Origin of the sequence: Ruminococcus sp. RTP21484sp1_RTP21277st1_D2_RTP21277_210401, from assembly GCF_040924225.1 — a bacterium.
GTDB classification, from domain to species: Bacteria; Bacillota; Clostridia; order Lachnospirales; family Lachnospiraceae; genus Blautia_A; species Blautia_A faecis.
The window spans coordinates 57,672-115,342 of the sequence record NZ_JBCOMJ010000009.1 but is presented as its reverse complement, the minus strand read 5'-3'; the positions used below and the strand labels follow the sequence as shown (position 1 = coordinate 115,342).

46 protein-coding genes and 2 pseudogenes (1 of these 48 only partly in view) are annotated in these 57,671 nt (G+C 43.7%); 44 read left to right on the top strand and 4 right to left on the bottom strand.

Annotated features, from left to right (window positions below; all coding sequences use genetic code 11):
- The 30 genes and pseudogenes from AB5706_RS08395 to AB5706_RS08250 form a co-directional block, all read left to right on the top strand.
- Window positions 1-132 carry the 3' end of a TRAP transporter small permease gene (locus AB5706_RS08395; RefSeq protein WP_148461350.1) on the top strand. Its footprint begins 363 nt before the window's first position, so the window shows 132 of its 495 coding nt (coding positions 364-495); its start codon lies beyond the left edge, outside the window; its stop codon occupies window positions 130-132.
- The gene (locus tag AB5706_RS08390; protein ID WP_148461351.1) at window positions 129-1,415 is read left to right on the top strand and encodes a TRAP transporter large permease; all 1,287 of its coding nucleotides are present in this window, start codon (window positions 129-131) and stop codon (window positions 1,413-1,415) included. Before AB5706_RS08395 ends, AB5706_RS08390 begins: the two co-directional genes overlap by 4 nt.
- A 357-nt stretch (window positions 1,416-1,772) precedes the next feature.
- Window positions 1,773-5,378, top strand: a complete 3,606-nt coding sequence (locus AB5706_RS08385; RefSeq protein WP_226836830.1) for a glycosyl hydrolase — start codon at window positions 1,773-1,775, stop codon at window positions 5,376-5,378.
- Between the two features lie 21 nt (window positions 5,379-5,399).
- On the top strand, window positions 5,400-5,858 hold the full coding sequence (locus tag AB5706_RS08380) for a NanQ anomerase/TabA/YiaL family protein (RefSeq protein WP_148461352.1): 459 nt from the start codon (window positions 5,400-5,402) through the stop codon (window positions 5,856-5,858).
- Between the two features lie 74 nt (window positions 5,859-5,932).
- Entirely contained in the window at window positions 5,933-6,019 is an 87-nt protein-coding gene (locus AB5706_RS08375; RefSeq protein ID WP_368356822.1) for a DUF6783 domain-containing protein, read from the top strand.
- The gene (locus tag AB5706_RS08370) at window positions 6,016-6,567 is read left to right on the top strand and encodes an ECF-type riboflavin transporter substrate-binding protein (protein ID WP_148461353.1); all 552 of its coding nucleotides are present in this window, start codon (window positions 6,016-6,018) and stop codon (window positions 6,565-6,567) included. Before AB5706_RS08375 ends, AB5706_RS08370 begins: the two co-directional genes overlap by 4 nt.
- Window positions 6,568-6,857: 290 nt before the next feature.
- Complete coding sequence (locus AB5706_RS08365) at window positions 6,858-8,582, top strand: ABC transporter ATP-binding protein (RefSeq protein ID WP_173716768.1); 1,725 nt, start codon at window positions 6,858-6,860, stop codon at window positions 8,580-8,582.
- Window positions 8,572-9,402: an energy-coupling factor transporter transmembrane component T family protein gene (locus tag AB5706_RS08360; RefSeq protein ID WP_173718008.1), complete on the top strand. Its 831-nt coding sequence runs from the start codon at window positions 8,572-8,574 to the stop codon at window positions 9,400-9,402. The genes AB5706_RS08365 and AB5706_RS08360 overlap by 11 nt, the downstream gene beginning before the upstream one ends.
- Window positions 9,403-9,555: 153 nt before the next feature.
- Complete coding sequence (locus AB5706_RS08355; RefSeq protein ID WP_173769160.1) at window positions 9,556-9,768, top strand: helix-turn-helix domain-containing protein; 213 nt, start codon at window positions 9,556-9,558, stop codon at window positions 9,766-9,768.
- A 192-nt stretch (window positions 9,769-9,960) separates the two neighbouring features.
- On the top strand, window positions 9,961-10,149 hold the full coding sequence (locus tag AB5706_RS08350; RefSeq protein WP_173769159.1) for a MerR family transcriptional regulator: 189 nt from the start codon (window positions 9,961-9,963) through the stop codon (window positions 10,147-10,149).
- Window positions 10,133-11,227: a DNA cytosine methyltransferase gene (locus AB5706_RS08345; protein ID WP_226836836.1), complete on the top strand. Its 1,095-nt coding sequence runs from the start codon at window positions 10,133-10,135 to the stop codon at window positions 11,225-11,227. Before AB5706_RS08350 ends, AB5706_RS08345 begins: the two co-directional genes overlap by 17 nt.
- A 4-nt stretch (window positions 11,228-11,231) precedes the next feature.
- Window positions 11,232-12,644 (top strand): protein NO VEIN domain-containing protein, encoded by a 1,413-nt coding sequence (locus AB5706_RS08340; RefSeq protein WP_173769158.1) that lies wholly within the window; start codon window positions 11,232-11,234, stop codon window positions 12,642-12,644.
- Window positions 12,644-13,606 (top strand): DNA cytosine methyltransferase, encoded by a 963-nt coding sequence (locus AB5706_RS08335; RefSeq protein ID WP_173769157.1) that lies wholly within the window; start codon window positions 12,644-12,646, stop codon window positions 13,604-13,606. The genes AB5706_RS08340 and AB5706_RS08335 overlap by 1 nt, the downstream gene beginning before the upstream one ends.
- A gap of 38 nt (window positions 13,607-13,644) precedes the next feature.
- Entirely contained in the window at window positions 13,645-14,085 is a 441-nt protein-coding gene (locus AB5706_RS08330) for a very short patch repair endonuclease (protein WP_173769156.1), read from the top strand.
- Window positions 14,086-14,123: 38 nt separating this feature from the next.
- Entirely contained in the window at window positions 14,124-14,756 is a 633-nt protein-coding gene (locus AB5706_RS08325) for a hypothetical protein (protein ID WP_173769155.1), read from the top strand.
- Window positions 14,757-14,877: 121 nt separating this feature from the next.
- Entirely contained in the window at window positions 14,878-16,101 is a 1,224-nt protein-coding gene (locus AB5706_RS08320; RefSeq protein WP_173769154.1) for a M28 family metallopeptidase, read from the top strand.
- 118 nt (window positions 16,102-16,219) lie between these two features.
- A complete protein-coding gene (locus AB5706_RS08315) occupies window positions 16,220-16,756 on the top strand; it encodes a hypothetical protein (RefSeq protein ID WP_173769153.1) in 537 nt (178 codons plus the stop codon).
- A gap of 104 nt (window positions 16,757-16,860) precedes the next feature.
- Complete coding sequence (locus AB5706_RS08310) at window positions 16,861-17,601, top strand: LytR/AlgR family response regulator transcription factor (RefSeq protein WP_173769152.1); 741 nt, start codon at window positions 16,861-16,863, stop codon at window positions 17,599-17,601.
- A 202-nt stretch (window positions 17,602-17,803) separates the two neighbouring features.
- Window positions 17,804-18,025 carry a hypothetical protein gene (locus AB5706_RS08305; RefSeq protein ID WP_118577908.1) on the top strand — a complete coding sequence of 74 codons (222 nt, stop codon included), beginning with the start codon at window positions 17,804-17,806 and terminating at the stop codon, window positions 18,023-18,025.
- A gap of 445 nt (window positions 18,026-18,470) precedes the next feature.
- Window positions 18,471-19,400: a cysteine synthase A gene (gene cysK / locus AB5706_RS08300; protein WP_148461361.1), complete on the top strand. Its 930-nt coding sequence runs from the start codon at window positions 18,471-18,473 to the stop codon at window positions 19,398-19,400.
- A gap of 418 nt (window positions 19,401-19,818) precedes the next feature.
- Window positions 19,819-20,607 (top strand): leucine-rich repeat protein, encoded by a 789-nt coding sequence (locus AB5706_RS08295; protein WP_173769151.1) that lies wholly within the window; start codon window positions 19,819-19,821, stop codon window positions 20,605-20,607.
- Window positions 20,570-20,653, top strand: a pseudogene (locus AB5706_RS08290) (hypothetical protein); the annotation flags it as partial. The gene AB5706_RS08295 and the pseudogene AB5706_RS08290, both read left to right, overlap by 38 nt.
- 3 nt (window positions 20,654-20,656) lie before the next feature.
- Window positions 20,657-24,229 (top strand): leucine-rich repeat protein, encoded by a 3,573-nt coding sequence (locus tag AB5706_RS08285; RefSeq protein WP_243271334.1) that lies wholly within the window; start codon window positions 20,657-20,659, stop codon window positions 24,227-24,229.
- Between the two features lie 488 nt (window positions 24,230-24,717).
- On the top strand, window positions 24,718-27,306 hold the full coding sequence (locus AB5706_RS08280) for a leucine-rich repeat protein (protein WP_195589560.1): 2,589 nt from the start codon (window positions 24,718-24,720) through the stop codon (window positions 27,304-27,306).
- 105 nt (window positions 27,307-27,411) lie between these two features.
- On the top strand, window positions 27,412-30,300 hold the full coding sequence (locus AB5706_RS08275) for a tetratricopeptide repeat protein (RefSeq protein WP_195589562.1): 2,889 nt from the start codon (window positions 27,412-27,414) through the stop codon (window positions 30,298-30,300).
- 335 nt (window positions 30,301-30,635) lie between these two features.
- A complete protein-coding gene (gene larE / locus AB5706_RS08270) occupies window positions 30,636-31,460 on the top strand; it encodes an ATP-dependent sacrificial sulfur transferase LarE (RefSeq protein WP_195408836.1) in 825 nt (274 codons plus the stop codon).
- A gap of 344 nt (window positions 31,461-31,804) precedes the next feature.
- Window positions 31,805-33,700, top strand: coding sequence for a leucine-rich repeat domain-containing protein (locus AB5706_RS08265; protein ID WP_368365987.1), 1,896 nt, complete (start codon window positions 31,805-31,807; stop codon window positions 33,698-33,700).
- 320 nt (window positions 33,701-34,020) lie between these two features.
- Window positions 34,021-34,392, top strand: a complete 372-nt coding sequence (locus AB5706_RS08260) for a hypothetical protein (protein ID WP_173770582.1) — start codon at window positions 34,021-34,023, stop codon at window positions 34,390-34,392.
- Window positions 34,382-37,231 carry an ATP-binding protein gene (locus AB5706_RS08255; RefSeq protein ID WP_368365986.1) on the top strand — a complete coding sequence of 950 codons (2,850 nt, stop codon included), beginning with the start codon at window positions 34,382-34,384 and terminating at the stop codon, window positions 37,229-37,231. Before AB5706_RS08260 ends, AB5706_RS08255 begins: the two co-directional genes overlap by 11 nt.
- Window positions 37,232-37,348: 117 nt before the next feature.
- Window positions 37,349-39,784, top strand: coding sequence for a glycoside hydrolase family 3 C-terminal domain-containing protein (locus AB5706_RS08250; protein WP_173770584.1), 2,436 nt, complete (start codon window positions 37,349-37,351; stop codon window positions 39,782-39,784).
- 226 nt (window positions 39,785-40,010) lie between these two features.
- On the opposite strand, the pseudogene AB5706_RS23085 reads toward AB5706_RS08250, so the two are convergent.
- Window positions 40,011-40,445: pseudogene (locus AB5706_RS23085) on the bottom strand (DUF6783 domain-containing protein); the annotation flags it as partial.
- Here AB5706_RS23085 and AB5706_RS08240 point away from each other — a divergent pair.
- The 8 genes from AB5706_RS08240 to AB5706_RS08205 all read left to right on the top strand — a co-directional run bounded on the left by AB5706_RS08240 (window position 40,362) and on the right by AB5706_RS08205 (window position 49,374).
- Complete coding sequence (locus AB5706_RS08240; protein ID WP_442973711.1) at window positions 40,362-40,544, top strand: DUF6783 domain-containing protein; 183 nt, start codon at window positions 40,362-40,364, stop codon at window positions 40,542-40,544. The pseudogene AB5706_RS23085 and the gene AB5706_RS08240 overlap by 84 nt on opposite strands.
- A 95-nt stretch (window positions 40,545-40,639) precedes the next feature.
- Window positions 40,640-42,034 (top strand): S1C family serine protease, encoded by a 1,395-nt coding sequence (locus AB5706_RS08235; protein ID WP_148461379.1) that lies wholly within the window; start codon window positions 40,640-40,642, stop codon window positions 42,032-42,034.
- 281 nt (window positions 42,035-42,315) lie between these two features.
- On the top strand, window positions 42,316-43,044 hold the full coding sequence (locus tag AB5706_RS08230) for an HAD family hydrolase (RefSeq protein ID WP_173770585.1): 729 nt from the start codon (window positions 42,316-42,318) through the stop codon (window positions 43,042-43,044).
- Window positions 43,045-43,047: 3 nt separating this feature from the next.
- Window positions 43,048-44,400, top strand: a complete 1,353-nt coding sequence (locus tag AB5706_RS08225; protein ID WP_368365985.1) for a diguanylate cyclase — start codon at window positions 43,048-43,050, stop codon at window positions 44,398-44,400.
- Complete coding sequence (locus AB5706_RS08220) at window positions 44,397-45,059, top strand: HD-GYP domain-containing protein (protein ID WP_325064487.1); 663 nt, start codon at window positions 44,397-44,399, stop codon at window positions 45,057-45,059. The genes AB5706_RS08225 and AB5706_RS08220 overlap by 4 nt, the downstream gene beginning before the upstream one ends.
- Window positions 45,060-45,180: 121 nt before the next feature.
- Entirely contained in the window at window positions 45,181-46,767 is a 1,587-nt protein-coding gene (locus AB5706_RS08215) for a sensor histidine kinase (RefSeq protein WP_173769141.1), read from the top strand.
- Entirely contained in the window at window positions 46,764-47,795 is a 1,032-nt protein-coding gene (locus AB5706_RS08210) for an ABC transporter substrate-binding protein (RefSeq protein WP_368365984.1), read from the top strand. The genes AB5706_RS08215 and AB5706_RS08210 overlap by 4 nt, the downstream gene beginning before the upstream one ends.
- Window positions 47,770-49,374, top strand: coding sequence for a response regulator transcription factor (locus AB5706_RS08205; RefSeq protein ID WP_173718023.1), 1,605 nt, complete (start codon window positions 47,770-47,772; stop codon window positions 49,372-49,374). Before AB5706_RS08210 ends, AB5706_RS08205 begins: the two co-directional genes overlap by 26 nt.
- 9 nt (window positions 49,375-49,383) lie before the next feature.
- On the opposite strand, the gene AB5706_RS08200 is transcribed toward AB5706_RS08205, so the two are convergent.
- A complete protein-coding gene (locus tag AB5706_RS08200) occupies window positions 49,384-50,532 on the bottom strand; it encodes a GntR family transcriptional regulator (RefSeq protein WP_227200107.1) in 1,149 nt (382 codons plus the stop codon).
- Between the two features lie 597 nt (window positions 50,533-51,129).
- On the opposite strand from AB5706_RS08200, the gene AB5706_RS08195 reads away from it, so the two are divergent.
- The 4 genes from AB5706_RS08195 to AB5706_RS08180 all read left to right on the top strand — a co-directional run bounded on the left by AB5706_RS08195 (window position 51,130) and on the right by AB5706_RS08180 (window position 55,958).
- Window positions 51,130-52,113, top strand: coding sequence for an ABC transporter substrate-binding protein (locus AB5706_RS08195; RefSeq protein WP_148461385.1), 984 nt, complete (start codon window positions 51,130-51,132; stop codon window positions 52,111-52,113).
- A gap of 211 nt (window positions 52,114-52,324) precedes the next feature.
- Window positions 52,325-53,881, top strand: coding sequence for a sugar ABC transporter ATP-binding protein (locus tag AB5706_RS08190; RefSeq protein WP_330602619.1), 1,557 nt, complete (start codon window positions 52,325-52,327; stop codon window positions 53,879-53,881).
- On the top strand, window positions 53,881-54,942 hold the full coding sequence (locus AB5706_RS08185) for an ABC transporter permease (protein ID WP_148461386.1): 1,062 nt from the start codon (window positions 53,881-53,883) through the stop codon (window positions 54,940-54,942). Before AB5706_RS08190 ends, AB5706_RS08185 begins: the two co-directional genes overlap by 1 nt.
- The gene (locus AB5706_RS08180) at window positions 54,939-55,958 is read left to right on the top strand and encodes an ABC transporter permease subunit (RefSeq protein WP_148461387.1); all 1,020 of its coding nucleotides are present in this window, start codon (window positions 54,939-54,941) and stop codon (window positions 55,956-55,958) included. The genes AB5706_RS08185 and AB5706_RS08180 overlap by 4 nt, the downstream gene beginning before the upstream one ends.
- Window positions 55,959-56,074: 116 nt before the next feature.
- Here the strand turns inward: AB5706_RS08180 and AB5706_RS08175 are convergent, their stop codons facing one another.
- Window positions 56,075-56,626, bottom strand: a complete 552-nt coding sequence (locus AB5706_RS08175; protein WP_118577811.1) for a prolyl-tRNA synthetase associated domain-containing protein — start codon at window positions 56,624-56,626, stop codon at window positions 56,075-56,077.
- Window positions 56,617-56,829: a hypothetical protein gene (locus AB5706_RS08170; protein WP_173770589.1), complete on the bottom strand. Its 213-nt coding sequence runs from the start codon at window positions 56,827-56,829 to the stop codon at window positions 56,617-56,619. Before AB5706_RS08170 ends, AB5706_RS08175 begins: the two co-directional genes overlap by 10 nt.
- Between AB5706_RS08170 and AB5706_RS08165 the strand changes: the two genes are divergently transcribed.
- Together AB5706_RS08165 and AB5706_RS08160 are read left to right on the top strand one after the other, a co-directional pair.
- A complete protein-coding gene (locus AB5706_RS08165; protein WP_368356801.1) occupies window positions 56,816-57,007 on the top strand; it encodes a DUF6783 domain-containing protein in 192 nt (63 codons plus the stop codon). The genes AB5706_RS08170 and AB5706_RS08165 overlap by 14 nt on opposite strands.
- Window positions 57,004-57,567 carry a TetR/AcrR family transcriptional regulator gene (locus AB5706_RS08160; RefSeq protein WP_173770590.1) on the top strand — a complete coding sequence of 188 codons (564 nt, stop codon included), beginning with the start codon at window positions 57,004-57,006 and terminating at the stop codon, window positions 57,565-57,567. The genes AB5706_RS08165 and AB5706_RS08160 overlap by 4 nt, the downstream gene beginning before the upstream one ends.
- The last annotated feature ends 104 nt before the right edge of the window (window positions 57,568-57,671 follow it).

Here is a 57,671-nt window from a genome sequence, read left to right as displayed (position 1 = left end):
GGAGTTCTGAAGCTTCCATATACAGTTGTTTTTGCACCATTTATGTATATGCTGGCTGAGATCATCGTCAGAACCTGTATCAATATCAAAAATGCATTTAAAGAATACAAGGAAGGAGGAAAAGAATCATGAGTATGCCGATTATTATGCTGTTTGTGGTTATGGCGATCTGCTTCATAATCCGTATGCCTGTTTCTTTTTCCATGCTTGCAGCTTCTATTACATATTTTCTGCTTGCAGCTCCGGACAAACTGGGCCAGGTATTTACCGTTATCACTGGTAACATGTTTGCAAACTATACCATGCTTGCAGCGCCGCTGTTTATTTTCATGGCAAATGTGCTGAATGAAGGTGAGGTAACGGACAAGCTGTTCTCTTTCTGTAATGGTCTTCTTGGAAGATTAAAAGGTGGTACAGCACAGGTTAACGTATTTATTTCCCTTATTTTCTCAGGTATGACCGGTTCTGCTATCGCAGATGCTTCCGGTATTGGTCTGATGGAGATCGACCAGATGAAAAAAGAGGGATATGATGCAGAGTTCAGCTGTGCCATTACAGCCGCTTCTGCAACGGTAGGACCGATTTTCCCGCCAAGTATTCCAATGGTTATTTACGCTATGTTATCCGGTGCTTCCATTGGTAAGCTGTTTATGGGAGGTATGGTTCCTGGCGTTTTACTTGCCATTCTTCTTATGATCTATGTTGCGTTTATTTCTCATAAGAGAAATTATCCGGCAGGTGTGGTCATGAGCAAGAGAGAGTTCCTGAAAGCTACATTGCAGGCTCTTCCGGCACTGTTTACAGTTGTTATTCTTCTTGGTGGAATTTATTCCGGTATCTGTACTCCTACAGAGGCTGGTGCTGTTGCTTCTGCATACGCACTGATCATTTCTGCACTGATTTACAAAACACTGGGATGGAAAAAGCTTTGGGGTATCATCAAGAAATCCGCTGCCAACACAGCTACACTGGCTCTTCTTTGCGGAACTTCCATGCTGTTCTCTTACATCATCTCTCTGGAGCAGGTTCCGAGAGTTGTTGCAAGCCTGGTTATGGGAATCACAGATAACAAGTACATTTTCCTGTTTATCGTAAACATCGTATTCCTGCTTCTTGGCTGTGTACTTGATGTAAGTACGATCCAGCTGGTATTTGTACCAATGGTTCTTCCACTGGTACAGGCTATGGGCATTGACCTTGTTCATTTCGGCGTTGTGATCTGCCTGAACATGATGATCGGTCTTTCCACACCGCCATTTGGTATGCTGTTGTTTATTGTTTCGGGACTTGGAAAAACGAAGATCAAGGGTGTCATACGGGAGATTTTGCCGATGGTGCTTATTATGATCGGGCTGTTGTTCCTGGTTACTTATGTACCGGATATTATTATGTTTATACCTAACAACTTCATGTAAAATATGAACTTGGGTAGTATGAAAGGGACTGTTTTGCAGTCCCTTTTGTTGTATCATTGGCTGCACGGACGCATTTTCGCAGCTGATATTCCACGCGGGGCGGTGCAACACTGCGGCGAGCTAACTGCTAACTACGACTAAATCGTTCAGGAGAGCCTTCACGATTAAGTCTTCGTAAGCAGTGGATCTCGCCTCCGTTAAGGGCGCACCTGGAAATGCCCAGCTTAGGAATATCAGTTGCGAAAACGCTGTGTATTGGTAACGAATGGATACAATAAAAGCGACGGTGCTGATGATGATGGAATAGGGAATTTAGAACAATAATGTAATGTGGGACTATAAGAGGAGGACATAAGGATGGGCACATTGGATAAGGTAAAGGGATTGGTTGAGAATCCGCCGAAGGAGTATCGGAGTGCTCCTTTCTGGGGATGGAATGACAGGCTTCAGAAGGAGAATCTGGGAGAGCAGATAGAGGGATTTAAGAAGGCGGGGATGGGGGGATTTTTTATTCATTCCCGTGAAGGGCTGGAGACGGAGTATCTTTCCACAGAGTGGATGGAGGATGTGAAGTTTTGTGTGGATAAAGCCCGGGAAAATGATCTGGAGCTGTGGATATATGATGAGGATAAATGGCCGTCGGGGGCTGCAGGAGGTAAGGTCAGCAGGGTAAATCCAGCGGAGTTTACAGCCAGGGCACTGACGATGGAGTGCGGGAAAGCCGGGGAGCTGGCGGTACCGGCGAAGTTAAGTAACGAGGAAGAAAGGACAGTTACTGGGGACTCGGATTCGATAATGTGTGGCGGGAATCGAAGCACAGACGAAAATTTCATGTCTGGCAGGAACGGCAGTGAAGATTTAGCAGTGGAAGAAACTATGGAGACAGAGTTTCTTCAGGGTGTTTATGTGATTCAGACGGCGGCGGACGGCAGATTTATTAAGAGGATGAAAGAATATCTGACTTATGAGGAAGCTGCTGGAGCTTGCGGTGTTGATGAAGAGATTCTGCTTCTGCGCCAGGAGATTTCTGGTAAGAGTGAGTGGTACAACGGCTTGATGCCGCCAGATAATCTGAATCCGGAGAGCGTGAAGACATTTTTGAAGTTGACCCATGAGCATTATGAGGAAGTGTTTGGCGGAAGTTTTCCAAAAGAGGTGAAAGGATTTTTCACAGATGAACCAAACTGCTGTGATTTCTTCAGCGTTTTCCATGAAGGCAGACCGTGGATTCCGTGGAGTATTGGATTTACAGAGTATTTTATTGAAAAGAGAGGATATGATCCGCAGGAGAAGCTGCCTTATCTGTTTTTTGATGGGGAAGGGGCGGAGAAGATCCGTCATGATTATTGGAAGACGGTGGCACAGCGTTTCGAAGAAAGTTATATGAAACAGGTTTATGAGTGGTGTGATAAACGGGGACTTCGTACTACGGGACATATTTTATATGAGAACGACCTGGGCTATCAGACTCGTGTGTGCGGTGCGGCGATGCCTCAGCTTCGTTATCTGCATAATCCTGGAATTGATCTTCTTGGCGCACAGACGGATGAGTATCTGACTGTGAAACAGTGTGCAAGCGTGGCACATCAGTATGAACGTTCCATGACCATCAGTGAGGCTTACGGCTGCACTGGCTGGGAGCTGGATTTTTCTACTCAGAAATGGCTGGGAGACTGGCAGTTCGCGCTTGGAATTACGAGACGTTGTCAGCATCTTGCCCTGTATTCCATTACTGGCTGCAGGAAGAGGGACTATCCGCCGGTTTTCAACTATCAGAATACCTGGTGGGATGACAATGATAAGATGGAGAATTATTTTGGTCGTCTGGCGCTGTGTCTTTCTCAGGGTGAGCCGGTGCGGAAGGTGCTGATGATCCATCCGATTTCCAGCATCTGGACCGAGTGCCGCAGTGACCGGGCGGAGGATTTCAATCATCTGGAAATGAATATGGGATGGCTGGATGAGCATATTACTTCTTTAAATCGAAAAGGTGAGTATTATAACCGGATCGCAAAAGCGCTGACTGCAGGGCATGTGGATTTTGATTTTGGAGATGAGATCCTGTTGGAGCAGGACGGCAAGGTTGAGGATGGAATGTTTGTGGCAGGAAAGTGCAGCTATCAGGTGGTTGTGGTTCCGGGAGTGAGCAATCTGTTTGCAAACACGGTGAAGCTGTTGAAGGAATTTCTTGCAGCTGGTGGAATGGTGATCTGGCTGAAGCCGTATCCGGTGATGATTGAAGGAGAACGGATTGGTAGTAAGCAGATCTGCGTTGCTAAGAGATGGGATAAAAAAATAGACAGTGAAGATGTAAATGAAGAGAAATCTGACCGCAGGAAAGTGTGTGGAAAATATGGTGATATCCGGGATGTTTTAGATGAGGAAGCATTTGTTCATACGGTTGAGCATGAATGGGAGCTGACGGAAGCTGTGGCGAAATGCACCGGAAAAGATTTTACTGTGCGAAATGCCAGCGGCGCAGAGGATGGTGAGATTCTTTCCATGCTGAGAAAGACAGAAGATGGACATATTCTTTTCCTGACAAATCACGATCGGAACAATGCACATCAGGTTTACATAAAACTTGACTGCGGGAACGCTGTGGAAGAGCTTGACCCGCTGACCGGAGAAGTTTGTGAGGTGGAAACTGTTGCGGATGGAGAGGGCGTTTGCTTTACCAGGACATTCGAGACGGGGATGAGCCGAATTTATTTTGTGAAGAAAATAATAGGGGCTGGACAGATTATTAAAGAGATAAATAGTGTTGAAGACAAATGTGGAATTGAGGAAGATACTACCGTTGTGGACTTGGCGGCTGTTTCTGATGGCGTAAATGCGGTGCATGAAATGACAGTGAGCAAAGCTGCCACATTCCCATACAGACATCCGCATTACACAGATCCCGTATTAGCTACATTCGGTCCGGACGCGAAATTAAGAAGAACTATGGAGAATGTGCTGACGATAGATAAATGTACTTATGAGCTGGGGACTGCTTCAGCAAATAAAATTTGTGACGGAAATGCTATGGTGGAAGATAAAGATCTTGACGCAATTGTAGAGCTGGTATCAGAATTCAGACATGGCAGCGGACTGTCAGAAGCAGGAAGCGTCTGTGAGTCCGCAGAGATGGAAATCTGGCAGGCGCAGAAGGAAATTCGTGAGAAATTGCGCATGCAGCAGGTTTACTATAACGGTGCACCTCAGCGATATACCTGGGTGGATCAGCCACATCCGGCAGATGGAACACCATTTACCATGCATTTCCGGTTTAATGTTGCAGAAGACATTTCCAGTGAATGCAGTTTTGTAATTGAGAAGCCTTATGGTCTGGAAGTTTACTTCGATGGCGTGAAATGTGCGCAGACCGGCAAATGGTTTATTGACAAAGACATGCGTTGCTTCGGACTTCCTGCTTTGAGTAAGGGGGTGCATCGGATTACCATAAAAGGCAGTTACGACCAAAAGCGGGAACTGGAAGATGTATTCGTAATTGGAAATTTCGCCGTAGATATGTCTGGCAATATTTCCAGGGAAAAAGAAATTCTGCATACTGGTGATTGGAGCATGCAAGGTTATGTAAACTATCCTGGCGGTATGATTTACCAGTACAAGGTGCCACAGTTGATTTCCGATAAGCAGGTTCTTCTTCATTTGGGTGAGTGGAGAGGTACCCTTCTGAAAGTCAGAGTAAATGGTAAGGAAGCTGGTTTTCATTTCGAAAAGAAGAACTGTGTCACAGATGTAACTGGTCTTTTCGAAAAAGAAGAGAATACTCTGGAAATTGAAGTTTCAGGAAGTCCAAGAAACATGTTCGGCCCATTCCACCAGTCCTACACCGGCTGCAGCCGAATCAGCTGGGCTGATTTCCGCACCGAGGGAATGTTCCATACGGATGGGAAGGTGCTGAAGCCTTATGGTATGATGGGGCAGAGTTATATTTGTGAGTATGAAGAGCAGTAAAAAATAACAGGAGGATTTATCATGATTGCAGATTACGCAGACAAACTGAATACATATGAGGAATTTAAAGATTACGCTGACATGGTTCAGCAGTTTATCAAAAAACAGAAAGAGGAGAACCTTCCAGAAGGCAGATACGACCTAAAAAACGGCATTTTTGCCTTGGTTCAGAAATATACCACCAAGCCACTGGAAGGTGCACAGATGGAATCCCATAAGAAATACTGTGACCTTCAGTACATTGTAGAAGGCACTGAGAAAATTTACTGGGCATCTCTTCGCAAGCTTACCGTAGAGGATGACCGCACCCCGGAAGCTGACATTATTTTCTATAAAAGTGGTCCGGAGCAGGGATACACTCTTCTGGAGGCTGGCATGTTTGGTTTCTACGCTCCTGAAGACGGTCATATGCCCTGCATCGCCGTAACAGAAGCCCAGCCCGCAACGAAAATTGTGTTTAAGATTCCGGTGAAAGGCTGAAATACTGTGGATTCAGATTGACAAGCTCTTAATAAAGCGTATACTATAGCGTGTTAGAGCCTGCTTGAAAAAACATTCCCGCAAATTGTGACGCACATCTTGCAGAAAGCCTTTATCAAACACGCTCTAGTAAGACACATAGTAGGAGGAAAGAGCTATGAAAAACAACAATAGTATCAAAACCGTAGTTGCCATCGGTATCGGTGCAGCACTGTTCTTTGTGCTGGGACGCTTTGTGGCGATCCCTAGTCCGGTTCCGAACACAAACATCAGTCTTCAGTACGCAGTACTTGGACTTCTTGCAGCAATGTATGGCCCGGTTGCAGGCGGACTCATTGGTTTCATCGGGCATACACTGATCGACCTGTCCTGGGGTGGAAGCCCATGGTGGAGCTGGGTTATCACATCTGCATTTGTAGGTGTTGTGATCGGTCTGTTCGCCAAGAAGCTTCAGGTTCAGGAAGGCGATTTCGGAAAAGGCAAAGTTGCCGTTTTCACAGTTGCAAACGTGATCGCACATGTTGTAGGATGGGTAGTTGTTGCACCTGTACTTGACATTGTAATCTATGCTGAACCGGCAAACAAAGTATTTGCACAGGGTGCATTCGCCGCTGTTTCAAACACCATCACAGGTGTTGTAGTCGGCGGTCTTCTGATCCTGGCTTATACAAAAACAATTGCAAAGAAAGGCTCCCTGGATCAGGAATAAGTTGAAAGGGAAATTTGTAAAAGACCTTGCTATGGGGAAACTTGTGGCAGGGTCTTTTTTGATGCATAATTTTATTGGATCCAAAAAGTAAATTTCGCAAGATTTATGCAAAATAAGATAAACTTTGGTAAGAAATTTTATTGTGGATTTAAGAAATTCGTGTTATCCTTTTGAGATGGTGTAAGGTGTACACTTATAGAGATGCAAATTGTTAAGTGGTTCTGAAGCAGTCACATTGTTTACAAATTGACGATGGATTCGCTTCAGGATATTTGATTTTGAGGTACTATATGACAGAGAAAAAATCTCCTATTATTTCTTTCAAAAACTTTTCTTTCCAGTACCGGGCACAGAAAAAGCCTACGCTGAAGGAAATTAATCTGGACATTTATCCTGGCGAGCGGGTGTTGATCGCAGGTCCTTCCGGCTGTGGAAAAAGTACTCTGGCAGGCTGCATCAATGGCCTGAATCCTTTTTCCAATCCAGGAGAATGCAGCGGGGAACTTATTGTGGATGGTGTGGATGCGCCGAAGAGCAGCATTTTTCAGCTCTCTGCACATGTGGGCACAGTGCTGCAGGATCCGGATGGTCAGTTTATCGGGCTGACGGTTGGCGAGGATATTGCCTTTGCATTGGAAAACAGCTGCATGCCGCAGGATGAAATGCATGAGATCACCCGTCACGCGGCAGAGCTGGTCGGAATTCAGGATCATCTGGATTACGCGCCCCACGAGCTTTCCGGAGGGCAGAAGCAGCGCGTCAGCCTGGCGGGGGTAATGGTGGATCAGGTGAAAATCCTGTTGTTCGACGAGCCATTGGCCAATCTGGATCCGGCTACAGGTAAGCAGACTATTGAGCTGATCGACGAGATTCAGGAAAAAACAGATACTACGGTGGTGATCATTGAGCACCGTCTGGAGGATGTTTTGTGGCGAGATGTGGACCGTATTGTTCTTATGGGCGATGGAAAAATTCTGGCAGATCTTCACCCGGATGAGCTTTTGTCCACCAGACTTCTGGAAGAAAACGGAATCCGAGAGCCTCTTTATCTTACTGCACTGCGTTATGCAGGTGTGGAACTTGCTCCTGCGAAGAAACCGGCACATGTTGATTCTGTTGTGATAGATAAGGCAGACCGGAAGAAAATGACAGACTGGTTCTGGTCCCGCCCGGCAGCAGAGGCTGAGAAAGAACATGAGCCGCTGCTTGAAGTTAGAAATCTTACCTTTGGTTATGAGAGAGGCAGGCAGACCTTACGTGATGTTTCTCTTACAATCCAAAAGGGTGAAATGGTCAGCATTGTAGGGAAAAACGGTGCCGGGAAATCTACTTTTTCCAAACTGGTCTGCGGCTTTGAGACACCAGATTCCGGTGAAATTCTTTTCCAGGGAAGGAATCTTCTGCAGGAAAATATCCGCCACAGAGCCAAACATATTGGCTATGTGATGCAGAATCCCAATCAGATGATTTCCAAGACTATGATTTTTGATGAGGTGGCACTGAGCCTTCGCAATATGGGAAAAAGCGAGGAAGAGATTCGGGAAAAAGTGGAGGAAACTTTGAAAGTCTGCGGACTTTTCCCATTTCGGAACTGGCCGGTATCGGCGCTTAGCTTCGGGCAGAAGAAGCGTGTGACCATTGCCAGTGTGCTGGTGCAGGATCCGGAACTGATCATTCTGGATGAGCCGACTGCGGGACAGGATTTTCGCCATTATACAGAGATTATGGAGTTCCTTCGTGGGCTGAATGAAAAAGGGGTAACAGTTGTGATGATTACCCATGATATGCATTTGATGCTGGAATATACGCCTCGGGCACTGGTTTTTGCAGATGGCAGGCTGATCGCGGATAGAAGCGCGGCAGCAGTTCTTTGTGATCCACAGCTGATCCGTCAGGCGGCACTGAAGGAGACCAGTCTTTTTACCTTGGCGAACCAGCTGGGAATCAGTCCGGCGGAAGAGTTTGTGCAGCGTTTTATTGAGGAGGACAGGGAGGTGCGAAGCCATGGCCGCTAAGACAGTGTTGAATTATCTGCCAAGGGAAAGTGTGATACACAAGCTGACAGGTACCACCAAACTGGCGTTTTTCCTGCTTTTTACTTTTGCAAGTATGATCACTTATAATACGTGGGTACTGCTTGGGCTGTTTGCGGTGAGCCTGGCGGCGTTTAAGCTGAGTAAGATTAAGTTCCGCGAAGTGCGGTTTATGATGATTTTTATGCTGGTATTTCTGGTGCTGAATAATCTGTTTATTTTCCTGTTTGATCCTAACCAGGGAACGACGCTGTATGGCACCAGACATGTGCTTTGCCACCTGTTCTGGCGGTATGATCTGACTGCAGAGCAGCTGTTTTATATGGTGAATATTTCTCTGAAATATTTTGTTGCGCTGCCGGTTGCGATCTTGTTTATTTCTGCAACGAACCCAAGTGAGTTTGCTGCTAGCCTAAACAGTATTGGAATTTCCTATAAAGTGGGTTATTCTGTGGCGATTGCGCTTCGATACATTCCAGACATTCAGCGTGACTACCACAGCATCAGCCAGGCTCAGCAGGCAAGGGGCGTAGAGCTTGGAAAAAACGAGCACTTTTTTGCCCGGCTGAAGAATTCGGTGAATATTCTTCTGCCGCTGATCCTGACCAGCCTGAATCGGATTGATACCATTTCCAATGCCATGGAACTGCGTGGGTTCGGAAAGGATAAGAAGAGAACGTGGTATATGAAGAGACCTTTTGAGAAAAGGGACTTCGTGGCAATTGGAGTTGGCGTGGTACTGCTGGTAGTCAGCATGACGGTGACGATACGGTGGGGGAGATTTTATAATCCGTTTGTTTGAGAAAAAGGGAATATGGTAAGAGATATAGATGGCTGTGCGAGGGGGCTCGCATGGCCATTTTATACTATAAATGCGATTGACAAAAAATAGTATAGATGTTACTATGAATTAACGCAACGCGTCTGTTTTTTAGGGGGTAGGAAGGTAGATCAGATGAGTAGAGGAAAAGAGGTAAAGGAATTACGTGAAAAAATGGGAATGAATCGGAGGGAATTTAGTGAGTACTATGGAATTCCTTATCGTACAGTTCAAGATTGGGAGGCTGAAAAGCGTGAACTGCCAGATTATCTCTTACGTTTGCTTAAGTATCGGGCAGAGATTGAGAATAGAGTAAAAAAAGAAACGAGCACCTCGCTTGAGCAATAGCTGTATGGTAACAAACCCATTTTATATATATATTATAACAATAGGAAATTTTCTGCAAGTGAAAATTTAAATTACTGAAAAATACTATAACAATAGAATAAATATTTAAAATATATAGTCCCTACGAGTAGCTTGATATTATTCGCCCCGTCGAATATAATAATTAAGGTACGAAGCTTTTGGAGGTGCAAGATGAAATACATGACTGCTAGTCAAGCTGCAGAAAAATGGAAAATATCACAAAGAAGAGTTCAAATTCTTTGTGCGCAGAATAGAATTAAAGGAGTTTTTAAATTAGGTGAAAATTGGGCAATTCCAATGAATACACCTAAACCAAGCGATAAAAGAAGAAAGGCGGAGAGTCATGATGAAGAAATTTAATGTGATAGATCTTTTTTGTGGATGTGGAGGGTTTTCAAAAGGTTTTGAAGAAGCTGGATTTAATATTTGTTTTGGAATTGATATGTGGAAAGATGCCACAGTTACTTATCAGCATAATTTTTCCAATGCGGTTGTGTTAAATGAGGACATTACAAAAATTTCAGGAGAGGACATTTTGAAAATGTGCAGTTTACAGGCCACTGAAGTTGACGTAATAATTGGAGGACCACCGTGTCAGGGGTTCTCTGTGTCTGGAAAAAGAATGATTGATGATGAAAGGAACAGGTTGTATAAATCGTATGTAAATATTGTATCAATTATTAAACCGAAGGCTTTTGTAATGGAAAATGTGCCTGGACTTGTGAGGCTTTTCAAAGGAAAAGTTGCAGAACAGGTTAAAGAGGATTTTACAAATATTGGATATTCTGTTCAAATGAAAATATTATCTGCGGACAATTATGGTGTACCACAGCAAAGAAAAAGGGTGTTTTTTGTAGGAATACGAAAAGATTTATCGGAAAAAGGTATAAAGTATTTTTATCCAGAGCCAATTATGGGAGAGGGAACAGGAATAAATTCGTGGACGTGCAAAGACGCTATCAGCGATCTCGATTTTGTCCCAGATGATCGTGTGTTAGGGGAAGAGATAGAATATGTATTGCCAGCAGAAAACGAATATCAAAAAGTAATGCGAGAAGGTAGTAAAAGCGTATTAAATCATTCAATAACCTTGCATACAGAAAGAACAAAAGAAATTATATCTATGGTTCCGGATGGGGGAAACTATAAAGATTTACCAGAGAATTTACAGAATACAAGGAAAGTGCATATTGCGTGGACAAGGATGAATAGTAACAAGCCATGCTTTACTATAGATACAGGACATAATCATCATTTCCATTATAAAGAAAATCGTGTTCCGACTGTGCGTGAATCGGCAAGAATACAATCATTTCCGGATTCTTTTGAATTCATAGGGATAAAAACAAGTCAGTTGAAGCAGGTAGGAAATGCTGTTCCGCCTTTGCTTGCCAAAGCAATTGCTAGAAGTCTTGAAAGTATTTTAGAAGAGGGGTGACTATATGTATGATCCAAGTAAACAGTATAGATGCACAATAATCCGAGGAAAATCACAAAAAGAAATGGATGATCTTTTGCCCGCATATGCAAAGGTCATAGACGAAATCTGTCCATGCAGTCATCAGGATTTTGAGACACTGTTTAATGAAGCTTTTAAGCGATACCTTCCAGAATCTGAACGCATAAAGAAAACTTTGGATAATCATAGGACAGAAATTTCCGGGAAATTATTTGGAATGTACTATTTCGCAGAAGATGGAATGGTATACGAGTCTGAACGAACTCAAAAGTATCTTGAAGATAATGACCAGCCTGCTTTTTTTAAGGATATATGTTTCAAAATGCAATTTCCTAATGGCATGCAAAAGGTGTCAACTACTGTCGCTAAAAGAGTTGAAGATGAGATTAGTGTTCGACCAAACGCATTTGTTTTAAAATTGTTACAAATTGCTCAAACAGCAGGTGTGACTATTACAAAGAAAGCGTTAGGCTATTATGTTTTAAATTCATTAGATGTATTACAAGGACATGCTAATCCGTATGAAGTGCTAGAAGCGATAGTAAAGGACCAGAAAGATGGGATTGAACACGACATAAGTGTTCCTGGAAAAGCGTCTTCGTATACGCATCAACATATAAATGAACAGATAAATTATTTGGAATTAGCTAATTTAATTAGAGTAACAGAAGATAAACGTGTGATTTTAAATCCCAATGAAAGCGAAGCAATTAGTCTTTTTACATCAGTTTATAAAGATAAACCAGAATTTGATGTTTATGAATATGATTTGGGAAATGCTGAAATTAGAAAAGAATTTCAATTTAAATGGGATGCATATTATGCTCGCTTATCTCAATATGCTCAAAATTTTAAGACTAGTTCTGTAGCTTTATTGTTTGAAGAAAAAAAGTCTATAGAAGAAACTAAAAAATCACGAGTTAATCTTACAGAGTTTGGAGATGAAGGGGAAACACTTGTATATAATTACGAAAAGTCGAGAGTTGCAGCGTATAATACAAGATTAGCAAATAAAGTTCTTTCACTTGGGAAAACAAGAGGTATTGGTTATGATATTCAGTCTGTCATTGCTGAACCAGGGGATGAGGCTGAGTTTGTAAAATATATTGAAGTAAAATCGACTAAGCGTTTAACCAGTCCGGACTTATCAGATCCGCTATGGGTAGATTCGTTAAATATTACAAGAAATGAATGGATAGCTGCGCAGCAGCATAAAGAGTATTATGCAATATACAGAGTGTTTTTTACACGAGAGGGGGCTACTGTTTTTGTGATAAATAATGTGGCTGAAAAGATTAAAGATGGAAGAATACAGGTAACACCTATGACATATAGAGTTGATTTTTCCAATAGCAGTGTAGATAAAGAGATACCAATTAGAAATGAGGAAAGTTAATGTACAAAGTAGTTTCGTTGTTTGCTGGCTGTGGAGGTTGTGATCAGGGTATAACAGGAGATTTTGTGTTTAATCAAAAAAGATATGAACGACTTCCGTTTGAACTTACGTATGCAATGGATATTGACCAAAAAGCATTAAATACCCATATGCTGAATTTTAGGGACAGTATAATAAAATGTGCGGATGTATGCGATGTGGAATCATCCGAAATTCCGGATTGTGATGTTATTATTGGAGGGTTTCCCTGCCAGTCATTTAGTACGGTGAATCCAACGAAGGATCCGTTTGATGAAAGAGCAAATTTGTACAAACAAATGGTACGAATTGTTAAGGATAAACAGCCACAAGTATTTATTGCAGAAAATGTGAAAGGCCTTATGACATTACATAAAGGAGAGATTTTTAAAAGAATATATAAAGCTTTTGAAGATGCTGGATATACGTTATCTTATCGTTTATTAAATGCGGCAGATTATGGCGTTCCGCAGAAGCGAGAGCGGATGATTATGGTTGGGTTTAGAAATGATTTAGGAATAAAATTTGAGTTTCCAGAGGAAACAAATAAGAATAACTGGGTACCACTTTCTGTTGCAGTGCAAAAACTTGCAATTGATGAACAAAAATATTATTTTTCAAAAAGAGCTGTTTTAGGAATGAAAAATGCAAAACCAAATATGAAGAGAGGTTTATGGCAACATTTAGATGAACCGTGTCTGACGGTTACAAGTCATCTGGCAAAAGTAAGTTTAAATTCCCGAGATCCAGTTCTTTTAGTTGATCCTGAAAAAGAGTTATATCGTCGTTTTACGCCGAGAGAAGCCGCACGTATACAGTCATTTCCCGATGAGTTTAATTTTGCAGGTAGTGAAACTGATGCATACCGACAAATTGGTAATGCAGTACCTCCGGTAATGTTTTGGCATGTTACTAAAAAAGTAGCAGATTATTTAGAAAAATAAATTCCTAAAATTTGAAGATAATCTGAGGAGAAACTAAAATGACGGATGTACTTACGCCAGAGCAGCGAAGAAGAAATATGCAAAATATCCACCAGAAAGATACGTCAATTGAGCTTTGTTTACGAAAAGCATTATGGAAGAAAGGATATAGATACCGCAAAAATGTAAAAACTTTACCCGGAAAGCCAGACATAGTGATTACAAAATATAAAATTGCAATATTTTGCGACAGTGAATTTTTTCACGGAAAGGATTGGGAAGTTCTAAAACCGCGGTTGGAAAAAGGAGTGCATGGAGATTTTTGGGTGAAAAAAATTACGAACAATAGAAGACGAGATGATGAAGTTAATAAAAAACTATTGTTTATGGGCTGGACTGTAATTCGCTTTTGGGGAAAGGAGATAATGAAAAACACAGATGAGTGTGTAAGGGTTATAGAAGAAACAGTATTTGATATCAAAATGGAAGTAAATGATTAAATAATGGAATAATTACAAAATTTAGGAGAAATGAAACAATGCTAGAGGCAATGACTTATCAAGATATGCTTAGTGATATTAACGAAAATGCAAGAAAGAACGGTATTATAAATGATACTATTGGTATTTTGATCACAAGGCCGGATCTGCCGACCGGAAAACAAATTATGAACAGCTTAGAATATTTTCATTTTCGAACAGGAAAATCTGTTAATTTTTATTTACCCGGTTATGGTGCGTACTGGACAAAATATGATTATCCTGATGGGATAGTTGTAACAAGAATAAACGGAGTTGAATGGTCTTTTAGCAATGAAATGTTTGTCTCATTTATTCAAAATTTAGAACATTATTCAAAATGGCAATATTCAGGAGAAAGTGAACTATTATTAGTGGAATTAAAGGATAATGTTTTGTCGTATCAAAATACAATGCAATTTCACTTAGATAACATGCTTAGGGACAGAGTTATAGGATCTATTCCTCAATTTTTTGAAACTTTATTTAGAGTATGTGCAAATAAAGATTCATTACAACAAATTAGTAACATTTTTGGGCAAAAGACAGTTAAACATGTAAGTATGGAATTTGTATTAAGCAATGTACCATCCGGTTTGAGAAAACTTTTTACAGAAGAAAAATATTTCTGTGTAAAAAATGTGGAAAATTAGAGAATATACCACATGTACTATTGGTTTAACATGCTTCAGAATATAAAATATAGAAAAAATTTATGGCTATCAACTGAATTTTGTTATGGGGTATAACGTATTTACTAAGGAGAAAACCATCATGAATTTAACCAACATTTTTGAATCCACTGATTTTGTTCACGCCAGTGGCACGAAGGAAGAACTACAGGTTGCGGAATTTTTGAAAGGACAGTGCGAGGAACTGGGAGTGACGGCGAAGATAGAGGCTTTTCGGGTTGCTATGGGGAATATTGAGGAATCCCATCTTTTTGCAGATGGGAAAGAAATTCCCTGTAAGGCATTTAACTGTTGCGGCAGTGGCGTTGTAGAAGGGGAACTTTATTATATGCCGGGAACGGATCCGGTCTCTGTGGCTGGTGCTAAAGATAAGATCGTGCTTCTGGATACTCAGGGAATTGGATTTTTCGGATATCAGGATCTGATGAAGGCAGGAGCAAAGGGGATTATTTTCCAGTATGGAAATGTACACTTCCCAAATACAGATATAGATCAGAGGGATCTGCGAGAGGCTGTTGTAGGGGAAGAGCGTAAGGTACTTTGTGCTATGATTCATTCCAGCCAGGCTGTAGAGCTGGTGAAAAACAAAGTAAAGAATATCCGTTTAGAGGTATTCCAGAAAGAGTATGACGGCCAGTCACACAATGTAGTCGCAGAGCTTCCCGGTAAGCGTGACGAGTTTATTGTATTAACAGCTCATTACGATACCACTTCTTTATCTCATGGCGCATATGACAATATGAGCGGCTGTGCAGGACTGCTTGGAATTATGGAGCAGCTGAAAGGAAAGGAGCTGAACTATGGGCTTCGTCTCGTGTTCTGTGGGAGTGAGGAACGTGGACTTCTGGGTTCCAAGGCTTATGTACGTGATCATAAAGAGGAATTAGAGAAAATAGTGTTGAATATTAACTTGGATATGATCGGAACCTACCTGGGCAAGTTTATTGCCTGTGTTTCCGCAGAGGATAAGCTGGTTCACTATATTTCCTATATGGCGGCAGAAACCGGCTTTCCTGTAGAAGCTAAGAGCGGTGTTTATTCCAGTGATTCCACGCCGTTTGCAGATGGCGGTGTTCCGGCGCTGTCCTTTGCCAGAATTTCCAGTCCGAATGTAACACCAATTCACTGCCGTTATGATGTTAAAGAAGTTATGTCTATGGAGCAGCTGCAGAGAGATATTGATTTTCTGGTGAAGTTTACACAGCACTTTGCAAATGCGGTTGTATGCCCGGTTGCGCGGGAGATTCCTGAGAAGATTAAAAAAGAACTGGATGAGTACCTTTTCAGAAAGAGAAAAGAGCAATAGAGCATGAAGAAAACTCCAAAATAAATGTGCGCTATAAAGTGGGATGTGCAGATTACAGGAAAAGATTTTTGAAACGTGTTTCAGATAAGGTAGCTGGGATGAAAAAAGGAGGAGTCCTATGAGTTACATAACTACATACACAAGAAAGCATTTCGACCCGGTTCATCCGGACCCGGAGCGAATCTGCATTCAGGATATTGCACATGCATTGCCATTGATCTGCCGGGGAAATGGACATGTAAGCACCTTTTGGTCTGTTGGGGAGCATTGTATTTGCTGTGCGAAGGAGGCTCTTGGGCGAGGGTATTCCAATCGTCAGGCGCTGGCTTGTCTTTTGCATGATGCCAGCGAGTGCTATATGTCAGATGTGCCCCGTCCGCTGAAGCAGGAGATGCCCAGATACCGTGAGGTGGAAGAGCAGCTGCTTCAGGTGATTTATAAGAAATTTCTGGGAAGCAGTCTGACTGATGAAGAAGCGCAGCGTCTGAAAGAAATTGATGATGATCTTCTCTGGTATGATTTAGAGGTTCTTCTGGAAGAGAAACAACCGGGGGATGCACCGAAGCTGCACTTTGAGCTGGATTATACAGTGCGGCCGTTTGTTGAAGTAGAGCAGGAATATCTGGAAATGTTTCAAAAACTGAGCGAATCATAAAAGACAGATTTTTACCCGGAGAATGCGGCATTTATTATGCAGAAATATGAGGGATGGCAGATTCAGAAACAGACCTCAGACAGATTCTATGGGAGGAATTACACATGAACCAGGAGATAAAAATAGCGGTTTGTGATGACCTTGCGGAAGACAGGGAGAATATCACCCGGCTGCTTTCGGAATACACAGACAAAAATAACCTATATGTGAAAATAGAAGAATTTTCTTCCGGGGAGGCATTTTTATCCTCAGATACATCCGTTTATTCACTGGTTTTTATGGATATTTTTATGAGTGGGATGAACGGTATGGAGACGGCGAAGAAGCTGATTTCAAGAAACAGCCGGGTGCAGATCGTGTTCGGGAGCACCAGTACGGAGTTTGCAGCAGAGGCCTTTGATATTGAGGCGCTTCATTACATGGTGAAGCCAGTGAGAAAAGAGAAGCTGTTTCACATTCTGGATCGCTTTTTTGACAGTGTCTACTCCCTGCGGACTGTGAACGTGAAAGTGGGACGGCTGGAGGAGAGCATTTACATTTCCGATATTCTGTATGCAGAAGCAGATGGAAAACGAGCGAAAATTCACACGAAAAAGGGCGTGATAGATGCTTCCATGTCTATGGCAGATCTGGAAAAGGTTCTGCCAGCCAATGAGTTTTGCCGCCCGATCCGGTGGGCGCTGGTTTCCATGAGGGAAATCGTGGCTATGCCTACGGATATTCTGAAGCTGTCGGATAAGACAGAAATCCCCATCAGTCGTCTTAAGCGAAAGGAAATCCAGGATGCTTTTGCAAATTATAGCTGGCGAAGTACGAGACGGCGCATGCGGGGCGGAATCCTGTAAAAGAATTTACAGACTACGTTATAATTATAAAAGGAAAAAACTTTATAGCGTGTTTGAAAAAAGGTTTTCTGTAAAATATACGTTATAATCTGCAGGAGAAACTTGAAACGAAATATTGAGAGAACGTTTCGGACATGTTATGATTTGGAAAATATGAAAAACCTTTAGAAAACATTTTTTTGAAAGCGGAGGACATCATACTATGGGAAAAATTATTAATTTATCAGCAGTACTGGAAAAAGAAGAGAAATTACAGCAGGTAGTAGATTACATGGAGGAACTGAAAGACCAGTTTTCAGATTTGATCCAGGAGTATGAGGATGATGGCGCAGATGTAAGGAAAGTCGATACACTGACTGAGGCTCTGGACGCGCTGGAAGATGCATATGAGATGGTCTGTGAAGTTGCTGAGGAAGAGGAGTGATAATTTATTTAAAATAAGGTACATTCAGCTAAAAACACGAAACAACACAACGTGTTAATTAGTACTGGGTGTACTTTTCTTGTATATTGTGGAGATTTTGTAGTGTATAGAAATCGTACAAGCGTCGCTACGCGACGGCTCTAATGTTACTGTGAACTTTGTTCACAAAAAACACCTCGCGGAATGTTACCAGTGAACAGTAACGCTCCAATCTATTTTCTCATATAAAATCCCAAAAACCTATTGACATAGTGGGTTAATAGTGGTAATATCCATTTAACGAATAAATAACCCAGTAAATCAATACGGAATATCGACAATTATTGCCGAAGAAGCAAGCTGGCAGTTACTGGGGGCAGATACAGACATAACAGGCGGGCCGCCATACGGCGACATCACCTCGAATAAATGTAAAGCGGCCGCAGGCGCCGGGAAAGGAATGGATATGGCATACTATAAGGGAACACTTGGATTGATCGGAAACACCCCACTTGTAGAGGTTACAAATATTGAGAAGGAGCTTGGACTGGAAGCTACTGTTCTTGTGAAGCTGGAATACTTTAACCCGGCAGGAAGCGTTAAGGACAGAATTGCCAAGGCTATGATCGAGGACGCAGAGCAGAAAGGAATTCTGAAGGAAGGTTCCGTAATCATTGAGCCAACTTCTGGAAATACCGGAATCGGTCTGGCATCTATCGCAGCAGCTAAGGGATACAGAATCATCCTCACCATGCCAGAGACCATGAGTGTTGAGCGTCGAAACATTTTGAAAGCATACGGCGCAGAGCTTGTTCTTACCGATGGAACCAAGGGAATGAAAGGTGCCATTGCCAGGGCCAACGAACTGGCAGAGGAGATTCCGAACAGCTTCATCCCAGGACAGTTTGTGAACCCGGCGAACCCGGCAGTGCACAAGGCGACTACAGGTCCGGAGATCTGGAAGGACACTGAGGGAAAGGTTGATATCTTCATCGCAGGTGTTGGTACAGGCGGAACCCTTACCGGAACAGGTGAATATCTGAAAGAGCAGAACCCGAATGTGAAAATTGTAGCACTTGAGCCTTCTACCTCCCCGGTATTATCTGAGGGAAAAGCAGGTCCGCACAAGATCCAGGGAATCGGTGCCGGATTTGTTCCGGATGTTCTGAATACCAAAGTTTATGATGAGATTTATAAAGCAGAGGCTGATGAGGCATTTGCCACAGCGAAGCTTCTTGCACACAAAGAAGGAATCCTGGTTGGAATTTCTTCCGGAGCTGCGTTAAAAGCCGCAATTGACTATGCAAAGAAGCCTGAGAATAAGGGCAAAGTGATTGTAGCCCTTCTTCCGGATACTGGTGACAGATATTATTCTACACCACTGTTCACTGAATAAAGATACATAGTAAACATACGGTAACTGTGAAGGCATTGCGCAGTTATAGTTTACCAAATAAGAAGCCTCACTATCTGATATCGCTTATACAGAGTTGTTATCAGATCGGTGAGGCTTTTTTGCGTAATATTACGCTATTATTTTATTTGGCTAGCAATTGTACCGTCAGCATTGATAGTACAATTATCGGTCGGATTGAATTCGAGAATGTACATAAAAATTGCATGCTTATACATAAAAACGACAACTAACTTTTCCGGCGCCGTTTGTGATTGTAAGGGAAAATAGCTATGCTAAAATGGATTTAGTCAATTATCAAAAATAAATGTAATTGTTCAGTGCTAATTTTCAAAATGCTTTGTATTTCGTCATTTGATTCTGACCAGTTACAAATGAATTTAAGGGAGAGAAAAGAATTATGAAAAGGAAGGCAATCAGCCGGATACTTGCAATTTCGCTGAGTGTTGCAATGTGTGCACAAAGCATTCCGATTTATGCTGCAGAAGAAATTGGGACTTCAGCTGCAGCGGACTTCTTCGCAGAAGATTCTATTGAAAACCAGAGTTTGAATGAAGGCGACGCGGAAACCAACGCGGAAACTAACACGGAATCTAATACAGAAACCAACACGAAAGCCGATGCGACAACCGGCATATCGGAAGCGTATACGTTGGAAGAGAGTAATTCAGCGACCACATCGGAGGAAACGGTTACTGACGAGGATGGATTCTGGTCTGGAGAATCAGAAACAGTTGAATCTTCAGCAAATGGTTCTGGTGGATGGGAATCTGCGGAAATGGATGGAGCAGAAGCGGGAGATGAGGCGGTAAAGCGAGATGCTGCAGCTTTTGTTTCGGGAGACGTGGAAGAAAACGTAGAGGAAACTGGAGAAACAAATGAATTGGAAGAGGCTCTTTCTGAATCGGCAGAGATGACAGAAGGTGATTTTTCCTATGTAATTGTAAATAACAGTTATGCGCGTATTACCAGATATTCCGGAAGTGCCACCATCGTTCAGGTTCCGTCTACCATAGGTGGTTATGCGGTTCAGGTGATCGGAGCGAGAGCATTCCAGGGAAATACAGTGCTGGAAAGTATGGAGCTTCCCGATGGCCTGACTACCATATATGCTTATGCATTTGCAGACTGTACAAACCTTACCCAGATCAATCTGTCAGAAGGTCTTAATATACGCCTATGCATTTGAAAAATGTACCAGTATCACCAGCATACACCTGCCAGACAGCATTACCACGATGGGCTATAAAGTCTTTGGAGGATGCAGCAATCTTGAGAGTGCCAATTATCCGGTAAACTGGGTAAACAGCCCCAGTGGAAACGGATCGAACAGTTATGAATATGGAAATGTATTTTCCGGCTGTCCGAAACTGACCGAGATAGAGATTCCGGAAGGAGTAAAGGTAATCGCGCCGCATAGCTTTGCAAGCTTAACCACACTAACCAGTGTAACGTTGCCATCAAGCCTGACCGAAATCGGTGCATACGCATTCGCAGGAGCAACCGGTCTCACAGAAGTAACGCTTCCTTCCAATACCAAGACGATAAGAGATTATGCATTTGCCGACTGCGCAGGTTTAAAGGATATTTACATTCCAGATTCCACTACTGATATCAGGAAAGCTGTATTCGAAAACTGCCCACAGCTGACGATACATTGCAGTTATTATTCTATGGCAACCATATATGCCATTGAAAATAATATTCCATTTGAGCAAATTGGAACTTATACGGACAGCGCCGAAACCGTCCTGGATCGTTCAGGCACCAGCTATTACGGAGACTTCGGAAGTGCCACAGCCAATGGATATGTGGCCATGACAGTACGCTATAACATAAAAGACACATGGAAATCCGCAGTAAGCGACCTGAATGCGAAGCTGGTTCTTCCTTCCAACGGAGAGCTTGACGAATCCACATTAAAGGTGGATGGGGAGTTATGCCAGAACTATAATTTAAAGGACAGGACACTGACCATTCCTGTGAGCGGTACCTCTGGAATTATCCGTTTCAGTATCAAAGCACAGAGTCAGTCGGCAGCACGCAGCTACGCTATTTTGAATTACAAAAAGAATAGAAACTCCAACCAGGAAATCATTGGTGTATTAAATGAAAGCATTAATCTGTTCACCATAGATGCACCAGATGTTGTATCAAAGCCAACCGTAAATGTTTCCGGTATGGCAAATGCCGGTGGAACTGTTACCCTGCTTGTGGATGAGAAAGAACAGCAGACAGTCCAGGTATCAAAGGCAGGTTTATGGTCTGCCGTCCTTACACTGGAAAATCCTTCCAACTATGAGACATATAAGATCAAAGCACTCTGCACACAGGCAGATGGTACAACAGAAACAAGAACTGCCGCAGTTACCTATAATGAAGGAGAACCCTCAATCGAGTCCTTCAAAATGTACTATAATGAGCATGACAAAATAAAATCCTACGATCTGACAAAGACAGACGGAGTAACACCTTTGGTGTATTACCTTCCGAAAAGCAAATTTGACTATGAGCTTACCTTTGAAAATCCGGAACAGATAAAGACTCTGTATGTTACAAGTACCAGAAACAACCAGACGAAATATCTGGAAGCAACCTATGATCCAGAAAAAAATGCGTTTGTGACAGACGGATATTTCGATGAATCCAATCACAATTATGTTCCTGGTGTGATCAGCTATGAATATAACAAAACAGTTCCAGAAGTAAAAATGGGACAGGATTTTGATTGGGAGGCTTTGCAGAAAGGACTTCCGGAAGGTGCAGAAAATGATATTACGGTAAGGAAAAATACAGCAACGGATTATGACGCAACCATTGATCTCAGTAAATTCGGGGAAGATCTGAAAGATGTAGGACTGGATGTCACCATCAGCGTGTTTGACGAGAGCAACAGCTCCAGTATGGGAACATGGAAGGGATTGATCGACGAAGCCAATAAAGATATGGGCTATCTGATCCCGGGGTATGATGACAGCAAGTATATCTGCAACCTGGATTATTCCGACAAAGGCACCTGGTATATGCTGGTAAAGGATGTTACCGGAAATAAATACATTGGATTTATGCTGGACACTGCTACAGATAATGCCGGTACTCTGGATCAGTACTGGACACTTTCCCAGATTTCCTCCCACCTGTCAACAATAAATAAGGGAGCGTCTATGTTATATCAGAACTATCAGATTGAGAAAGACATGGATGAGCTGAGAAAAGACGTACTGGCTTCCGGCGGTAACTATTCCGACCAGGAATTAAAAGAGAAATTAAAAGCAGTAGACAATCTGGAAAGCGACCAGAAAATGTTTATGATCATGACAGCGATGATTCCACTGGTGGTAGCCGGAGGTGCGATGGGCGCAGGTCCGGTAATTGCGCTGACTGCCATATTGGGAACGATTACAGCAGCTTCCTCATTATTCTGGGATATCAGAAAAGCAGATATTAAAGGGGAAAAATTCAAGCTTCGTTTTGTAGTAGATCCAAGCGGCTATGTGTTTGATCTTTCCACAGGAGAGAGAATTGAGGATGTCACTGTAACAGCTTACTGGATCCCATATGATGAGTCAGATGACTTCTGGAATAGAACGCCGTCCCCATCCGAGTATGGAACGAAATGGAATGCCGGGGAATATAACCAGTACAATCCTCTTCAGACGAATGCAGATGGAAAATATGCATGGGATGTTCCAGAAGGCTGGTGGAGAGTAAAATACGAGAAAGAGGGATATGAAACTACATGGAGTGACTGGATGACCGTTCCGCCTCTTCGAACCGAAGTGAATATCGGTATGGTATCGTTGTCAAAACCGCCAGTAGAGCACAGCTGGGATAACGGAACTGTAGTCATAGCACCAACTTGTACTTCCACTGGAATTATCAGCTATGAGTGTACGGATTGCCATATTACCAGAACTGAGGTTTTGCCGGTGAATCCAGATGCCCACAGCTGGGATAACGGAAAAGTGACAAAGGAAGCTACCTGTACTGAGGAAGGCATCAGAACCTTTGCCTGTGTGAATTGTGGGCAGACCAGAACAGAGAAGTTGCCTGCGAAGGGACATGGGGAAACAGAGGTCAGAGGGAAAAAAGCTGCAACCTGTGCAAGTGAAGGCTATACAGGCGACACTTATTGTAAGACCTGCGGAACCAGATTAAGCGGCGGTGAAACAATCGCGAAGACAGAACACTCCTGGGGAGAATGGGAAAAGACAGCAGATGCTACTGTATTTGCAGCTCAGAAAGAGAAGAGAATCTGCCAGGTTTGCCAGACCACAGAAGAAAGAGATAATGGAAATCCGCTGACTTCCAAAATGACACTTACAGCTTCCAGTCTGAAAATGAAAATAAAACAGACCACAAAAGCGTTCCAGATTTCCGGCATGGAGAGTGGGGACTATGTAGCATCTGTGGTTTCAGGCAACAGTAAGCTTCTGAAGGTAAGCTCCTACACCAGAGACGGTGCAGTTACGCTGAAGGCTCAGAAGAAAACAGGAAAGACGAAACTTACAGTGACTCTGGCTGGTGGGGCAGTAAAAACTGTGAATGTTACCATCCAGAAGGGAACGGTGAAAACCACCAAAATTTCAGGTGTACCGAAGAAAATTACCTTAAAGAAAGGGAAAAAACAGACTTTGGCACCGATTCTGGCGCCGATCACAACCCAGCAGAAAGTGACCTACACCACATCTAATAAGAAAGTCTGCACTGTGACAAAAAGTGGTGTAATCACAGCGAAGAAAAAAGGTACTGCAAAAGTTACGGTACGCTCCGGAAGTAAAAAGGTGGTTATTACAGTCAAAGTGTCATAAATCGTAAGAGAGCGAAGCAGGCTACGCCTACTGAAAGAAGACAAAATATACCGTAAAGCGGGGCGTGCAGATTGTAAGAATGATTAGGGGGCAGACTTTAGAACTGCCAATATTACAGGATGTATGATGCCTCTGATAAACTGCCGTGTCTGATATGTTTAAGAAACATATTGGACACGGCAGTTTTTTTTAACAGGATAACTGTTTAGTATCTTCACACTGCCTTCTGGATAGTTGTCAAACAGGTTGTGTTGTGCATAAAAAAAGCAATCTTGTGCATAAAAACCGTAACCTTTCCCACTATTATTGTCTCAAAAATTCAATTATGATATTCTTTTTATAAGAAAAAAAGAGCAATTTTCCAGCTTTTGAAAATTTGCTGGTGCTATTCAGAGCCACGAAGCGTGTTGCTGTGAACGGAGTGAACAGTAACCCAAATGGATTTTTGAACAGTTATAATTGCCGAAAAAATAAGGGGGAATGAAAGAGTGAAAAAACAAATTTCAAAATGTGTGAAAATGCTGTTCCTTGGCATTATCATGTGCCTGGGTATGGCGCTTAGCGTGCATGCAGAAGGCTCAGGACAGTTTTTCCAGTTCGACGGCGAAAAGTGGAACAAGGAAGAATTTTCCTGGACAGACAGTCAGGGGCAGATCTGGTATGCCCATGAATATGGAACAAATGGAGAAGCTATTATCAGCGCAGTAACCGAGGCTGTTATGGAACTGCAGGTTCCGTCATATGTGTATAAGGATGGTGTGGCGAAGAAGGTAATTGGAATCGGTAAGTATTTTCCGGATTCAGAATATGATAACACATGGGACCGGTTTAGCTGTTTCTATTACGATGGAAAGTATGGCAACGGAACGCTGTATAAGTTGATTCTTCCGGATACACTCTGCTATGTGATGCCCAATGCATTTTCAACAAGTGGCAGCTGGTTTGACGGACTGGCAGCCGTTCAGCTGCCGCAGAATCCACGGCTTGTAATTGGAGAAAGTGCGTTTTATGGGGATAAGAATCTTCAAATCGTGCATTTTAATGACGCAGTAGGCGGTGCACAGCCTGTAAAAATCGAGAAGCAGGCATTTGGTAACTGTCCGAAACTGGAAGAGATAACATTGCCGCCAACAGGGGCTTATAACGAGATTGATAAAGAAGCTTTTTACAGTTATGGAGAATGTAACCTGAAAAGAATTTACAATGCCCCATCCGAGCTGGAACTGGGCTGGGATCAGTATTGTGCCGATGTTGAGGAGGTTTCTTTTGCAGAAGGACTTACATATGTCGATGGAATTTCGACTATTGTAGCTTATGAATGGAATGAGGATGGAAGTCCCTCGAGTGGACGGGGAGAAAACATTAAAACACTGAAAAAAGTAACGTTGCCCTCCACACTGAAGGAAATTGGCTGGGACGCATTTAAGGATAACAAGAACCTTACTTACATCAATCTCCCGGAGGGCTTAACCACTATTGGAAGTTATGCTTTTGCAGGCTGTACAGCGCTTACAGGATTTACTTCTCTTCCGGCAAGCGTAAGCGGAGGTATCGGAGAAGGTGCATTTATGGGCTGCAAGAACCTCCATCTTGAAAATGTATATATTCATGGAACTGACAGCCTGAAATATCAGTTCACCGACAGTGGAATTGTAAGTATCCGCATTGGTGCTGATGTAAAATATACAGTTGGTGCAATGTTCAAGGGCTGCACAAGCTTAAAAGAAATCACAGTTGACGCAGGACATCCGTACCTTTCTTCCCAGGACGGTGTGCTTTACAGTAAGGTTTATAAAAGCAGCGGAGGGGAAGTGGCTGGCAGCAGTATTTTCACCTATCCTGCAGGAAAAAGCTGGGCAGGAAGCTATACACTTCCGTCAGATGTAGTATTGTTAGGCGGTTTTGCATTTGATTCCTGTAAATTTACAGAGATTCACATTCCGGCCCGTGTACTGGATCTGGATTATGACTCTATGGCTTCTATAGGAGACAGGAACACATATTATGCCTTTGATTCCATCAAGGACAGCTGTAAATTATACGTTGTAAAAAATTCTTATGTGGACAATTACTTTAATACACGTTATCATTTTTATTATGAAAATGGTGATGTGCTTCCAATTAGTTATGATCTGGCTGGCGGAACAAATGACAGCTCCAACCCATCCACTTTCACAGGTGGAAACAGTATTGAGCTGAAAGCGCCTACACGAAGCGGTTATACCTTTACCGGATGGACGACAGTAGATGCGGATGATGAAGAAGTAAACTTTTCCGGTTCTTACACACCATCAATGGGTGAACTGGTAAGTGGTGTTAAACTGACTGCAAACTGGAAAAAGAACCCAGATCCTACCAAGGCACCAGAACCGACGAAAGCCCCGGCGGCAGAGCCGACAAAAGCTCCGAACGCAGAGCCGACTAAGGCACCATCTGCTCCGGAACCGACGAAGACTCCGAACGCTTCTGATAACAATCAGAACACTGTGATTCCATCCAAGCTTCCGAAGGTTACTGGAACCAAGGCCACCAATGTGCTTACCGATGGCGCCAAGATTTCCTGGAAGCGGATTGCAAGTGCAACCGGATATCAGATCACAATTTCCACTGACAAGAAATTCAAGAAGAATGTAAAGAATTATATTGTCGAGGAAAATAAAAACAATGAACTGATCTACGGTTTGAAATCTGGAAAGACCTATTATGTAAAAGTAAGAGCAATCGCACAGGGCGGTGGCAAGAAGGTTACTGGAAAGTACGGCAAGGCAGTTAAATTTACTACATATGTTGTGCCTAAGGTAAAGAAGATCAGTGTAAAGAATAACAAGAAGGGTATGATCACCATTACGGCATCCAAGGTAAAAGGTGCTGCTGGTTATGCATTTGTAGTGACAGCAGATTCCGGTCTTACAGATATTGTAGCAATCAAGGAATCCAAGAAGAATACAGTAACGATAAAGAATCTTTCTAAGGGACATACGTATTATATACGTGCTTGTGCCTATAAACTGAACAAGCAGAAACAGAAGGTGTTTGGTGTGTACACAAAGAAAGCTAAGATTACAATCAAAAAATAAGAAATCAGTTGTTGTATTTAGTTACCTGTAAAAAGTGCTGCTGGTCAGGTGACCAGCAGACAGTAATAAAAAAGGAACTGTGTTTACAACCGGAGAGAACGTGACATGAAAAAAGATGAGCAGGCAAATGTGTTGCTTTCGCTGAAAAACTTATATCGGTTGTTTACCGTGAAAGATTATCCGGTCTATTCTACCGGAATTCTGGGAGAAAAAAGTAAAAAGGGTCTGACTCTGGTCAGATTCTGGGATGAATATCTTCTCTATGAGTGGAAAAGCACCAGACACGGAAAAATGATTTTTCGAAAGGATGGAAGCCAGAACCGCTATCATTCGGAATTCTGTAACCGCAAGGAAAGCTTTCCCCTGTACCAGGTATATCTGCAGGAAGTGCTGGAATGCCTGAATGCGGAGACATTTGGCAGTCAGATACTGATTTTTGAAAAATTCCTGAAAGAGAAAAATTATAACCATTCTGTGTTTGTGCAGAAGATGAGAAAATTTCTGGACATGGCCATGGAATCAGATCCATGGCTGTCCAGAGAGTGTGGAGAAAAGTTGACTTTCTGGATCAATTACATAGAGAAAAAGCAGAAGGATTTTTCCAGATCCTTTGGGGCTGCCTGGTTCTTTACCATGCTTTGTCTGCATGCAATGGCAGGTCCGGAAATGTCAGAAGTGAAAATGGAACTGGTAAGGAACCGGGAGGACTTAAAACCGAAGCATATCTGGAATTGTATTTACCAGAATTCCGGAGAGACCAGGCAGAGTTTTCTTACTCTACGAAACTGTGAATTGTTCCGGAAATCTGTGAAAGCCAGTCATTTCTTTGGCAGAGAAGAAGAGTTATATGACTTGAAAGAGATGTTCTTCAATTCCGGAAAGTATCTGATTTCCGGAATTGGGGGAATTGGAAAAACAGAACTCATGCGTCAGCTTGTGAGCTGGATTGAGCAGGAAGAAGTAAAGTGCCGGATCGCAGCTGTTCAGTATGAGGAGAATCTGGCGGTCAGCTTTTCCAGAAGTTTTCTGAATCTTACTGGTGAGAGCGTGGAAGAAAGATTTCACGAAGGTATCTATCACTTGTCAGAAGAGCATCAGGAAAAAACAGTGCTTTTTCTGGATAATATGAACCATACGGAAGAGGAAGATCCTTACCTGTCAGAGCTGAAAGATCTGCCGTGCACCATATTTGTTACTTCACGTCAGAAACATCTGGATGGGTTTACTACATTTGGCATAAAGGCACCGCAAAAGAGTGCCTTAAGTTTGATTTTTCGTGACAATTACAACAAAATACTTTCCAGAGAGGAAAAAGACCGGCTGAGTCGTTTGCTGGAAAAAGAGATTTTTCAGCATCCTCTGACATTGAAGCTTCTTGGAAAAGCGGGGACCTACTATTTCGGAAATTGGGATTATCTGGAAGAAGAGCTGCAGAATAATTGGAATGATGTTGCAGAAGAGTCCGGACTCATTGATATGTACCGTGGGCTGTACAGACTGGCTGATATTGGAGAAACAGGAAGCCAGCTGGCAAGGATGTTCGCGCTTTTGCCCTATCAGGAAATTGACCAGAACTTTACAGTGATGTTTTTTCAGGGATTTTTGAAGAAAAATGAAACTCTTGGAAAGGCACTTGGCAGGCTGGTGAAATTCGGATGGTTGGAAGATACAGGAAATGGTTACCGTATGCATCCTGTAATTGCAGAGAGTCTGTGTACAAAGGCTTTTTTAGAAGCAGAGTTTCAGCCATTCTGGGAGCGGGTCAGGAAGTGCTTTTTCCCGAAACAGGCACCGAAAGACGAGGATTCCCGCATGGAGGAAATTGCGTGGCTTGTCTTTCAGGGGATATCCAGAGTGCAGGGTGCGGTCAGTGACCAGCTTGTGGCACTGGCGGCAGAGGCTGCCCGATATCTGGAGCTGCCGGTTCCTATGTGCGGGAAAATCCGGGAACTGGAAAAAAGATGTGCAGAGATTTCCAATGAGACGAAGTTTATGGTAGCGTGTCTGACAGAGACAAAACCTGAACAAAACGAAGAATATATAGAACTCTTCCGCGAACAGCTGAAAAAGAGAACGCTATCATCGGAATGGATGTTGTTTGCTATAAGTGATTTTTGCAATAGGTTGGAGCAGAACAGTAATTATGAGTGTTACCGGGAGATCTGTGATTTAATTTTTCAACAGAAGGATAATATTGATTATAAAATTGGATATGCGCTTTTGCAGACGAATATGCAGATGTTAAAGCTTAATGTGAAAAAGGCTGAAATGTGGGCAGAACGTGGAATCCTCATGTGTGTACAATGGGGGCATAGCCAGAGAATACTGGATTTTCTTTATCCAAAAGCAGAATGTCATATGTTTTTTCAGGAAAAAGAAAAGCTGGCAGATTGTCTGGAAAAAATAGAGCAGATACAACAGATACAAAGAAAGCGTCAGGGTGAGAGTGAGTATGCAATATGGCAGCTTCGTGGTCAGCTTGCAGCTATGGATCAGAATATGGAAGAAGCTGCCTATTGTATGGAACAAGCAACGGACAGGTGCAAAATGTACTGTGGTGAGAAAAATCAGATGTATTCTGCCCTGTCAGAGGAACTGGCACGAATGTATAATGCCGCCGGACGAAGGGAAGAGTCGTTGGCATGTCATCTTGCGGTTCGCAATCAGCTGCTTAAGAATGGCTATCGTGAGGGTTCTTTGCTTCTGATGGTGGATAACAATATGAGTGTAGTCTACCTGGACTTGGGAAAGCCGGAAGAAGCGATCCCATATCTGACAGAGGCACTGGAGCTTACGAAGGAAAATGGACTTGTAGGTTCGGCAGTTGCAGAGCCTACCTGGAATCTGGCACGCGTTTACCGTGCACTTGGAGATGAAGAAAAAGAAGATATATATCTGAAAGCCGCCGTGGAAGGCTTCCGGGAATGCTACCCGCCGGAACATCCCAAGCGGATTGCGGCTGAACAGAGACTGAAAGAACGCCAGGAGGAATGAACCTGGCGTTTAAATTAAGAATGATGAAAAGAAGTTGATATCATTAGTTGATGTTGACTTCTTTTTTGTATATAGCGCTTAAAGATTTATGTTTTGTGACTTATCAGTGTAGAAGAGGCTATGCGAAGGACGAAGATTGGCTCCGTTACCAGTGAACAGTAACTGATATAGTATATTTGAACCTGACTACGACTAATCCTATTGACATACTAGAGTACTTTATAGTAACATAAATCAAAATCGTCCCAGCTCTTTGCGCGAAGGATATTTTTTGTCTGAAAGGGAAAGATGGAGCTGGGGAGAGACTAAATTTACTGCCACAGGAGGCTAATCATATGAGCGAAATCACTGCAACCAAAGAGCAGCAGAATAAATACGAAGCTTTAAAAGAATACTTACGCAGTCTGGGAAGTGTGGCTGTGGCTTTTTCGAGCGGGGTGGACTCTACGTTTCTTTTGAAAACAGCACACGATGTGCTGGGGGATAAATGTATCGCGATTACTGCCATGTCCTGTTCTTTCCCGAAGAGAGAACTGGAAGAGGCGAAGACCTTCTGTGAGAAGGAAGGAATCCGCCACATTACAGTAGAGTCTGAAGAACTGGAAATTGAGGGCTTCTGCCAGAACCCGACTAACCGTTGCTATATCTGCAAGAAAGAATTATTTGAGAAAATCTGGGACATTGCCACAAAAGAGGGGCTGAATGCAGTGGCAGAGGGTTCCAACATGGACGACAATGGTGATTACAGACCTGGTTTACAGGCTGTTGCAGAGCTTGGAGTTAAGAGCCCGCTGCGCCACAGCGAATTGTATAAAGCGGACATCCGTGCCCTGTCCAAAGATCTTGGTCTTCCCACCTGGGAGAAACAGTCCTTCGCCTGTCTTTCTTCCCGTTTTGTGTACGGCGAGACCATCACGAAGGAGAAACTTGGCATGGTAGATAAGGCAGAGCAGCTTCTTCTGGATCTGGGATTTCATCAGCTACGTGTGCGTATTCATGGTACACTGGCACGAATTGAAGTACTGCCAGATGAACTCCAGAAAGTCCTGGAGAACCGCAACCAGATCGTGAAAGCCTTCAAAGAATATGGCTTTACATACGTGACCATGGATCTCCAGGGATACCGCATGGGAAGTATGAATGAAACATTGAAGAAATAGTTTTGGTTTACGTTGTGAACGGTAGGCTTGTAATGTATAAAAGTTGTGCATTGCTATAATTATGAGACCAAACTTTTGGACAGAGATGAAAGATTCTCTGTCTTTTTTTGATATTATCGTCTATACTATGCTGTTAGTTAATTGTTTTAAATGCGGTTTTACGCTATCATTAAATTAATCGTCTGACAAATTTTGGGAGGGAGTATGCTGCGGGCTCATTTGCAGAATAGCAGGTTATCCATTTTGGGGAAGTGTTTAGTGTTATACAGCAGATATTAATGGAAAAATCTTTGCCTCTGGAGTGTGTTTGAAAAGACGAAAAAAAGAATAGCGAGGTAAAGCGTATGAGAAACAGACGACTGGCACTGGCCGCAGCATTGCTGCTGGCAATCACAAGTGCAGACGGAGCAGCACTGGCAGTAAGTGGAGCTGATTTTTCTTCTGAGGAAGTAGCAGAAGCAGTATTTGACGAAGTGGAGAATGAGGGTCTGGATAATCAGGATGAGGTTCAGGAACAGGTTCAGACTCCGGAGATGGATCAGGCGGAGGATCAGCCGTCAGAGGATTCATTCTCAGATGCGCCTGGCATGGAAGCAGCTGCAGAATGGCAGAATGAGGAAGCGGCAACAGCAGACGAAACCCTGGTTTTTTCAGATGGAGAAGACACAGGAATTACCTACACCTTGTCAGATGATGGGAAACTGGTAATTTCCGGAACTGGAAGCATCGCAGATGATGCATTTGCTGGCAACACTAAAATAACAAGCGTGGTTATCTCTGAAGGAGTGACCGGCATTGGTTCCGGCGCATTTACCGGCTGCACCAATCTGACAAGTGTGACAATTCCAGAAGGTGTAACAACCATAGATGGTATGACATTTGGCAATTGCACCAGTCTGACAAGTGTAACCATTCCGGGAACGGTAACCTCTATAGAAGTTCAGGCATTCTGGAATTGCAGCAGTTTGACAAGCATAACTATTCCTGCAAGCGTAACGAGCATCGGAAGCGGTGTATTCCAGGGCTGTACCAGCTTGACAAGCGTAAAGTTTTCAGAGGGTCTGACCAGAATTGGAGATCAGACTTTTGGCAAATGTAATGCTTTGGAAACCATAGAAATCCCGGCAAGTGTGGCATCTATAGGAAATAATGCGTTTAAAAACTGTGCCAAGCTGAGAAGTATCCGCTGCTATGCAAATAGTAGCACATGGCAGCCCAGATACATTTGTGATTCAAATACAACCGTATATTACAGTTACAATCCGAACCATACCCATTCCTACAAGTCACATGTGATAAAAATGAGTGGCTGTACCTATTCAGGATCTGAAGAAGAAATCTGTGAATTTTGCGGTGATTACTATACGAAAGAAACACCGGCACTTGGTCATGACTGGAACCGTGGGGAAACAACAGAAGATGCTTCCTGTGAAAGTGACGGAGAAAAAACTTATACTTGCAGAAGATGTGGCGACAAAAAGAAAGAGACAATTCCGGCAACCGGACATAGCTGGGTAAGGACATGGCATGAAGATGCAACCTGTACAGATGATGGAGTCGATGAATACACCTGCAGATATTGCGATACGGAAAATAGAACTACAATAAAAGCAACCGGACATAAATTTTCTGCATGGGCAGTAACACAGGAAGCAACTGTGGATGAGGAAGAAGTCCAGACACGTACCTGCAGTGCATGCGGCGAGCAGGAAACAAAAATTACCCGGGACAGACTGCAGCCAACAATGAAATTGAATCAGTCCAGTATTGTGCTGAAGACCGGACAGAAGACGAAGTGTCTGAAAGTAACCGGGCTTGCAAAGGGAGATTTCATTTCCACCTGGAGTACTGATAACTGGAGTATTGCAGATGTATCTGTTAGTTCAGATGGAACCTGTAACATTACCGCCGGTAAAACTACAGGCAAAACCCGTATTCACATATACCTGAACAGCGGATATGAAAAGTCTGTTACCGTAAAAGTCCAGAAAAGCGCTGTAAAAACCACAAAGATTACAGGTGTGCCGAAAACACTGAAATTAAAGAAAAATCAGAAATATTCCTTGAAACCGGTTTTAAAACCAGTAACAAGCAAAGAAAAAATCACCTACAAATCCAGCTCCTCCAAGGTAGTAAAGGTAGATTCCAAGGGCAGAATTACTGCAAAGAAAAAAGGAACAGCCGTAATTACGGTGAAAGCAGGGAAGAAAACAGTTAAGTGTAAGGTGACTGTGAAATAACGTATATTTTGAAAGGACAGGAATGAAATATTTTCTGTCCTTTTTCATGAATATTTATTGATTCTTTTTCTCACATTTCCTATAATAAGCCTATGCGTTATAAATTTACCCATGTGACATGTAAAAACGCCGGAAAGGATATTGTATTCCGTAGAAGTCAGCGATGCATTTTACCTGTTGCAGGGGCTTTTTGTTATGAGGATTTGGGATTTCAAACACGCTCTGGTCTGCCATGGCAGCAGGTCTTTGGACAGTGTTGCAGACAGAAGTATATATTGAGTTAAGCTGCGGTATCAGGTGCCGTGAGGGAGTAAAAGAGTATGAAGAAAAAATGTGTGGCAATGATGTTAATCGCAATAATGACCGCATCTTTAGCTGGTTGTGGAAGCAGCAAGGACGGAAGCGGTAAATCTGTAAAGCTGGATTCGGATCACCCGGTGTCCCTGACGATCTGGCATTATTACAACGGTGCCCAACAGGCAATGTTTGACACCCTTGTAAAGGAATTTAACGCCTCCGTTGGAAAAGAGGAGGGTATCTACGTGGAGAGCTACAGTCAGGGTTCCGTATCCGACCTTGAGGAAGCAGTCAACAGCTCTTTGAACGGAGAAGTAGGAGCAGAAGAACTGCCGGATATTTTTTCTTCCTATTCTGATACTGCTTACGCAGTACAGCAGAAATGTGCCGTATGAAGATACGCAGTGGGCATTGTGCGGTTTTGTTACAGAGGATTCTGTGTATGGATTGATTTCCGATGTTTATGAGAGAATTCTGGGAGCGATTCTGGGAAGTGCCCTGATGGCGGTTATTCTGGTTTATTTTCTTGTCCAGTATGCGACGGAACCGGTTTACCATCTGGTGGAGAGTGTACGAGGCGGAGTGAAGGGAATTCACGGTTTTCAGGAGTCAGGTATTCAGGAGCTTGATGAGCTCCATAAAGTGATAGAGAATCTGACGGATACCCAGATGCAGACAGAGAATCAGCTTCTGGAGGAAAAGGAGCGCTATCGGATTGCGGTAGAAAGTTCCCAGGATGCCTTTTTTACCTACAAATGTAAGGAAAAACTGCTGGAAATAGTTAACAGTAAAGGCAATGACGGTGTATGGGACTGCGGAAAGCATCCGGAATTTCTTGATAATGACAGTATCCATCCGGCAGATAAGGCAAAGCTGGTGAACGCAGTAAAAAGCTCAGACGGCGTTCTGGATGTTGACTTTCGTCTGCAGCATGCCAATGGAGAATTTCAGTGGGTAAATCTATCCGGAAGCATTACTTTTGATGAGAATAAAGAGCGCAGCAGGGTCGTTGGCTGTATTCACAATGTGCATCAGCACAAGCTTCTGGAGCAGGCGCAGAAAAGAAAGCAGATTTATGACTCCATTACATCTTTTTACCGCCTTGGAAGCGGACTGGAAGTTGTGGAAACACTGTGTCGGGATGACCCGGAAGGAGTACTGGTACTTCTGGAAATCCAGCAGTTTTCCAAAATCGATGAGCGCTATGGCCTGATCTTCGGAGATATTATCCTGGAGCAGTTTGCCGGTCTGCTGGCGAAGCGCTTCCAGGAGGACGGTTTAAACGGTGGTATTTATATCAGGGCTGGTGCAGACCAGATGCTGATATGGCTGCCGGTATGTACGACCGGACCGATCGTGAGTAGTGTGCAGAGACTGGAAAAGGATTTTAGGGCGCTTACAGATGAGAAGTATCTGTCTCTTTCCCTGAAATGCGGAATCGCAGTTACAGGAAGCAGAAATTCGCTGTCTGAGGCACTTGAACAGACGAAGACTGCTCTTACAGCTGCACGTCATGGAAAGCAGGAAATCATGTTCTATGAGGAGCTTTCAACGGTGGAAAAAGCCTGTGCGGTTGATGTGGCATTTGCGGAGGTGGCTTCTCTGGAACGTCTGAAGGAAATGACACTTTCCTCTATAGCTCTGAACCTGTTTGACAGAGATGGTGATACTTCTGTGGTTCTGGATATTCTGGCGTTGAAGCTGCAGGAGAAATACCATCTGACAGACATTGTGATCACCCATTTCAACGGGGAATATATGGTAAATAACCTGCTGTACTGCTGGAAAACCTGGGAGAAAAAGGATGGCTGGGACGGTATGGTCCACTGTTCTGAGAAGCAATACCAGCACTTTGTGGAGACACAGGAAATGCAGCAGCTTCTGACTTCCGGGGAAAGCATATGGAAAGAGCCGCTGATTCAGCCTTTTGCTTCAGGCAGAAACGATATTGTATTCCATATGACAGATAACGGACAGTATTCCGGAAGTATTGTATTCCGGGACATTGACCAGGATGTTCTGGAGAAAAAAGAAGAGTGTAAGTGTCTGGAAGAAATCAGCGCAATTATTCAAAACCGGTTGAATCTGGAGCGTCACGATCTTTCTGCCAAGGCGAAATCGGATTTCCTGGCCCGTATGTCTCATGAGATCCGTACTCCTATGAACGGTATTATAGGTATGACGGAGATTGCATTGAAAGATGGACAGACTGAGGAGCGGCGGATCGACTGTCTGAGAAAAATCGAGTACTCCTCGGAATATCTGCTTGGACTTATCAACGATATTCTGGATATGTCCAAGATCGAGAGCGGAAAGATGAGGCTGATCGAAGAAAAATGCAATCTCATGGAGATGATACAGGGACTTCGTCCATTGCTGGAAGCGAAGCTGAACGAAAATAACATTCAGTATATAGCAGATATCCAGCTGAAAAACCATTGGTTTATGGCAGATTCCCTGCGGCTGAACCAGGTTCTGGTAAATCTTCTGGGAAATGCGCTGAAGTATTCCAGACCAGATGGACATGTGTGGCTGACCGTTCGCGAGACAGAAGAAGAGAAAGGCTTTTCCAATCTGTATTTTCAGGTCAGGGATGATGGAATTGGAATTGCACCTGAGAAACAGCAGCTTATTTTCCGGCAGTTTGAGCAGGCGGATAATTCTGAAAATGCAAGAAAACAGGGCACTGGTCTTGGTCTTGCCATCAGCAGAAGAATTGTGCGGATGATGGATTCCGATATTAAGTTGGAAAGTGAGCCTGGTAAGGGAAGCAGCTTCAGCTTTAACGTGAAGCTTCAGCCGGTAAGCGGAGAGAAGACTACGGTCACCAGCCAGCCGGAGGAGATCAGCTTCCCGGGAAAAAGAATCCTGGTGGTTGAGGATAATGAGCTGAATATGGAAATTATCTGTACTATCCTTGAAAATTACGGAATTAAAACCGAGCAGGCAGTTAACGGAAAAGAAGCTGTGCGGCGCATGGAAGAATCCGTTCCCGGATATTACGATATGATCTTTATGGATATTATGATGCCGGAAATGGACGGACTGGAAGCAACCCGGACCATCCGGAATCTGGATCGTGAGGATTGCAAAAAGATTCCGATTTACGCAATGAGCGCCAACGCTTTCGACGAGGATGTGAAACGTTCCCTGGCAAGCGGTATGAACGGACATCTTTCCAAGCCTGTGAATCTGCAGGTGCTGGAGAAAACGCTGCAGAAAGTGCTGGGATAAAAATAAATGGTTTTTTAATGCATCTTGTGCAATATATTGACAGTTTGTGATAACCCCGTCTTTTACAGACGGGGTTATGTTATATTTATGGCAATATAGAAGGGAGCGATCACAAGCATGAAATATCAGAATATCATAGATAACATGACCCTGAAGGAAAAAGCCGCATTCCTCAGCGGAAAAAGCGAGTGGCAGACAAGAGATTTCCCGCGTCTGGATATCCCGGCGATTTTCTGTTCAGACGGACCGAATGGTGTGCGTAAACAGGCTGGAGCAGGAGATCATCTGGGAATCAATCCAGCAGTACCGGCAACCTGTTTTCCTACAGCGGCAGCTATGGCAAACAGCTGGGATGAAGAGCTGGAGCAGAGAGTAGGCGTTGCCCTTGGTGAAGAATCCATGGAAGAAGACGTAAACGTTCTTCTTGGACCTGGACTGAACATTAAGAGAAATCCTCTCTGTGGACGTAACTTCGAGTATTTTTCCGAGGATCCCTATCTTTCCGGAAAAATGGCAGCTGCTTTTATCCGCGGTGTGCAGAGCACAGGAGCAGCAGCCTGCGCAAAGCATTTCGCTGTAAACAGCCAGGAGCTTCGCCGTATGGCAATGAACGCAGTGGTAGATGAGAGAACTCTCCGTGAGATTTACCTCACCGGTTTTGAGATTGCCATCAAAGAGGGTGGCGCGAAAACGGTTATGAGCAGCTACAACGAGGTAAACGGTGTTTACGCCAACGAAAACGAGCATCTGCTGAAAGACATTCTCCGTGACGAGTGGGGCTTCGAAGGCTCTGTTATCACTGACTGGGGTGCTTCTAACGACCATTCTCTCGGTGTAAAGAACGGTTCTACCCTGGAAATGCCGACTCCGGGACTTGATGCAGCAAGAGAGCTTCTTGCCAGCGTAGAAAGCGGCAAGATCAGCGAGAAGGACATTGACGAGCGCGTAGACGAGCTTCTTGATCTGGTACTTACCACCACCGAGAATGCAAAGCATTATAAAAAAGTGGCAGACAAGAAAGCCCTTCATGAGGAGCACCACAAGCTGGCACGTCTTGCCTGCGAGAACAGTGCAGTTCTTCTGAAAAATGAGGACGGAATCCTTCCGGTTGGAGCGAAGGTTCAGGCAGCCATAATCGGTGACTTCGCTTTTGACCCAAGATACCAGGGCGCAGGTTCTTCCATGGTAAATTCCACAAAAGTAGATTCCATCAAGGACATGCTGGAGACCAGCGGAATCTCTGTGACTGGAATTGTACGCGGTTATCAGCGCGATGGCAAGGAAGACGAAGCTATGAAAAAAGAGGCCGTAGATCTTGCCCGCCGTTCTGATGTGGTTCTGTTTTTCTTCGGATTGAACGAGAAAAGCGAGACAGAAGGTCTTGACCGCAAGCATCTCCGCATTCCGCAGAACCAGATCAACCTGATCCAGGAGCTGGCAAAAGCCAACGCAAACATGATTGGTATCATCAGTGCAGGTTCTGTTATTGAAATGCCATGGCACCATCATTTCAAAGCCCTGCTTCACACCGCTCTCATGGGTCAGGCAGGTGCAGGTGCAGTGCTTGATATTCTTTCCGGTAAAGTCAACCCATCCGGAAAGCTTGCTGAAACTTACATTAAGAAATATGAGGATACTCCTTCTTACAATTACTATCCGTCACAGGAGCGGAACTCTGAGTACAGAGAGGGAATTTACGTAGGATACCGCTACTTCGACACCGCAGGTGTGCCGGTAAACTATCCATTTGGATATGGTCTTTCCTACACTACATTTGAATATGACAATCTTCAGGTGAAGCCGGATGGGGCGACGTTTACCCTTCGCAACACCGGAAAGTATGATGGTGCAGAGATTGCCCAGCTTTATGTAGGACTTCCGGGAGCAAAAGTTTTCCGCCCGGTCAAGGAACTGAAAGGTTTTTCCAAGGTGTTCTTAAAGGCAGGCGAGGAGCAAACCGTTACCATTAAGTTCGACGACAAGACATTCCGTTACTGGAATATGAAGACAAATAAATGGGAAGTAGAAGGCGGCGTTTACAGCATTATGATCGGTGCAAGCTGTGCGGATATCCGTCTTCAGGATTCTCTTGCCATTATCGGAACCACTGAGGTAATGCCATACTATACTAACCGCGTTTCTTCTTACGTGGAGGGAAAAATCCAGCAGATCGGAAATGAGGAGTACGAGACGATCCTGGGACATTCCATTCCGGACGGAAGCTGGAGCGGCGAGCTTGGCATGAACGATGCCCTTTGCCAGATGTATTACGCGAAGAGCGGAATTGCCCGCTTCATCTGTAAGAAGCTGGGTGAAAAGTTGAAAAAGAGCGAGGCAGCGGGAATTCCGGATCTGAACACCCTGTTCCAGTACAACATGCCATTCCGTGCAATCGCCAAGATGACAGGCGGTATGGTTTCCATGGAAATGGTAGAGGGACTTCTAAAGGTTGTAAACGGTCATTTCAGCGGACTTGGAAAAGTAATCAGCGGATTTTTCAGAAACCAGAAGCTGAACAAGCAGTATGAGAAAGATCTGGAAGAGCAGAAATAGGAGGAGTATCATTATGGGAAAAATCAAACAGTTAATCGAAGATCACCCAAACATCTGGGAGTTTATTAAATTTAACGTATTATCCAACTGCGCAACTATTACAAACTTCATTATCATGTGGCTGTGCACCGGTTTTATTTTCAAAAGCTTTGCAAATACACCATTTAAGTTTCTGGTGTTCAATTACGCAGATAATATCGAGTCCAATCTTGGTTTATGTGGATTTTTAAGCTTTTTGGTTGCAACTGCAGCAGCTCAGACCGTAAACTTCTTTGTACAGAAGAATCTGGTTTTCAAATCCAATGCAGCGTTTGAGAAGGCTGTACCGAAATACATTGTACTTGCAGTTGTGCTGGTGCTTGTATCCGCAGCACTTCCGGCTTACAGCCAGAGCTTTTTCGTAAACATCGGTATTTCCGAAGCACTTGCACCTACACTCGCAAATGTTCTGAACATTCTGGTTCAGGTAGTTCTCAGCTACCCGACCATGAAATTCTGGATCATGCCGAACAAATAAAGATGATTGTTCTTTACCCGGATTGCCTTGCAGTCCGGGTTTTTTAATGCTAGAGCGTGTTTGAAAAAGGCTTTCTGCAAGATGTGCGTCACAATTTGTGGGAGATTTCGCTCGGATGAGGGCGCCGTAGCGGGCTACGGCAACCGAATTCGGGTGAAATCTCCCGCAAAGTGGGGCGTGCAGATTGCGGGAATGATTTTTCAAACACGCTCTAATATTAAAAGGCGGAATTTAACAATTTAAACACATTTTTCCCACAAAGAGAACACAAATTGTCTCTATACTGTGAACTATCAAATGAAAAGAACATAAAAGAGTTTCTAAAGGAGGCTTTTATCATGAAGAATAGAAATGAAGAATTAAAGAGAAAACTTAAAAAGGCAGCAAGCATTAGTCTTTGCGCAGTACTGGCAGGCGGCCTTGCAGCAGGGACATATACAGGAGTTAACTATCTGACAGGCTATGAGCAGAACGTACAGGCAGCAAGCGAAGGTAAAGTTGAGCTGCTGAAATCCGAGAAGAAATCGGATGATTCCCAGGATGACAGCAAAGATGAGAGTACAGCAAAGGGTAGCCTTGATGTATCTGATATTGTAGAAGAGGCAATGCCAAGTATCGTTTCCATTACAACCAAATCTGTAGAAGAGGTTCAGAACTACTACGGAATGTTTGGTCAGTACGGTGCTTACTCTCCTGAGCAGAGAGAAGTACAGGGAAGCGGTTCCGGTATTATCATTGGTAAGAACGATTCCGAGCTTCTGATCGCAACCAACTATCATGTAGTAGAAGGTGCGGAGACTTTATCTGTTGGCTTCTGTGACAGCACAGCATGTGAGGCTAAGGTAAAAGGTTACGACAGCGAGAGGGATCTTGCAGTTGTAGCAGTTTCCCTGGATGATATTGACAGCGATACAATGGATGCCATTACGATTGCAACTATCGGTAATTCCGATGACCTGAAGGTTGGTGCACAGGTTGTTGCAATTGGTAACGCACTTGGTTATGGTCAGTCCGTAACAACCGGTATTGTAAGCGCCAAGAACCGTCAGCTGAATTCTGATGATACAGTCGGCGATTATGACAGCGACAGCAATTCCGCTACAAACCTGATCCAGACAGATGCAGCAATCAACCCAGGCAACAGCGGTGGTGCTCTTCTGAACATGAACGGTGAGGTTGTTGGTATCAACTCTGCAAAGCTTGCTTCCACAGCGGTTGAGGGTATCGGTTATGCAATTGCAATTTCTGATGTAACAGATACGCTGGAGAGCCTGATGAATGAGGAGACCAGAGATAAAGTTGATAACCACGGTGTTCTGGGAATCACAGTTCGGAGTGTTGACAGTGCAGTAAGTGAAGCATACGGTGTTCCGGAAGGCGTTCTTGTAAGAGACGTAACAGAAGGCGGTGCAGCTGATGAGGCTGGTATTGAAGCAAAATCCATCATTACAAAATTTGCAGGCAAGGTTGTTACAACCAAGGAACAGCTGGTTGATTTCCTTTCCTACTACGAGCCTGGTGAGGATGTAGAGCTTACCATTGAGGTTCCGGATGGAAAAGGTTACAAAGAAGAGACAGTAACTGTAACTCTTGGCGAGAACACAAATACACAGAGTACGGATTCCAAGGACAACGGTGACGGTCAGGGAAGCAGCCAGGATGATAATCTTCTGGAAGACTGGGAGAATAACGAAGGCGGCTCAGGTCTCCAGTACGGCGAGGGCTGGAATTAAAAAGCTTCGGAAATGTGAATAAAATAAATAATAGAATGAGAGAGGTTCATCTGTAAAAAAGGTGGACCTCTTTTTTCGGGCAAAATTTCCCACAAAGCGAGGCATGCCGGTTGCGAAACAGATTTTTCAAATATACTCTGCTTTGAAATAGTTAGAAAACACATAGAAAACTGAATAATAGATTGCGTAACCTACCTTAAAAAGGTATAATTATTTTATTGTCTGCAGATTGCAGCATAATATTTTTAAGAGTTATACGAAAAAGGAAAAGAGTCAGTAAAATGAACAACGCAAGATTTCTGGTTTTCGATATAGATGATACCTTATATAGTCAGATGGAGCCGTTGCTTACAGCCTGTGAGTTCAGTCTGGGCAGGAAGCTTCCGGATCCGGAGCTGTTTTACCGGATTTTCGGGAAAAGAAGCGCTGAAATGTTTCTGTTCAGCGAGAGTGGACAGGTTTCCATTCATGAATCCCGGATTTACAGAATTGAAAATACTATGAAAGACCTGGGAATTCCCTTTACCAGAGAGCAGGCAGAGCTCTTCCAGGAGAGATATAAAGAGAATCAGTCTCATCTTCATGTTTCAGGGGTAATGACACAACTGCTGGACGAATGCGAAGCTGCCGGAGTGAAAATGGGCGTGATCACCAACGGACCTTTTTCCCATCAGGTTCAGAAGTTTCACACACTGGGACTTGATAAATGGTTTACAGAGGATCAGCTGATCGTGTCTGCAGGCGTGGGAGTGGCAAAGCCGGATGTACAGATTTTCCGCATGGCAGAAGAAAAATGGGGGATGGAGCCGGAGAATACTTTTATGATCGGGGATTCTCTGGAGAATGACATTGCAGGTGCAAAAAATGCCGGATGGAAGACCATCTGGATGAACCATCACCGTTATACGGTTCCGGAAGGTATGGAAAAACCAGATTATATTGCATATACAGAGGAAGAGTTGAGAAAGCTTATTGTCCAAATATGCTTTACAACGAAGAAGGATGGATAAAGTATGGTATCAGATTACAAAATCACCATGGAGCAGGCAGAATACGAGATGGTCTGTTACCGTAGGGTTTTTAACTTTGTAAGGCTTCTTGACCAGGAAAAACTGGAGAAATTGAATGCAGAAGGTCTGTTGGCAGCAGAGGGCGGACAGACAAAAAAAGCAGATTTGTGCATAGGGCATTTTTGCCAGGGCTGTGTGGCAATGGAAGCCTTTTTACGGAAGGCAGAGCTGTGCAAGCTGGAATTTATTGGAGATGACATTTATCAGATCATGGCTAAATATCTGGAAATTGACGGTAAGCCTTATGTAATGGAGCTTTTGAAGAAAATGGACAAAAACAGTCTGATCGATCGGAAAGACCATGAGCGCCTGATCAACAGTCTTACCGGATATAACGAGAGACTGTATCAGGATGTTCTTACGAAGGCATACAACAGACGTTATTATGAAGAAGAATTGAAGTCCCAGATGGGACCGGCTGGAATTGCCATGATCGATCTGGATGATTTTAAGCTTTATAACGACACATATGGACATAATGTCGGGGATATGGCACTGACTGTTGTTGCAGAAACCATATGCAAGCATATCCGTAAGGATGATATTCTGATCCGCTATGGTGGGGATGAGTTTCTTCTGGTGTTTCCTGGAGTAACGGAAGTGAAATTTGCCGGAAGACTGCAGGAAATCCATGATAAGATCCATCTGGCTGCTGTGCCGGGATATGCAGGGATTCAGCTTTCTGTGAGCATTGGAGGTACAATTGCCGGGGCAGATGAAACAATCGGAAGTGTGGTAGGAAGAGCTGACCGTTTTATGTACCAGGCGAAAACCCGTAAGAATCTGGTGGTAACCGAGTCTAATGAGATAAAAGATGGAAATGCAGACGGCGCAGAGGTTAATCGTGATGAGCTGAAACAGCAGATTCTGATCGTGGATGATGCTGAGCTGAACCGTGATATTCTTGCGGAGATTCTGCACCATGATTTTAAGACTATGGAAGTAAGCAATGGGGAGGAATGTCTCTCCGTGCTTCGGGAGTATGGTGCAGGAATCTCACTGGTGTTGCTTGATATTGTAATGCCTGGCATGGACGGCTTTGCAGTTCTTGAGGAGATGAACCGGAACCATTGGATTGAGGACATTCCGGTCATCATGATCTCCAGTGAGGAGACAGAATCATATATACGCCGGGCGTATGAAATGGGAGTTTCAGACTATATCAGCCGTCCGTTTGATGCCAGAGTTGTTTACCGGCGTGTATATAATACTATTAAATTATACGCAAAACAGAGGCGCCTAATCACACTTGTAACGGATCAAATTCGCGAAAAAGAAAAAATAGTCAAATTTTGATAGATATTCTCAGCCATATCGTAGAATTTCGTAATGGAGAGAGCGGTCAGCACGTTCAGCACATAAAGATGTTGACCGGATTTCTGCTGGACAGACTGATGCAGAAAACAGACAAATATGATCTGAAATGGTCTGACCAGTACATGATCACAATAGCATCTGCCCTTCACGATATTGGTAAAGTGGGAATCGACGAGAAGATTTTGAATAAACCAGGCAGACTGACAAATGAAGAGTTTGAGGAAATGAAAAAGCATACCCTGATCGGTGCTTCCATGCTGAAGAGTCTTGGGGTATATCAGGATGAGGAGCTTGTGAAGGTGGCTTACCAGATCTGCAGATGGCACCACGAGCGCTATGACGGCAAGGGCTATCCGGATGGTCTGAAGGGGGAAGAAATTCCGATTGCAGCCCAGGTGGTTTCTGTTGCGGATGTATATGATGCACTGACAAGTGAGCGCGTATATAAGAAAGCATTTTCCCATGAGAAGGCTATGGAGATGATTCTGGCTGGTGAGTGCGGAACCTTCAATCCGCTGCTTCTGGAGTGTTTGCAGGATATTCAAGGCAATATCCAGGTGGAAATGAAGAGAGCAGCAGAACAGCCTATGCTTGTGCAGAATTCTTATGTGGGGAAGATGATTGAGACGGTGCAGTAGGCATGGATTATTATAATGTATTATATTGCGGTATTGTTCGGCGAAGTGTTTTTGGTAAAGAGCGTGAACAGGAGCATTTGCAGGTCGGGGGACCTGCGGGAGTGGGGGTAAGTTTTACTTTATGAAAAAGAAAATTCTTACACTGGCGGCAGTGGTAACACTGCCGTTTATTCTTCTTGTGATGTATCTTCTTGCCTCGATGGCAAGCTACAGCAATACCTACGATGAGATCGTAAGCAACATGACTGTAGCGAACAATTACAATCTGAATTTCAAAGAAGAGATGGACGAGAGCCTGTATAAGCTGGTTGTTGGCTACGTCACTCTGGATACCATCGAAACAGACAAAAGTCTTAAGAATCCATATACTTTAATAGATGAATTACGCAGCGAGTTTACCAGACTGACAGCCATTACCACAGAATCTGAGAGCAAGCTGTGGCTGGAGAGCCTTCTTCGCAATATCGATACCCTGGAAAAAAGGGTGGACGATATTGTGGACAGCATTTCTGCCGGTGGCAGATATAATGAGAATATTGAGAAGCTGGACAACAATATTTACATTCTGACAGAATTAATCCAGGACGATATTCAGTATTATATTTATTATCAGACACGTTATATGGACAAGGTCACGGATACCCTGCAGGATCAGATCAGGCGGTTTATGGTGGTGTGCAGTGTGCTGATCGGCGTGCTGATCATTGTGGTTGCAGTCAGCGCGGTGATGATCGTTTCCGGTATTATACAGCCTATCAGTCAGCTGAACCAGGCTACGGAGAAAATCGCTCAGGGTGATTTTAATGCCAGAGCCCAGGCGGATTCCGAGGATGAGGTGGCTGAGCTTGCAGTGAGCTTTAACAAAATGGCAGGAAGCATGCAGTCTCTGATCGATAAGGTGAAGGAAGACGAGCGGAAAATGCGAAAAGCAGATCTGCGCCTTCTTCAGGAGCAGATCCAGCCTCATTTTCTTTATAATACGCTGGACACCATTGTGTGGCTGATCGAGTCCAATGAGCCGGACGAAGCGGTGACCATGGTTGTTACCCTGTCAGACTTTTTCCGTGAGATCCTAAGCAAAGGGAAGGAATTTATCTCCATTAAGGAAGAAGAGAAGCATATCAGCAGTTATCTCCAGATCCAGGAAATGCGTTACCGGGATATTCTGGAATATGACATTCAGCTGGATCAGGTAATTTATAAATATCAGATTCTGAAGCTGACTCTTCAACCGGTAGTGGAGAATGCGCTTTATCATGGCATTAAGTATAAGCGTGCTAAGGGATGTATTCACATTCATGGGGAGAAAGAGGGAGATATTATCCGTCTGACTGTCCGGGATGATGGTGTGGGCATGGATGAGGAAGAGCTTGAACAGCTTCGTCAGCAGATTGAGAAGCCCTGCCAGGAGACGGAGAAGGGGTTTGGTCTGGCAAATGTAAATGAGCGTATCCACATGTATTTCGGACCGGAGTATGGAATGAAGATCCAGTCACAGAAGGGTAAGGGAACTACAGTGGAGATTGTAATTCCGGCTATTCTGGAAGCTCCGGTTGAGAAAACAGGGAATGATACAGCAAAAGTGGCTGAAGGCGGCAACAGCGTGAATTTTGACGCAAATAAAAAAATAAAAAGTAATCCGAAACAGCAGAATGCCAATAAGATAATTGAGGGTGGACGGCCACAGCAGGAGGAGACAGGCGTATGAGACAGTTTATAAGAAAAAACATCTGGGCTGTGGCACCGGTTGTGTTTGTGCTTGTGGCACTGGTTCTTCTGGGAAGTCCTTTGAGCAGCAGTAAAGTGCAGGAAACTCCTGCGGAGGACGACAATCTGATCGTAGTAGGTGTTTCCCAGGTGGGAAGCGAATCTGTATGGCGAAGTGCCCACACTCAGTCCATTCAGGACGCTTTCACCAGGGCAAACGGCTACATGCTGATTTTTGACAATGCCAGACAGAAACAGGCCAATCAGATTAAGGCCATCCGAAGCTTTATTTCCCAGCAGGTGGATTATATCGTACTTTCTCCTATTGAGGAATCTGGCTGGGACACTGTGCTTCAGGAGGCGAAGGATGCCGGGATTCCGGTAATTCTCATAGACCGTAAGGTTTCTGTGGATGATGACTCCCTCTATGCTTCCTGGGTTGGTTCCGATTTTGTCCGCGAAGGACAGGATGCCGGTTACTGGCTTGAGGATTACATGAAAAAGCAGGGCAGGGAAGATGACGGAATTAACATTGTAGTGCTGAAAGGAACCAAAGGTGCCTCCGCTACCATCGGCAGAACCCGTGGGTTCAATGAAGTGGCAAAGGTGCAGCACAATTGGAACATTTTGCAGCAGGTAGACGGAGAATTTACCACAGCAAAAGGAAAAGAAGAGATGGCAAGGCTTCTGGATCAGTATGAGGACATAGATGTGGTGGTTTCACAGAACGATGACATGACTTTTGGTGCTCTTGAAGCCATCAGAGAAGCAGGAAAAACTGCAGGAGTGGACGGCGATATTACGGTAATTTCCTTTGACGCAGTGGATGCGGGCGTGGAGCTGGTGAGAAACGGGGAGATCAACATTGATGTCCAGTGTAATCCTGACCAGGGAAAATACGTGGAGCAGATCATTCAGGATATGGAAGATGGCAAAGAAATAGAGAAAGCATATTATGTTCCGGAGCGGGTGTATACCCAGGAGAACGTTTGGGAGGAAGAAAATGTTACGGAAGGTATTTCTGGTTGAAGATGAGACGGTGATCCGCGAAGGGCTCAGAGACAGGATTCCCTGGGATCAGTTCGGATACCGTTTTGTAGGGGAAGCAGCAGATGGGGAAATGGCTTTGCCCCTGATCCGTAAGACGAAGCCGGATGTATTGATCACGGATATTAAAATGCCTTTTATGGATGGGCTTTCCTTAAGTAAAATTGTGAGCAAAGAATTTCCGCGGATGAAGATTATTATTATCAGTGGTTATGATGATTTTGAATATGCAAGACAGGCAATTGAAGTTGGTGTTGACCAGTATCTGCTGAAGCCGGTTACCAGAATGAAGCTGAAAAATGTACTTCTTGAACTGAAAGATAAGATCGAGCAGGATCAGGAGCAGGAGGACTACCGCACCCAGTTTCAGAATGAGATCCAGGAGTATGAGCAGTTTTCCAGACGGCGTTTTATGGAAAAAATTCTGGAGGGGGAGCTGTCGGTTAAGGAGATTTATGATGAGGCAGAGCGTCAGTCTATAGAAATTACGGCAGCAGGATATAATCTGCTTTTCCTGTATTTACAGGAGAAAAATAAGGACAAGATGGCAGGTTTTCTTCGGAAACAGGATGAAGTGCTTCATTATTTTCTCCGCTATCCCCAGTATCTGCTTTTCCGCTGGAATGTAAACAGTTACGGAGTTCTGGTAAAGGGGGAATTGTCCCGGCTTCCGGAGCTGACAGATAATTGCGTGGAGTATGTGAAGCGGACCTGCGAAGGGGAAGAGCAGATGGACTGGTATGTAGCTGTAGGAAAACCAGTGGAGAGATTGAGCTTGCTTTCCCAGTGTTATCAGAGTGTGAATCATTATTTTGCATATCGTTTTATGGTGCCGGGGCTTCATGTGCTTACAGAAGAAACTTTGGAAAGTTATGTAAACTCGCAGGGGGAGAACCGGCTGGCAGCAGTGGATTCTTCACAGCTGAATCCTGAGATCATCAAGGATTTTCTCACAAAAGGAAGCAGCAGTGAGATCCAGGAGTTCGTTCAGGGATATCTGGGTGGAATGAGTAAGGCACTGGAGTCCAGAATGTTCCGGGATTATGTGGTGCTTCATATTCGGTTTACAACTATTATGTATCTGGAATCCATTGGTGTGGAAAAAGAGGGTTATACAGAACGGATCGAGGGAAAATATCAGGATACCAGTATCAAGGCATCGCAGGTGGCAGGGTATTGTGTGGACATTCTTCAGAGTGCCATTGATATCAGGGATGAGAAGAATGAGTCTCAGGGCAACAGCGCCATGAGGAAAGTGCTGGATTATATTGATGAGAATTACTATAAAGAGACCATTTCCCTGAATGAAGTAGCGGATGCGGTGAATATGAGTGCCAACTATTTAAGCGCAATTTTCAGCCAGAATATGCAGAAGACGTTTGTAGAGTATATTACCTGCAAACGTGTTGACAGAGCGAAAAAACTCCTGCGCGAGACGGACAAGTCGTCCGGAGAGATCGCACAGGAGGTGGGATATAAGGATCCCCATTATTTCAGTTATGTGTTTAAGAAAAAATCCGGGTGCAGCCCAAGGGAATATCGGAGTAAGGGGACTGCATGATATTCAAAATTAATTATGTGATTTCGGCAGTGATAACTGCCATGGGACTTCCTGCGAAGAGACAGGGAGTCCTTTTAATTTGTTTATGCTCATTTGGGCGGCCAGAGTACCAGGCTGGTGTGTCTGGTGTGTCAGTGTTGTGGCGCGGAGCAGACCAGATGTGGTAAGGTAGCTGGTATTGAAGGCGGCTAGTGCTATTGTGGTTTCGAAACTATGGTCGGCGGAAGTAGTCTTGAATCCAGTGCTTTGAAGAGAGGATGAAAGGGAAGCATGAGTTGCTATCTTTTTCTCCTGTCCAAGCGACAGCTCTTCCCATAACAGCCATGCAATAAAGTCATCCTCACAAATAAACGCAGTGCAGTCGGGGGTGATCCGTTCTAGAAATTTTTTTAGGAAGCTGATATCCTGGCTCTGACGGAAATCATCCAGTTCCTGTGTGGTGTACCAGCAGATGTTGCGGTCTGGTACAGTCAGCCCCTGATTTTGCATAGCATCCAGAAATCCCTGGTAGCGTTCAAGTCCCCGCTGATCGTCCATCTGGAAAATACCGGCGATAGAAGAGTGGCCTTTTTCCACAAGACTTTGCACCAGAAGACCAGCCCCATATAGATTATCTTCATAGATTACTGGAATCTGAGACAACTGGGGATAAGCACATTCCAGGAACAAAATGGAAGTTCCCCTTTGTATCAGCCTTTGATAAAGCTCTGTATTAGGTGATGGTAAGGCGCTTTTTACAGGCTCCACAATAAGTGCCCGCAGCGGACTTTTCAAAAGAAACTGAAGGATTTGCCGTTCCTGGTCCACATGATTGTGAGTGGGGTAAACCTTGCAGGAAAATCCCTCCGCAGCCAGCGCCACACGAATATCATTTATCAGTGCAGGATATTCATATTGCTGTTCATCGGGAATCAGAATTCCAACTATATTCCGGTCTTCCAGGCTGGAAAGTCCGGTAATGTAAGCTCCGCTCCCTTTAATGCGGCGGATTTCCCGCTCATCTTCAAGAACCGCCAGCGCAGCCCGGACCGTTTGTCGGCTGACACGGTATCTGACAGCCAGCTCCTGTTCGGTGGGAAGCTTGTTGATTCCCTTTTGAATAGAATCTGAAATGATTTCTCTTAGCTGTTCAACCAGCCATTTATATTTGATCGCCATATATTTTAGTTCCTCTTTCTTAGGTTAGAGCGTGTTTGAAAAAGCATTCCTGCAATCTGTCGCGCCACTCTGGTTTTTTTATTTTGCTGGGATAGTTATTTCATAAAATTTTCACATGAATTATTTATGATTTCCCAATAAATCTTCTGCTTTTTCACTTCTAAAACCCAAAATATTATACCTTTTTTCAAATGATCAAACCTTTTTTTTCCAGCTTAGACAGTTTGCCAAATCGAAAAACATAGAAAAAGGTGTAATATTTTTCACAAAATCATAAGAAAACAAACTTTCTAAATGAGAAATCATAAAATATCACCCCTTTTCCTGCCTGAAATTCATTATAATATAAATTTGTCTGTATTTCACTATGAAAACCAACAAATTTGTATTGTTTGAACTGACGAAACAACCAAAAGACGGGAAAACAATATTGAAATTTATGTTGATTTTCGCTAAATTATAGACATCAAGAAGAACACGGATTCAAAGAACGGACGGAAAGCTAAGACAGCAAACGGATCAGTGTTGAACGAGAAACCAATGGCAGGCGCGACCTGCAAAAGTATTTTTTCTAAAAGAAAGAGAGGAATAATCACTATGAAAAAGAAATTAGCAGTTATGGCACTCGCAGCAGCAACACTCAGCATGATGGCTATGCCGGTTTACGCTGACGATCTGGTAACAGTTGGATACGCTCAGGTTGGACATGAATCAGACTGGCGTACAGCAAACACCCAGAACTATCAGGATGTTTTCTCAGAAGATGCCGGATACAGCCTTGATCTTGTAGACTGCGACAATGACAATGCTGCACAGCTTGAAGCAGTTCGTACATTCATTAGTAAAGATATGGATTACATCGTAATCGCTCCGATCCAGTCCGCTGGCTGGGACACCGTCCTTCAGGAAGCACAGGATGCTGGAATCCCTGTAATCATCGCAGACCGTGAAATCGAAGCAAGCGACGATTTATATGATGCATGGGTTGGAACAAACACAACAAACGAAGGTATTACAGCTGGTAACTGGTTAGCTGAGTACCTTGGCGATAAAGACGCTAACATTCTTGTAATCGAAGGTTCCGTAGGAGCTTCCGCAGCACTTGGACGTACAGAAGGATTCAATCAGGTAGCTGGCGAGCATGATAACTGGAAGATTCTTGATTCTCAGTCCGGTGATTTTACACAGGCTGGTGGTCAGGAAGTTATGGAATCCTTCATCAAATCCTATGAGGGACAGTTCAATGTAGTTGTCTGCCAGAACGATAACGAAGCATACGGCGCAATGGATGCAATGGATGCAGCAGGTATCACCTACGGTGTTGATGGCGATGTAACTCTTATTTCCTTCGATGCAACACATGATGGACTTCAGTATACATTAGATGGAAAGATCAACTGTGATGTTGAGTGTAACCCGATCCAGGCTGAAGTTGTTAAGGGCGTAATCGAGAAAATGCAGGCAGGCGAAGAATTTGAGAAGACAACACTTGTTGAGGATCAGGCATTCGTAGCACCTGGAATCGAGAGCGAATATGCAACAACTATGACTGATGAAGTTCTGGCTGGACGTGCTTACTAATCAGAAAAATCAATCGGAGAGTGTGAAAACAGCAGAGCTGTGAAACAATCCGTAAACATCGAAATTGGTTATCAGCAAGCAGCTGAAAAACGATAAAGATGAACAAATAGGGGAGGAAAGTCCCAAGGCGGATTTTCTTCCCCTTAATTTTCGCGAGGTTATGAGCCGCAGAACAGAGGAACCTATGGCAAATAACGCGATAACGAGGAGAATGAAAAATGAAGTTGATAACGGGAAGGGAGGAATCGCGTTGGAGGCAGGAGTAGTATTGAAAATGCAGGGAATCTGCATGACATTCCCAGGTGTAAAAGCACTGGAAGGCGTGGATCTGACATTGAAAAAAGGTGAAATCCGAGCACTGATGGGAGAGAATGGCGCGGGTAAATCCACATTGATCAAGTGCCTGACCGGCGTAAATAAATTTGAGGCTGGAGAGATTTATCTGGAAGGATTTGATCATCCCATCGTAAATAAAGATACCATGGACGCCCAGAAGAAGGGCATTTCTACTGTATATCAGGAAGTAAACCTCTGTCCAAACCTTTCGGTGGCAGAGAATCTTTACATAGGCCGCGAGCCGCTGACAAAGCTTGGAACGGTCAACCGAAAGGCAATGAACCGTCAGGCAGCTGCCCTTATGAAACAGCTGGAGCTTGACGTTGATGTAACACGTAATCTTGAAGAATATTCACTGGCATTGCAGCAGATGATCGCAATTGCCCGTGCTGTAGATATGGACTGTAAGGTGCTTATTCTGGATGAGCCCACATCTTCACTGGATGACCGTGAAGTAGAAAAGCTTTTTACCATGATGCGCAGACTGAAGGAGAAAGGTGTAGGAATCATATTTGTTACCCATTTCCTGGAACAGGTTTATGCAGTATGTGACGGAATTACCGTTCTTCGAAATGGTCAGCTGGTTGGCGAGTATGAGATCGCAGATCTTCCGAGAGTGAAGCTGGTAGCCGCTATGATGGGAAAAGATTTCGACGATCTTGCTTCCATTAAACCGGAGATCACAGGAGATAAGAGAAAAGAACCGATGGTAATCGAAGCCCGTGGCTTAAGCCATGCAGGAACCATCAAACCATTTGACCTTGATATCCACAAAGGAGAGGTTATCGGTCTTACCGGACTTCTTGGAAGCGGACGAAGCGAACTGGCACGTACTATTTACGGTGCTGACCGCGCCCAGACTGGTACTTTGAAAGTAAAAGGTAAGGAAGTTAAGGTGAAAAATCCTATTGATGCCATGCATCTTGGAATGGGACTTCTTCCTGATGACCGTAAAGCGGAAGGAATTGTTGCAGATTTGTCCGTAAGAGAAAATATCATCCTTGCAATTCAGGCAAAACAGGGCATTCTGAAAAAGATCCCTATGGCAAAACAGTGTGAGATTGCAGACAAGTATATTGATCTTCTCCAGATCAAATGTGCAAGCCGTGAGACCTTGATCAAACAGCTTTCCGGTGGAAACCAGCAGAAGGTTATCCTTGCAAGATGGCTTGCAACAAACCCGGATTTTCTGATTCTGGACGAGCCTACCCGAGGAATCGATATCGGTACCAAGACAGAGATCCAGAAGCTGGTTCTGAAGCTTGCAGATGAAGGAAAGAGTCTGATCTTCATTTCCTCTGAGATTGAGGAAATGCTCCGTACCTGTAACCGTATGGCAGTTCTCCGTGACGGTCAGAAGGTTGGAGAGATTGATGAGGCAGATATGAACCAGATGAACGTAATGAAAGCAATCGCAGGAGGTGAGCAGTAATGGGTAATTTCAAAAAACTGGCGCAGAAACGTCTGTTCCTTCCGGTTTTCAGTATGATCCTGGTCATGCTGATCAACGTAGTATATGATATTGCAACAGGAAGTGCACCGCTTTCCTTCTTTATGATTTCCATTAAGAATGATGTACTTTACGGACGTCTGATCGACATCCTGAACCGTGGAAGTGAAATCGCCATACTGGCAATCGGTATGACACTTGTTGTATCTGCTTCTGGTGGTACTGATATTTCCGTTGGTTCCGTAATGAGTCTTTACGCAGGTGTCTGCTGTATGATCCTTGCAGGATATGGAAATGTAAATGTGCAGGAATATGCGCATCCGCTGCTGGTTGGCATTGGAGCCGGACTTCTTGTCACTTTGATCTGTGGCGTTTTTAATGGATTTCTGGTTGCCTATATGAATATTCAGCCTATGGTCGCCACCCTGATCCTATGGTCGGCAGGCCGAGCAGTAGGACTTCTTCTTTGCAACAGCCAGATCGTTTATGTTCGAGTTCCTTCTTTCCAGAAGCTTGGCGCTTACTGCGGAATCATTCCTACACCGATCATTGTGGCTGCTGTGTGTGTGGCAATTGCTTCTATTGTACTTCGCTACACAGCACTTGGAACTTACATCCAGAGTGTTGGTATTAACAAAAAAGCTTCCCGTATCGCAGGCTTTAATTCCGCAAAGATCATCCTTATGTGCTATGCAATCTGCGGTCTTTGTGCAGGTCTTGCAGGTATGGTTGCAACCTCCAGAATCTATTCAGCAGATACCAATAACATCGGTCTGAACATGGAGCTGGATGCAATTCTTTCTGTAGCACTTGGCGGCAACAGCCTTGGCGGCGGTAAGTTTTCCCTGGCAGGTTCCATCATTGGAGCGTACACCATCCAGGCGATTACCACAACTCTGTATGCACTTGGTGTTTCTTCTGCACAGGCACCGGTATTTAAGGCAATCGTAGTTATTATTATCGTAGTAATTCAGGCTGAGCCAGCCAAAGCCTTCTTTAAGAAGCTGACAAAGAAATCCGGAAAGGAGGCAGCTCGGGCATGAAAAAGAAAAAAATAAACAGCAATAACCTGTTGCTGCTGATCACCATTGTATTATTCTTTGTAATGTATGCTGCAGGATGTATCGTATATGCGGACAAAGGCTTTACCCGTTTCCAGACATTTCTGAACATCCTGATCAACAATGCAGGTCTGATCTGCATCACAGCTGGCATGACATGCGTTATGCTTACTGGCGGTATTGATATTTCCGTAGGTTCCCTGGTTGCTATGGACTGTATGATCCTGGCAGTGGGAATTGAGCAGTGGGGATGGTCCAGCCCGGTACTTATGCTTCTGATTCTTGCAATTGGCATTATATTTGGTATTGTTCAGGGCTTCTGTATTTCCTATCTGGAAATCCAGCCTTTCATCGTTACTATGGCAGGAATGTTCTTTGCCAGAGGTATGACAGCCGTGATCTGTAAAGAGCAGGTAAGTATTGTTTCTGACAAGATTTTTACCACTCTTTCCAGCTTTAAGATTTCCCTTCCATTTGGAGGGTATCTGAACAAAAAGGGAATCATGCAGTTTCCATACCTTCGTGTAACTGTTGTAGTTGCATTGATCGTAATTCTTGCTATTTATCTGATGCTGAAATACACACGCTTCGGCCGCAGTATTTACGCAGTAGGCGGCAATCAGCAGTCTGCAACCCTGATGGGACTTGATGTTAAGAAAACACAGATGAAAGCATATATTCTTTCCAGTTTCCTTACTTCCATCGGCGGAATCTGCTACTGTCTGAATACCATGGCAGGTACTACCACCCAGGCAACCGGCCTTGAAATGGACGCTATTTCCTCCGCAGTCATCGGTGGTACACTTCTTACCGGTGGTGTAGGAAATGTACTTGGTTCCTTATTTGGTGTATTGATCAATGGTACGATTTCTACTTTGGTTAAAACCAATGGAAAACTGATCAGCTCCTGGTCCAACATTGTAACAGCAATCCTGCTGTGCTTCTTCATTGTACTTCAGAGTGTATTTGCACTGGTAAAGGAGCGGAAGAGCAAATAAAAATTGAATAAAGACTAAAATGAGACAGGCGGGTACATGATTGAAATGTGTATCTGTCTGTTTTATTTTGGGCATAATGGAAGAAAGGGTAACATACAAATTAGTTAATTGCAATTTTATTCTTCCTGTCCCAATTTCACAAAAATCGGTTCATGTTTCATAGCCGGAATAATTTTTTCCATCATATCTTTCATATTAATTTTCAGGCTGGAGGTGTTAATACAAGGGTGACAGCCGATGTAAGGTTCCTTCAGGAGGTCTTCATCAATAAGCAGCTGCACATGATTTTCCTTATCGTTCATAAGTCCAAGTATACTGACAGAACCAGGTGTAATATCAAGGAATTTCTCCATATAAGTTTCATTGCCGAAGGAAAGTCTGGCAACGCCAAGCTGGGAAGATACTTCCTTTGTCTTAAACTTCTTGTCGCCTGGCAGGAGCAGCAGATAGAAGTTCGTTTCCTGGCGGTTGCAGAGAAACAGGTTTTTGCAGATTACTGCATCAAGCACTTTATCCACATCTTTACAAGCTTCAATGGTCATCAGAGTTTCATGGTCAATCCTCTGATAAGGCACCTGAAGTGCATCAAGAAAATCATAAGTACGTATCTCTTTTTCAAGTCTGCCCGTGGTATCTGCGGGACGTCCGTTTTCAAGCTTTAATTCCATGGTGTTCTCCTTATGTATTCCCCCACAGGGGTTTTTTTTGTCAAATATCTGGGGAATATTGTAGCATTGAGCGTTTTTTTGTAAAGTGGAGGATGTTCTCCCACAAATTGTGATGCCTGGAAAAGCACTTGATGTGCCCTCCGCGAAAGGGGGCTTTTTCCATGCATTTTTGCGAAAATGGTGTGAAAGATGCTTTTTTTCATAGTGCTCCTGTTGACAAAAATCCAAAAAGGCTTTATAAAATCCTTAGAGTCTGCAGATTGTGACGCACATCTTGCAGAAAGCCTTTTTCAAACACGCTCTAGAAATTGTACAGGCCTCATGTATTGCCTGATGCCATACTGCAAAATAAATATTATCAGGAGGAGCACATCTGAATGAACAATATCACAAAAAATGCACTGGAAGAATCTCTGAAGAAATTTCTCCTTCAGAAGCCTCTGGACAAGATTACTATCAGCGATCTGACCGCAGACTGCGGAATCAGCCGAATGGCTTTTTACTATCATTTTAAAGATATTTATGACCTGGTAGAATGGTCCTGTATTGAGGACGCTTCCCGGGCTTTGCAGGGAAAAAAGACTTACGACACCTGGCAGGAAGGGCTTCAGCAGATTTTTGAGGCTGTTTTGGAAAATAAACCATTTATCTTGAACGTGTATCGCTCTGTGAAACGAGAGCAGGTGGAAAATTATCTGTACAGCTTGACCTATCAGCTGATCGAAGGAGTGGTGGAAGAGCAGAGCGAGAATCTGAGGGTTACAGAGGAACAGAAGAAATTTATTGCGGATTTTTACAAATACAGTTTCGTAGGTGTTATGCTTGATTGGATCAAGAGAGGAATGAAGGAAGCCCCAGAAGAAATCGCGAATATGGTCTGCGTGACCATGCATGGAAATATTGGGAATTCTCTGCGGAATATGGAGAAGGAAGGGCAATAAAGATTAAGTTTATCCGGAAAATAAGGGATAACTATGGCATAGCAGCTTTAATCCTGAAAGGGCGGGACATAAAGTTTTCGAAATCAACTTTACAAAGTAAGGCG

Coding starts and splice junctions, on each gene's coding strand:
- AB5706_RS08215 (WP_173769141.1), top strand. CDS start 45,181: ATGAAAAAGAAAATTCTTACACTGGCGGCAGTGGTAACACTGCCGTTT.
- AB5706_RS08205 (WP_173718023.1), top strand. CDS start 47,770: ATGTTACGGAAGGTATTTCTGGTTGAAGATGAGACGGTGATCCGCGAA.
- AB5706_RS08295 (WP_173769151.1), top strand. CDS start 19,819: ATGAAAAGGAAGGCAATCAGCCGGATACTTGCAATTTCGCTGAGTGTT.
- AB5706_RS08260 (WP_173770582.1), top strand. CDS start 34,021: ATGAAGAAAAAATGTGTGGCAATGATGTTAATCGCAATAATGACCGCA.
- AB5706_RS08330 (WP_173769156.1), top strand. CDS start 13,645: ATGACGGATGTACTTACGCCAGAGCAGCGAAGAAGAAATATGCAAAAT.
- AB5706_RS08165 (WP_368356801.1), top strand. CDS start 56,816: ATGCTTTTTTTCATAGTGCTCCTGTTGACAAAAATCCAAAAAGGCTTT.
- AB5706_RS08305 (WP_118577908.1), top strand. CDS start 17,804: ATGGGAAAAATTATTAATTTATCAGCAGTACTGGAAAAAGAAGAGAAA.
- AB5706_RS08185 (WP_148461386.1), top strand. CDS start 53,881: ATGGGTAATTTCAAAAAACTGGCGCAGAAACGTCTGTTCCTTCCGGTT.
- AB5706_RS08335 (WP_173769157.1), top strand. CDS start 12,644: ATGTACAAAGTAGTTTCGTTGTTTGCTGGCTGTGGAGGTTGTGATCAG.
- AB5706_RS08275 (WP_195589562.1), top strand. CDS start 27,412: ATGAAAAAAGATGAGCAGGCAAATGTGTTGCTTTCGCTGAAAAACTTA.
- AB5706_RS08320 (WP_173769154.1), top strand. CDS start 14,878: ATGAATTTAACCAACATTTTTGAATCCACTGATTTTGTTCACGCCAGT.
- AB5706_RS08170 (WP_173770589.1), bottom strand. CDS start 56,829: ATGAAAAAAAGCATCTTTCACACCATTTTCGCAAAAATGCATGGAAAA.
- AB5706_RS08345 (WP_226836836.1), top strand. CDS start 10,133: ATGATGAAGAAATTTAATGTGATAGATCTTTTTTGTGGATGTGGAGGG.
- AB5706_RS08390 (WP_148461351.1), top strand. CDS start 129: ATGAGTATGCCGATTATTATGCTGTTTGTGGTTATGGCGATCTGCTTC.
- AB5706_RS08370 (WP_148461353.1), top strand. CDS start 6,016: ATGAAAAACAACAATAGTATCAAAACCGTAGTTGCCATCGGTATCGGT.
- AB5706_RS08355 (WP_173769160.1), top strand. CDS start 9,556: ATGAGTAGAGGAAAAGAGGTAAAGGAATTACGTGAAAAAATGGGAATG.
- AB5706_RS08235 (WP_148461379.1), top strand. CDS start 40,640: ATGAAGAATAGAAATGAAGAATTAAAGAGAAAACTTAAAAAGGCAGCA.
- AB5706_RS08380 (WP_148461352.1), top strand. CDS start 5,400: ATGATTGCAGATTACGCAGACAAACTGAATACATATGAGGAATTTAAA.
- AB5706_RS08190 (WP_330602619.1), top strand. CDS start 52,325: ATGAAAAATGAAGTTGATAACGGGAAGGGAGGAATCGCGTTGGAGGCA.
- AB5706_RS08360 (WP_173718008.1), top strand. CDS start 8,572: ATGGCCGCTAAGACAGTGTTGAATTATCTGCCAAGGGAAAGTGTGATA.
- AB5706_RS08230 (WP_173770585.1), top strand. CDS start 42,316: ATGAACAACGCAAGATTTCTGGTTTTCGATATAGATGATACCTTATAT.
- AB5706_RS08350 (WP_173769159.1), top strand. CDS start 9,961: ATGAAATACATGACTGCTAGTCAAGCTGCAGAAAAATGGAAAATATCA.
- AB5706_RS08325 (WP_173769155.1), top strand. CDS start 14,124: ATGCTAGAGGCAATGACTTATCAAGATATGCTTAGTGATATTAACGAA.
- AB5706_RS08310 (WP_173769152.1), top strand. CDS start 16,861: ATGAACCAGGAGATAAAAATAGCGGTTTGTGATGACCTTGCGGAAGAC.
- AB5706_RS08210 (WP_368365984.1), top strand. CDS start 46,764: ATGAGACAGTTTATAAGAAAAAACATCTGGGCTGTGGCACCGGTTGTG.
- AB5706_RS08180 (WP_148461387.1), top strand. CDS start 54,939: ATGAAAAAGAAAAAAATAAACAGCAATAACCTGTTGCTGCTGATCACC.
- larE (WP_195408836.1), top strand. CDS start 30,636: ATGAGCGAAATCACTGCAACCAAAGAGCAGCAGAATAAATACGAAGCT.
- AB5706_RS08250 (WP_173770584.1), top strand. CDS start 37,349: ATGAAATATCAGAATATCATAGATAACATGACCCTGAAGGAAAAAGCC.
- AB5706_RS08340 (WP_173769158.1), top strand. CDS start 11,232: ATGTATGATCCAAGTAAACAGTATAGATGCACAATAATCCGAGGAAAA.
- AB5706_RS08265 (WP_368365987.1), top strand. CDS start 31,805: ATGAGAAACAGACGACTGGCACTGGCCGCAGCATTGCTGCTGGCAATC.
- AB5706_RS08385 (WP_226836830.1), top strand. CDS start 1,773: ATGGGCACATTGGATAAGGTAAAGGGATTGGTTGAGAATCCGCCGAAG.
- AB5706_RS08365 (WP_173716768.1), top strand. CDS start 6,858: ATGACAGAGAAAAAATCTCCTATTATTTCTTTCAAAAACTTTTCTTTC.
- AB5706_RS08315 (WP_173769153.1), top strand. CDS start 16,220: ATGAGTTACATAACTACATACACAAGAAAGCATTTCGACCCGGTTCAT.
- AB5706_RS08200 (WP_227200107.1), bottom strand. CDS start 50,532: ATGGCGATCAAATATAAATGGCTGGTTGAACAGCTAAGAGAAATCATT.
- AB5706_RS08175 (WP_118577811.1), bottom strand. CDS start 56,626: ATGGAATTAAAGCTTGAAAACGGACGTCCCGCAGATACCACGGGCAGA.
- cysK (WP_148461361.1), top strand. CDS start 18,471: ATGGCATACTATAAGGGAACACTTGGATTGATCGGAAACACCCCACTT.
- AB5706_RS08285 (WP_243271334.1), top strand. CDS start 20,657: ATGGGCTATAAAGTCTTTGGAGGATGCAGCAATCTTGAGAGTGCCAAT.
- AB5706_RS08225 (WP_368365985.1), top strand. CDS start 43,048: ATGGTATCAGATTACAAAATCACCATGGAGCAGGCAGAATACGAGATG.
- AB5706_RS08160 (WP_173770590.1), top strand. CDS start 57,004: ATGAACAATATCACAAAAAATGCACTGGAAGAATCTCTGAAGAAATTT.
- AB5706_RS08195 (WP_148461385.1), top strand. CDS start 51,130: ATGAAAAAGAAATTAGCAGTTATGGCACTCGCAGCAGCAACACTCAGC.